The 57,671-nt window shown below is 72.4% G+C and carries 49 protein-coding genes and 1 other RNA gene (2 of these 50 cut by a window edge); 21 read left to right on the top strand and 29 right to left on the bottom strand.

Annotated elements, in window-relative coordinates; all coding sequences use genetic code 11:
- Together F4562_RS26940 and F4562_RS26935 are read right to left on the bottom strand one after the other, a co-directional pair.
- Positions 1–1,247, bottom strand: the 5' portion of a protein-coding gene (locus tag F4562_RS26940) for a 3' terminal RNA ribose 2'-O-methyltransferase Hen1 (protein WP_184541695.1). 394 nt of this gene lie to the left of the window's left edge; only the first 1,247 of its 1,641 coding nucleotides appear in the window; it begins with the start codon at positions 1,245–1,247; its stop codon lies off the left edge, out of view.
- Positions 1,248–1,436: 189 nt separating this feature from the next.
- Positions 1,437–2,360, bottom strand: a complete 924-nt coding sequence (locus tag F4562_RS26935; protein WP_184541697.1) for an LLM class F420-dependent oxidoreductase — start codon at positions 2,358–2,360, stop codon at positions 1,437–1,439.
- A gap of 198 nt (positions 2,361–2,558) precedes the next feature.
- On the opposite strand from F4562_RS26935, the gene F4562_RS26930 reads away from it, so the two are divergent.
- Positions 2,559–3,350 carry a Clp protease N-terminal domain-containing protein gene (locus F4562_RS26930; RefSeq protein ID WP_184541699.1) on the top strand — a complete coding sequence of 264 codons (792 nt, stop codon included), beginning with the start codon at positions 2,559–2,561 and terminating at the stop codon, positions 3,348–3,350.
- Between the two features lie 93 nt (positions 3,351–3,443).
- Here the strand turns inward: F4562_RS26930 and F4562_RS26925 are convergent, their stop codons facing one another.
- Together F4562_RS26925 and F4562_RS26920 are read right to left on the bottom strand one after the other, a co-directional pair.
- A complete protein-coding gene (locus F4562_RS26925; RefSeq protein ID WP_184541837.1) occupies positions 3,444–4,691 on the bottom strand; it encodes a class I SAM-dependent RNA methyltransferase in 1,248 nt (415 codons plus the stop codon).
- A 62-nt stretch (positions 4,692–4,753) separates the two neighbouring features.
- Complete coding sequence (locus F4562_RS26920) at positions 4,754–6,826, bottom strand: APC family permease (protein WP_184541701.1); 2,073 nt, start codon at positions 6,824–6,826, stop codon at positions 4,754–4,756.
- Positions 6,827–6,943: 117 nt separating this feature from the next.
- Between F4562_RS26920 and F4562_RS26915 the strand changes: the two genes are divergently transcribed.
- Positions 6,944–7,609, top strand: coding sequence for a potassium channel family protein (locus F4562_RS26915; protein ID WP_184541703.1), 666 nt, complete (start codon positions 6,944–6,946; stop codon positions 7,607–7,609).
- Positions 7,609–8,283 (top strand): potassium channel family protein, encoded by a 675-nt coding sequence (locus F4562_RS26910; protein ID WP_184541705.1) that lies wholly within the window; start codon positions 7,609–7,611, stop codon positions 8,281–8,283. The genes F4562_RS26915 and F4562_RS26910 overlap by 1 nt, the downstream gene beginning before the upstream one ends.
- Before the next feature lie 64 nt (positions 8,284–8,347).
- Here the strand turns inward: F4562_RS26910 and F4562_RS26905 are convergent, their stop codons facing one another.
- The 7 genes from F4562_RS26905 to valS all read right to left on the bottom strand — a co-directional run bounded on the left by F4562_RS26905 (position 8,348) and on the right by valS (position 15,425).
- Positions 8,348–9,010, bottom strand: a complete 663-nt coding sequence (locus F4562_RS26905; protein WP_184541838.1) for a DUF3159 domain-containing protein — start codon at positions 9,008–9,010, stop codon at positions 8,348–8,350.
- 33 nt (positions 9,011–9,043) lie between these two features.
- Positions 9,044–9,436: an OB-fold nucleic acid binding domain-containing protein gene (locus F4562_RS26900; protein WP_184541707.1), complete on the bottom strand. Its 393-nt coding sequence runs from the start codon at positions 9,434–9,436 to the stop codon at positions 9,044–9,046.
- A 50-nt stretch (positions 9,437–9,486) separates the two neighbouring features.
- Positions 9,487–10,158: a DUF3710 domain-containing protein gene (locus tag F4562_RS26895; RefSeq protein ID WP_184541709.1), complete on the bottom strand. Its 672-nt coding sequence runs from the start codon at positions 10,156–10,158 to the stop codon at positions 9,487–9,489.
- A 131-nt stretch (positions 10,159–10,289) separates the two neighbouring features.
- A complete protein-coding gene (gene dut, locus F4562_RS26890; RefSeq protein ID WP_184541711.1) occupies positions 10,290–10,733 on the bottom strand; it encodes a dUTP diphosphatase in 444 nt (147 codons plus the stop codon).
- Positions 10,730–11,284 carry a PaaI family thioesterase gene (locus F4562_RS26885; protein ID WP_184541713.1) on the bottom strand — a complete coding sequence of 185 codons (555 nt, stop codon included), beginning with the start codon at positions 11,282–11,284 and terminating at the stop codon, positions 10,730–10,732. The genes dut and F4562_RS26885 overlap by 4 nt, the downstream gene beginning before the upstream one ends.
- Before the next feature lie 11 nt (positions 11,285–11,295).
- A complete protein-coding gene (locus F4562_RS26880) occupies positions 11,296–12,600 on the bottom strand; it encodes an AI-2E family transporter (RefSeq protein WP_311734004.1) in 1,305 nt (434 codons plus the stop codon).
- Between the two features lie 281 nt (positions 12,601–12,881).
- Positions 12,882–15,425, bottom strand: a complete 2,544-nt coding sequence (gene valS, locus F4562_RS26875) for a valine--tRNA ligase (protein WP_184541715.1) — start codon at positions 15,423–15,425, stop codon at positions 12,882–12,884.
- An 82-nt stretch (positions 15,426–15,507) separates the two neighbouring features.
- Here valS and F4562_RS26870 point away from each other — a divergent pair, with 82 nt between their 5' ends.
- Complete coding sequence (locus tag F4562_RS26870) at positions 15,508–15,816, top strand: DUF4235 domain-containing protein (RefSeq protein WP_184541717.1); 309 nt, start codon at positions 15,508–15,510, stop codon at positions 15,814–15,816.
- Positions 15,817–15,923: 107 nt separating this feature from the next.
- Here F4562_RS26870 and F4562_RS26865 read toward each other — a convergent pair whose 3' ends face one another.
- From F4562_RS26865 to F4562_RS26845, 5 genes are all read right to left on the bottom strand, one after another.
- Positions 15,924–17,300, bottom strand: a complete 1,377-nt coding sequence (locus F4562_RS26865) for an alpha,alpha-trehalose-phosphate synthase (UDP-forming) (protein WP_184541719.1) — start codon at positions 17,298–17,300, stop codon at positions 15,924–15,926.
- Positions 17,301–17,355: 55 nt separating this feature from the next.
- The gene (locus F4562_RS26860) at positions 17,356–18,162 is read right to left on the bottom strand and encodes a hypothetical protein (protein WP_184541721.1); all 807 of its coding nucleotides are present in this window, start codon (positions 18,160–18,162) and stop codon (positions 17,356–17,358) included.
- A gap of 77 nt (positions 18,163–18,239) precedes the next feature.
- Positions 18,240–18,539: a DUF4193 domain-containing protein gene (locus tag F4562_RS26855; protein WP_012893211.1), complete on the bottom strand. Its 300-nt coding sequence runs from the start codon at positions 18,537–18,539 to the stop codon at positions 18,240–18,242.
- Positions 18,540–18,811: 272 nt separating this feature from the next.
- On the bottom strand, positions 18,812–20,188 hold the full coding sequence (locus tag F4562_RS26850; protein ID WP_246473575.1) for a sensor histidine kinase: 1,377 nt from the start codon (positions 20,186–20,188) through the stop codon (positions 18,812–18,814).
- Between the two features lie 32 nt (positions 20,189–20,220).
- Positions 20,221–20,874, bottom strand: a complete 654-nt coding sequence (locus F4562_RS26845) for a response regulator transcription factor (RefSeq protein WP_184541723.1) — start codon at positions 20,872–20,874, stop codon at positions 20,221–20,223.
- 223 nt (positions 20,875–21,097) lie between these two features.
- Here F4562_RS26845 and F4562_RS26840 point away from each other — a divergent pair, with 223 nt between their 5' ends.
- Positions 21,098–21,262 carry a hypothetical protein gene (locus F4562_RS26840; protein WP_184541725.1) on the top strand — a complete coding sequence of 55 codons (165 nt, stop codon included), beginning with the start codon at positions 21,098–21,100 and terminating at the stop codon, positions 21,260–21,262.
- A 59-nt stretch (positions 21,263–21,321) separates the two neighbouring features.
- Here F4562_RS26840 and F4562_RS26835 read toward each other — a convergent pair whose 3' ends face one another.
- Both F4562_RS26835 and F4562_RS26830 read right to left on the bottom strand, forming a co-directional pair.
- Positions 21,322–22,104: an inositol monophosphatase family protein gene (locus F4562_RS26835; protein WP_311734005.1), complete on the bottom strand. Its 783-nt coding sequence runs from the start codon at positions 22,102–22,104 to the stop codon at positions 21,322–21,324.
- A 63-nt stretch (positions 22,105–22,167) separates the two neighbouring features.
- On the bottom strand, positions 22,168–24,153 hold the full coding sequence (locus tag F4562_RS26830) for a S9 family peptidase (protein WP_311734006.1): 1,986 nt from the start codon (positions 24,151–24,153) through the stop codon (positions 22,168–22,170).
- Positions 24,154–24,272: 119 nt separating this feature from the next.
- Between F4562_RS26830 and F4562_RS26825 the strand changes: the two genes are divergently transcribed.
- A complete protein-coding gene (locus F4562_RS26825; RefSeq protein ID WP_221206958.1) occupies positions 24,273–25,244 on the top strand; it encodes a ferrochelatase in 972 nt (323 codons plus the stop codon).
- Positions 25,245–25,390: 146 nt separating this feature from the next.
- On the opposite strand, the gene F4562_RS26820 is transcribed toward F4562_RS26825, so the two are convergent.
- A complete protein-coding gene (locus F4562_RS26820) occupies positions 25,391–26,659 on the bottom strand; it encodes a lytic transglycosylase domain-containing protein (protein ID WP_184541731.1) in 1,269 nt (422 codons plus the stop codon).
- A 141-nt stretch (positions 26,660–26,800) separates the two neighbouring features.
- On the opposite strand from F4562_RS26820, the gene F4562_RS26815 reads away from it, so the two are divergent.
- From F4562_RS26815 to sepH, 3 genes are all read left to right on the top strand, one after another.
- Positions 26,801–28,015: an MFS transporter gene (locus F4562_RS26815; RefSeq protein ID WP_221206960.1), complete on the top strand. Its 1,215-nt coding sequence runs from the start codon at positions 26,801–26,803 to the stop codon at positions 28,013–28,015.
- Positions 28,016–28,138: 123 nt separating this feature from the next.
- Positions 28,139–29,455, top strand: coding sequence for a D-arabinono-1,4-lactone oxidase (locus F4562_RS26810; RefSeq protein ID WP_184541733.1), 1,317 nt, complete (start codon positions 28,139–28,141; stop codon positions 29,453–29,455).
- A 583-nt stretch (positions 29,456–30,038) separates the two neighbouring features.
- Complete coding sequence (gene sepH / locus F4562_RS26805) at positions 30,039–31,703, top strand: septation protein SepH (RefSeq protein ID WP_184541735.1); 1,665 nt, start codon at positions 30,039–30,041, stop codon at positions 31,701–31,703.
- Between the two features lie 36 nt (positions 31,704–31,739).
- Here the strand turns inward: sepH and F4562_RS26800 are convergent, their stop codons facing one another.
- Positions 31,740–33,554 carry a PH domain-containing protein gene (locus F4562_RS26800; protein ID WP_311734007.1) on the bottom strand — a complete coding sequence of 605 codons (1,815 nt, stop codon included), beginning with the start codon at positions 33,552–33,554 and terminating at the stop codon, positions 31,740–31,742.
- Complete coding sequence (locus tag F4562_RS36475) at positions 33,551–34,384, bottom strand: PH domain-containing protein (protein ID WP_311734008.1); 834 nt, start codon at positions 34,382–34,384, stop codon at positions 33,551–33,553. The genes F4562_RS26800 and F4562_RS36475 overlap by 4 nt, the downstream gene beginning before the upstream one ends.
- Positions 34,385–34,544: 160 nt before the next feature.
- On the opposite strand from F4562_RS36475, the gene F4562_RS26790 reads away from it, so the two are divergent.
- Both F4562_RS26790 and F4562_RS26785 read left to right on the top strand, forming a co-directional pair.
- A complete protein-coding gene (locus tag F4562_RS26790; RefSeq protein ID WP_184541737.1) occupies positions 34,545–35,516 on the top strand; it encodes an ATP-binding cassette domain-containing protein in 972 nt (323 codons plus the stop codon).
- Complete coding sequence (locus F4562_RS26785; RefSeq protein WP_184541739.1) at positions 35,513–36,322, top strand: ABC transporter permease; 810 nt, start codon at positions 35,513–35,515, stop codon at positions 36,320–36,322. Before F4562_RS26790 ends, F4562_RS26785 begins: the two co-directional genes overlap by 4 nt.
- 239 nt (positions 36,323–36,561) lie before the next feature.
- Here F4562_RS26785 and F4562_RS26780 read toward each other — a convergent pair whose 3' ends face one another.
- The 4 genes from F4562_RS26780 to F4562_RS26765 all read right to left on the bottom strand — a co-directional run bounded on the left by F4562_RS26780 (position 36,562) and on the right by F4562_RS26765 (position 41,804).
- Positions 36,562–37,401 carry a hypothetical protein gene (locus tag F4562_RS26780; RefSeq protein ID WP_184541741.1) on the bottom strand — a complete coding sequence of 280 codons (840 nt, stop codon included), beginning with the start codon at positions 37,399–37,401 and terminating at the stop codon, positions 36,562–36,564.
- 1 nt (position 37,402) lies between these two features.
- Positions 37,403–37,696 (bottom strand): hypothetical protein, encoded by a 294-nt coding sequence (locus F4562_RS26775; protein WP_184541743.1) that lies wholly within the window; start codon positions 37,694–37,696, stop codon positions 37,403–37,405.
- Complete coding sequence (locus F4562_RS26770) at positions 37,693–37,989, bottom strand: ArsR/SmtB family transcription factor (protein WP_184541745.1); 297 nt, start codon at positions 37,987–37,989, stop codon at positions 37,693–37,695. The genes F4562_RS26775 and F4562_RS26770 overlap by 4 nt, the downstream gene beginning before the upstream one ends.
- Before the next feature lie 326 nt (positions 37,990–38,315).
- Complete coding sequence (locus F4562_RS26765) at positions 38,316–41,804, bottom strand: AfsR/SARP family transcriptional regulator (protein ID WP_184541747.1); 3,489 nt, start codon at positions 41,802–41,804, stop codon at positions 38,316–38,318.
- 183 nt (positions 41,805–41,987) lie between these two features.
- Here F4562_RS26765 and F4562_RS26760 point away from each other — a divergent pair, with 183 nt between their 5' ends.
- The 5 genes from F4562_RS26760 (at position 41,988) to fxlM (ending at position 49,260) form a co-directional block, all read left to right on the top strand.
- Positions 41,988–42,461, top strand: a complete 474-nt coding sequence (locus F4562_RS26760) for a YbhB/YbcL family Raf kinase inhibitor-like protein (RefSeq protein WP_246473573.1) — start codon at positions 41,988–41,990, stop codon at positions 42,459–42,461.
- 183 nt (positions 42,462–42,644) lie between these two features.
- Entirely contained in the window at positions 42,645–44,360 is a 1,716-nt protein-coding gene (locus tag F4562_RS26755; RefSeq protein WP_184541849.1) for a hypothetical protein, read from the top strand.
- A 72-nt stretch (positions 44,361–44,432) separates the two neighbouring features.
- A complete protein-coding gene (locus F4562_RS26750) occupies positions 44,433–46,673 on the top strand; it encodes a SulP family inorganic anion transporter (protein WP_184541752.1) in 2,241 nt (746 codons plus the stop codon).
- 68 nt (positions 46,674–46,741) lie between these two features.
- Positions 46,742–47,740, top strand: coding sequence for an NAD-dependent epimerase/dehydratase family protein (locus F4562_RS26745; protein ID WP_184541754.1), 999 nt, complete (start codon positions 46,742–46,744; stop codon positions 47,738–47,740).
- A gap of 341 nt (positions 47,741–48,081) precedes the next feature.
- Positions 48,082–49,260 carry a methyltransferase, FxLD system gene (gene fxlM, locus F4562_RS26740; RefSeq protein ID WP_184541756.1) on the top strand — a complete coding sequence of 393 codons (1,179 nt, stop codon included), beginning with the start codon at positions 48,082–48,084 and terminating at the stop codon, positions 49,258–49,260.
- A gap of 130 nt (positions 49,261–49,390) precedes the next feature.
- On the opposite strand, the gene F4562_RS35305 is transcribed toward fxlM, so the two are convergent.
- Together F4562_RS35305 and F4562_RS26725 are read right to left on the bottom strand one after the other, a co-directional pair.
- Entirely contained in the window at positions 49,391–50,701 is a 1,311-nt protein-coding gene (locus tag F4562_RS35305; RefSeq protein WP_311734009.1) for a glycosyltransferase, read from the bottom strand.
- A complete protein-coding gene (locus F4562_RS26725) occupies positions 50,701–51,687 on the bottom strand; it encodes a glucosyl-3-phosphoglycerate synthase (protein WP_184541846.1) in 987 nt (328 codons plus the stop codon). Before F4562_RS26725 ends, F4562_RS35305 begins: the two co-directional genes overlap by 1 nt.
- A gap of 147 nt (positions 51,688–51,834) precedes the next feature.
- On the opposite strand from F4562_RS26725, the gene F4562_RS26720 reads away from it, so the two are divergent.
- The 5 genes from F4562_RS26720 to F4562_RS26705 all read left to right on the top strand — a co-directional run bounded on the left by F4562_RS26720 (position 51,835) and on the right by F4562_RS26705 (position 55,636).
- Positions 51,835–52,800, top strand: coding sequence for a Gfo/Idh/MocA family protein (locus F4562_RS26720; protein ID WP_221206963.1), 966 nt, complete (start codon positions 51,835–51,837; stop codon positions 52,798–52,800).
- 225 nt (positions 52,801–53,025) lie between these two features.
- Positions 53,026–54,132, top strand: coding sequence for a zinc-binding dehydrogenase (locus F4562_RS36470; protein ID WP_184541758.1), 1,107 nt, complete (start codon positions 53,026–53,028; stop codon positions 54,130–54,132).
- 196 nt (positions 54,133–54,328) lie between these two features.
- A complete protein-coding gene (locus F4562_RS35295; RefSeq protein ID WP_246473572.1) occupies positions 54,329–54,895 on the top strand; it encodes a hypothetical protein in 567 nt (188 codons plus the stop codon).
- A 13-nt stretch (positions 54,896–54,908) separates the two neighbouring features.
- Positions 54,909–55,232 (top strand): hypothetical protein, encoded by a 324-nt coding sequence (locus F4562_RS35290; RefSeq protein WP_246473571.1) that lies wholly within the window; start codon positions 54,909–54,911, stop codon positions 55,230–55,232.
- 164 nt (positions 55,233–55,396) lie between these two features.
- Complete coding sequence (locus tag F4562_RS26705) at positions 55,397–55,636, top strand: hypothetical protein (RefSeq protein ID WP_184541761.1); 240 nt, start codon at positions 55,397–55,399, stop codon at positions 55,634–55,636.
- Between the two features lie 304 nt (positions 55,637–55,940).
- Here the strand turns inward: F4562_RS26705 and rnpB are convergent.
- Positions 55,941–56,332: RNase P RNA component class A (rnpB, locus tag F4562_RS26700), an RNA gene on the bottom strand.
- A 158-nt stretch (positions 56,333–56,490) separates the two neighbouring features.
- On the bottom strand, positions 56,491–57,671 hold the 3' portion of the coding sequence (locus tag F4562_RS36465; protein WP_184541763.1) for a histidine phosphatase family protein. It continues 328 nt past the right edge of the window; 1,181 of the gene's 1,509 nt are visible here — the last part of the coding sequence; its start codon lies off the right edge, out of view; it ends in the stop codon at positions 56,491–56,493.

The following is a 57,671-nucleotide window of genomic DNA, read 5'->3' as shown; positions in this document are numbered from 1 at the left end:
CGCTCTCGCCGCCGCTCCGGCATGCGGTCGAGCTTCAGGCGCCGGGCCGCGATCGCCAGCGCCCGGGCCGACACGTCCACTCCGGCCACCCTGATGAGGCGGGGCCGCTCCAGCAGTGCCCCCACCAGCTCGCCCGAACCGCAGCCCAGGTCGATGACCCGCTGCGCACCCAGCTCGTCGAGCACCTCCAGCACGGCCTGGCGGCGCAGGACGTTGAGCGGCCGCCGCCCCGCGGCCTCCCCCGGCGGACCCGCCTCTCCGGCCTCCCGCTCGGGTCGCGTCTCCCACGGTGCGCCGGCCGCCCCGCTCTCTCCCGCGGCCGGATCGTCCGGGCCGACGGGGTCCACCGCAACGGCGGGATCGGTAGCCGGGTCTTCCTGGCCGGCGGAGTCCACCGCGTCGGCGAGATCGGCGAGGTCCGCCGCGTCGGCGGGATCGGCGGGATCCACCGCAGCGGCGGGATCGGCGGGCTCCTCCTCGATCGGGGGGTCGAGCTCCTCCGCCACGTCGTCGCCGATCTCGGCCAGGCGGGCGAAGGCCGTACGGGCCAGAGTCCAGCGGCGGCCCAGGTAACGCCGGGTGATCAGGCTCCGCTCCGGGTGGGCGGCGAGCCAGGACTCGCCCGCCCTGATCAGCTTGTCCACCTCGTCGGAGGCCACCCAGTAGTGCTTGGCGTCGTCGAGCACCGGGAGCAGCACGTAGAGGTGGTTGAGCGCGTCGGCCAGGCGCACCTCGCCGCGCAGTGTCAGCCGCACGTAACGGGAGTCGCCCCACTCGGGGAACCCCTCGTCCAACGGCACCGCCAGCGCCTCGACCCGCCAGCCCAGCGGCTCGAACACCCGGTGGGCCAGCTCGGGACCACCCCTGCAGGGCAGCGCGGGCAGGACGATCTCCAGCGGGATGGGGACGGCGGCCAGCTCCGGGCGGGCAGCGCAACGCCCGGCCCGAGCCGTGCGGAAGACGTCGCCCAACGCCACGGCCAGCAACGACGACGCCGCGTAGGGCCGGTCGTTGACGTACTGGCCGAGCGCGTAGTCGGGCGTGGAGCGGTTGCGGGAGCGCACGAGACGGACCGGGTCGACGTCGAGCATCAGCGCCGCCGTGCAGCGCTCCGGGCTCGCCTCCGGGTACAGGACCCGGGCCACACCGTACGCCTGGGTGAACTCCTGGATCCGGTCCGGATGCTTGTGCAGCAGGAACCCGAGGTCGGTCGCGGGCCGCGCGGTCGTGGAGATCGTCAGCAACACCCGGCCGAGTCTGCCGCAGACTCGGCCGGGCAGCCATCGATTAACCACCCATAACCACCCGTATCCGAACACGAAGATCGTGGCACGACTCCCGGCGCCACGCGTGCGGCAGGACCGGGAGACGGCCGGGCGGAACCCCGGCGCCACGCGTGCGGCAGGACCGGGAGACGGCCGGGCGGAACCCCGGCGCTACACGTGCGGCAGGACCTCGGCGGCGATCAACTCCAGGTGGTCGAGGTCGGACAGGTCCAGCACCTGCAGGTAGATCCGGTCGGCCCCCAGGTCGGCGAACCGGCGGATCTTCTCCACGACCTCGGCGGGGGTGCCGGCCAGGCCCGCGGCGCGCAGGTCGGCCGGGTCCTGCCCGATGACCTCGGCCCGCCGCGCGATCTCCGCGTCGTCGGCCCCGACGCAGACGGTCTGCGCGGCCGAGTACAGGATCGACGAACGGTCGCGGGCCTCGCACGCCTCGCGCACGCGGCCGAAGGCCGCCGCGGTGTCGTCCAGGGTGCGGAACGGCACATTGTACTCGTCGGCGAAGCGGGCGACCAGACGCGGGGTGCGCTTGGCGCCGAAGCCGCCGATGATGATCGGCGGTCTGGGGCTCTGCGCGGGTTTGGGCAGCGCCGGGGAGTCGGCCAGCCGGTAGTGGGCGCCCTCGAAGGAGAACGTCTTGCCCACCGGGGTGGTCCAGAGCCCGGTCAGGATCTCCAGTTGCTCCTCGAAGCGGCTGAACCGCTCGCCGACCGGGGGGAACGGGATCCCGTAGGCGACGTGCTCGGCGTCGAACCAGCCGGTGCCGAGGCCGATCTCGACCCGGCCGCCGCTCATCTGGTCGACCTGGGCCACACTGATCGCCAGCGGGCCGGGCAGCCGGAAGGTCGCGGGGGTGACCAGCGTGCCGAGCCGGATCGTGGAGGTCTCCCTGGCCAGGCCCGCCAGGGTCGTCCAGGCGTCCGTGGAACCGGGGCCGGGGTCGCCCGGCCCGATCCGCATGTAGTGGTCGGAGCGGAAGAACGCGTCGAACCCCAGCCGCTCCGCGGTCCGCGCGACCGACAGCAACTCGTCGTACGTGGCGCCCTGCTGCGGTTCCGTGAAGATCCTCAACTTCATGAAGACCATTATCCGGGCACCCCAGACGTCATCCACAGAAAACACGCGGTGGTGCGGAAACCCCGTACCGCCCCCGCCCGATCGCCCCGTCCACCGGCGAACACGCGGGCCCGTCCCGTCCGGCGTTCCCTCTGGACAGGGGGTCCCCCACGAGCTATCAATGTCTCATAACCCCTACATAACCCCAATGGAGGGTCAATGCCGAAGATCAATGTCTATCTGCCCGACGAGCTGGCGGAGGCAGTGCGGAAGGCGGGGGTGCCCGTCTCGGCCGTCTGCCAGCGCGCACTGGAGCAGGCCGTACGGCGGGTGACGGCCATCCGTGAGACCGCCCTGGGCAGCGCGGACGCCGACCTGCTGACGGCTCGCCTCACCCACTTCACGCCCCGCACCCGGGAGGTGGTCAAGCTCGCGGTCGAGCAGGCGCGGAACGAGGGCGTGACGGAGGTGGGCACCGAGCACCTGCTGGGCGGCATGCTCACCGAGGGCGGCAATCTGGCCCTGCAGGTGCTCGGCGCGCTGGAGATCGAACCGGCGGAGATACGGCGCCGGCTGGACAGGCCCGCCGCGGACTCCCCGGCGGCGTCCGGGGCCTGCGGCGCCGAGCTGACCTTCGGGGCAACCGCCGCGGCGGCCCTGGAACTGACCGTCACCGAGGCGACCGCCCTCGGCCATAACTACGTCGGCTGCGAGCACCTGCTGCTCGGGCTGATCGCCGAGCCCGACGGAGCGGCCGGGCACATCCTGCGCGGCCTGGGCGCCGAGCAACGGCTGACCCGCCGGGCGGTGGTCGCGGCCCTCGCCGGGTACGTCCACCTGCGCGCTCAGACGCAGGCGGCCCCTGCTCCGGCGGCTCCCCCCGTGGCACCGCCCGCCGCCGTGGCGAACGCCCTGTCCGAGGCCGTCCGCCAGGAACTGCGACCGATCCTGCGGCGGCTCGAACGACTGGAGGAACGCCTCGACGCGGCGGAGGGGTCAGCCGGTTCGTGATCGTGCGCATCCGGTGCGCGAAGATCTTGGAAAACGCCGGTTCACGCCGGCCCGCGCCGACCCATGACGTGTCGCACAACCGCTGGTCAGAGCCTAGATCGGCTCGCTGACCAGCAGCGCCGCACACTCCACATGGTGGGTCATCGGGAAGGCGTCGAAGGCCCGCAGGTCGGCGAGGCGGTATCCCAGCTCGGCGAAGCGGGCCAGGTCGCGGGCCAGGGTCGCCGGGTCGCAGGAGACGTAGACGATCCGGGTGGCCCGCAGGGTGGTGAGGCGGTCGACGACCTCGCGGCCGAGACCGGCCCGGGGCGGGTCGACGACGACCAGGTCGGCGCGCTCGATGCCGAAGCGGTCGAGGGCGTCCTCCACACGGCCCCGGGCGAAGCGGGCCCAGGGCAGGTCGCGGAGGTTGCGCTCGGCGTCACGGACGGCGACGGGCTCGGACTCCACGCCGAACACGGCCCCCTCGGGGCCGACCGCCTCGGCCAGGCCGGCGGCGAACAGGCCGACGCCGCAGTAGAGGTCGAGGGCCCACTCGCCCGGCTGCGGCCGGGCGAACTCCAGGACCGCGTCGAGCAGGGTGGCGGCGGCGCCCGGGTGGACCTGCCAGAAACCGCTGCCGGTGACCTGGAAGTCGCGCTCACCGACCCGCTCGACCAGGTGGTTGCGGCCGTGGACGACCCGGGTGCGGCCCTTGCCCTCGGCGACGAAGACGGCCACGCTCGTGTCGAGGTCGGGCACGGCCACCGTGCGGCGGGGCTTGGGTGCCACCACCACGGCCTGGTCGCCGGTGCCGGAGGCGATGACCTCCACGGAGGAGGCGTTGCGCCAGTTCATGACCTCGGCGCCGACGTTCTCCACCTCGGGGTGGGCGATCAGGCAGGCGTCGACCGGCTCGATGTCGTGGGAGCGGTGGCGGCGCAGGCCGACCGTTCCGTCACGGTCGACGGCGAACTGGACCCGGGTGCGCCAGCCGAGGCCGTCGGAGGCGCCCGGAACCTCTTCGACGACGCCCTTCCAGTCGATGCCGGCCAGCCGCTTGAGCTGTTCGGCGACCACGTCGGCCTTGAGGCGGCGCTGGGCGTCGAGGGAGGCGTGCTGCCAGTCGCAACCGCCGCAGCGACCGGGACCGGCGAAGGGGCAGGGCGGGGTGACCCGGTCGGCCGAGGCCTCCAGGACCTCGACCGCGTCGGCCCGCAGGAACCGGGAGGTCTCCTCGGTGACCTCGGCCATCACCCGCTCGCCGGGGAGCGCGTGCCGCACGAAGACCACCCGGCCGTCGTGACGGGCGACGCACCAGCCTCCGTGCGCCACCGGTCCCACCGTCAGTTCGATCGCCATGGCCGTGCCCCCCGGTTCGTCGTCGGTCAAGCCTCCTCGCGGTCAGGAGCGCATACGAAAGGTTAAGGCTTGGTGCCACGGTCGCGGACCACGCCGGACGGCGACCGCGTCCCGTCGGCCGTCCCGTGCGGGGGGCGGCGGACGGAGCCGGGGGCGAGGGGCTCCGGGCGGCCCTTGAGCCGGTCGGAGGAGTGCAGCTGCCAGGGCACGCTGATGACCATCACCCCGGGCTGGAAGAGCAGGCGGCCCTTCAGGCGCAGCGCGCTCTGGTTGTGCAGGAAGTGCTCCCACCAGTGGCCGACGACGTATTCGGGGATGTAGACGCTCACCACGTCGCGGGGCGAGCGGCGGCGCAGCGACTTGACGTACTCCAGGACCGGCCGGGTGATCTCACGGTAGGGCGAGTCGAGCATCTTCAGCGGCACCGGGATGCCGCGCCGCTCCCACTCGGCCTCCAGCGCCTTGGCCTCCTCGCCCTCCACTCCCACGGTGATGGCCTCCAGCTTGGAGGGGCGGGTGGCGCGGGCGTAGGCGAGGGCCCGCAGGGTCGGTTTGTGGATCTTGGAGACCAGGACGATGGCGTGGTTGCGCGCGGGCAGCATCGTCTCGTCCAGCTCACCGTCCTCGGCGACGGCGAGCTCCCGGGCGACGTTCTCGTAGTGGCGGTGGATGGCCTTCATCATCAGGAACAGCACCGGCATGGCCACGCAGACGATCCACGCCCCGTGGGTGAACTTGGTGAGCAGCACGACCACCAGCACCACGCCGGTCATCATCGCGCCGAAGAGGTTGATGGTGCGGGAGCGCTGCATCCGGTGCCGGATCTTCGCGTTGGTCTCGGTCCTCAGGTTGCGCGTCCAGTGCCGGACCATGCCGGTCTGGCTGAGCGTGAAGGAGACGAAGACGCCCACGATGTAGAGGTTGAGCAGGCGGCTGACGTCGGCGTCGAACCCCCACAGCAGCAGGCAGGCCGCGGCGGCCAGGATCACGATGCCGTTGGAGAAGGCGAGCCGGTCACCGCGGGTGTGCAGTTGCCGCGGCAGGTAGCGGTCCTGGGCGAGGATCGAGCCGAGCACCGGGAACCCGTTGAAGGCGGTGTTCGCCGCGAGGAAGAGGATCAGCGCGGTGACGGCGGAGATGGCGAAGAACATGATCGAGCCGTTGCCGAAGACCGCGTCGGCGACCTGGGCGATGATCGGCTGCTGGTAGTAGCCGGGCCCGGCGGGCCGGCCGTCGATGAGCACGTCCCGGGCGGCGACGGAGGGTTCGGCGACCTTGACGCCGGAGGCCAGGCCCAGCGAGATGATGCCGACGAACATCGTCACCGCGACCAGGCCCATCATCAGCAGCGTCGTCGCGGCGTTCCTGCTCTTCGGCTTGCGGAAGGCGGGCACGCCGTTGCTGATCGCCTCGACGCCGGTGAGCGCGGCGCAGCCCGAGGAGAAGGCGCGCAGGATGAGGAAGGCCGCGGCGAAGGAGGTCAGGTTGGTCTGCTCGGCGACGATCTCGTAGTCGGCGGTGGGAGCACGCAGTTCCTCACCGAGGACGAGCAGCCGGAAGGACCCCCAGGCGACCAGGCCGATGACCGCGGCCATGAAGGCGTAGGTGGGGATCGCGAAGGCCACGCCGGACTCCCGGATGCCGCGCAGGTTGACCAGCGTCAGCACCACGACGATGAGGATCGCGACCAGCGGCTTGTGCTCGGCGACGTAGGGGACGGTGGCACCCACGTAGTCGACGCCGTTGGCGACCGACACCGCGACGGTGAGCACGTAGTCGACCATGAGCGCGCTGGCGACGGTGAGCCCGGCGTTGGGGCCGAGGTTGACGGTGGCGACCTCGTAGTCGCCGCCCCCGCTGGGGTAGGCGTGCACGTTCTGCCGGTACGACGCCACGACGGTGAGCATCACGACGACGACGGCGACCGCGACCCATGGGCTGAAGTGGTAGAAGGAGACTCCGGCCAGGGAGAGGATGACGAGGATCTCCTGCGGGGCGTAGGCCACGGAGGAGAGCGCGTCGCTCGCGAACACGGGCAGCGCGATGCGTTTGGGGAGCAGTTGCTCATGGAGCTGCGTGCTCCGCAGCGCACGCCCGATGAACAGGCGTTTGACAAGGTCCGTCACCTTCGACACGTCTGCCGATGCTAGTCGCTGTCCCCCCGTCCCACTGCCGGGCCGCTCCCAGAGCGGTCCATACTGGCTGAATAACATCGGTGACAAGATCCGCCTCACAACGACCGGCGGGGGAGCATGCATATCGTGATCATGGGGTGTGGCCGGGTGGGTTCGACCCTGGCGCACATCCTGGAGGACAGCGGCCACTCGGTCGCGATCATCGACCGCGATCCGCAGGCGTTCCGCCGCCTGCGGGCGGGGTTCCGGGGACGCCGGGTCACCGGGATCGGCTTCGACCGGGACGTCCTGGAGGAGGCCGGCATCGGAGCCGCGAGCGCCTACGTGGCGGTCAGCAGCGGCGACAACTCCAACATCATCTCCGCACGGGTCGCCCGCGAGACGTTCGGGGTGGACAACGTCGTGGCCAGGATCTACGACTCCCGGCGCGCCGAGGTCTACCAGCGGCTGGGCATCCCCACGGTGGCCACGGTCCGCTGGACCGCCGACCAGATCCTCCGCCGTGTGCTGCCCGAAGGCGCCGAGCCGCTCTGGCGTGATCCCACCGGGTCCGTGATGCTGGCCGAGGTGGCCTACCACCCCGGCTGGGTCGGCACCACCACCAGGGAGCTGGAGGCGGCGGCGGGCACCCGGCTGGCGTTCATCAACCGGATGGGTGAGGCCCTGCTGCCCCGTGTCGACTCGGTGGTGCAGGAGGGCGACATCCTGCACGTCATGGCGGCCGAGAACGACATGGAGCGGATCAACAAGGTGCTGTCCGGGGCGCCGGAGGAGGAGCACTGATGCGCGTCACCATCGCCGGCGCCGGGGCGGTCGGCCGTTCGATCGCCGCCGAGCTCCTGGAGAACGGCCACGAGGTCCTCCTCATCGACGTCGACCCCAAGGCCATCAAGATCGACAGCGTGCCGCGGGCGGAGTGGCTGCTCGCCGACGCCTGCGAGATCTCCTCGCTGGACGAGGCGGGCCTGGCCGACTGTCACGTCGTCGTCGCCGCCAGCGGCGACGACAAGGTCAACCTGGTGGTCTCGCTGCTCGCCAAGACGGAGTACGGCGTGCCGCGCGTGGTCGCCCGGATCAACCATCCCAAGAACGAGTGGCTGTTCAACGAGTCGTGGGGCGTCGACGTGGCCGTCTCGACCCCGCGCCTGCTGAGTGCGCTGGTCGAGGAGGCGGTGAGCGTCGGCGACCTGGTCCGCCTGATGACGTTCCGGCAGGGCCAGGCCAACCTGGTCGAGCTCACCCTGCCCGAGGACGCCCCGGTCGTCGGGCAGCGGGCCGGTTCGGTGCCGTGGCCGGCCGACACCGCCCTGGTCGCGATCCTGCGTGAGGGCCGGGTCCTGGTGCCCACCGCCGACGACCCGCTGGAGGCCGGCGACGAGCTGATGTTCGTGGCCAGTCAGGAGGTCGAGGAGGAACTGGCCCGGCTGCTGTCCCCGCACCACAGGACGCTGAGCTGAGCCACGCGGCCCGGGGCCCGGCACCGTGTGCCGGGCCCCGGGCCGCACAGGCCGTTTCGCCCGGTCAGGAGACCGCCGGTCGCACCGGGGTGCGGCCCTTCGCCAGCAGCCACACCATGGCGGCGAGCGCCCCGACCTGGAGCGGCCAGCCCATCGCGATCTTCAGGATGCCCAGCTCGGCGACCGCGTCGTTGCCGCCGATCAGGTAGACGGGAAGCTGCACGGCCACCCGGATCACACACGGGATCATCAGCAGCCAGGTGAGCTTGGTGCAGAGCCTCACCACGGCCGGGTCGGCACGCCACCCCGTCGGGTCGCCGGTGACGGACCCGATCAGGAAGCCCACCACCGGCCAGCGGGTGACGACCGACAGGAGCATCGCCGCCGCGTACGCGGCGTTGTAGAGGATGCCCGGCAGGAAGACGTCCTTCGCCTCACCGGTGCGGGAGGCGAAGAAGGCGCCGATGCCGATGCCGACCAGGCTGTTGATCACGAACTGCGGCGTCGAGCGCTGCACCAGCCGGACCAGGAGCAGCGCCACCGCGGTGGAGACGCTGACGATCAGGGAGAGCCTCAGATCGGAGGTGCCGACCCACATGCCGGTGAAGGCGATCGTGGGCACGGCCGCCTCGATGGTGCCGCGCACGCCGCCGAACGCCTTGGCGAGCTGACCGCGGATCACGGCCTCCACCGTCTCGTGCGCGGCGGTCTCGTCGGTGGTGGTCATTTTCTCGCTCACCGTCTCGTGATCACCAATCGTTCACGCACCGCCCGCGGGGCGTAGCTCGTACCTCGGATTGAACATGACTTTGCGCCCATCCTGCAGGCTGACGAGGCCCTCCGCCAGCACCATCCGGCCCGGCTCGATTCCAGCGATCTTCCTGCGGCCCAGCCAGATCAGGTCGATCACGTCGGATCCGTCGTAGAGCTCGGCCTCCAGCGCCGGGGCGCCCCCGCGGGGACGCAGGGTGACAGTCCGCAGCGTGCCGGTGACACAGAACCGGCGACGCCCGCCGCAGGAGGCGATGGGCGTTGCGCCGTGACGGTCGAGATCCTGCTGGAGCTCGTCGGCCTCCAGTTCCGCCTGACCGGCTGTCAGACGGCGGAGGAAAGCGCGAAATCCGCTCGGTTTATGCGGCTCCTGAGAACCCACGGAGCTCTCCTTCACATACGGGGTCGAATCAGCGTACGCGATTCCCCACGTCAGCGGATCTCGGCGATCTCCGGGCCCCGCTCGAACGGGTTGAGGTTCGGGGCTCGGCCGCCCGCGGCCTGACGCTCCGCGGCCTGCCTGGCCTCGGGCGGGAGGCGCAGTTCGATCGCCTCCTTGGGAGGCATGGGTTCGTCTCCGCGCACCACGACGATGTCGCGGATGACGTCCTCCAGCGTCACGGCGACCTCGGCGTCCACGGTGGCGCGTCCGCTGATCACCCCGCGGAGGAACCAGCGCGGGCCGTCCACGCCGATGTAGCGGACCGACTGCTCGGCCCCGTCTGCCGGGATCTTCGCGGCCAGTTCGACGCCGAACGGGCCCTCCCGCTCCTCGGAGGTCCCTCCGGCGCTCTTCATCCCCTCGGCGAGCTCGGCCCTGACCTCGTCCCAGATCCCGCTCCGCTTCGGCGCCGCGAAGGCGTGCACCTGCAGCGCGCTCTCCTGGAAGAGCACCACCGCGCCGACGATCTGGTCACCGGCCACGTTGAGCTGGATCTCGAACCCGGGGCCGACCGGCAGGCGCATGCCGCCCAGGTCGACCCGCTCCCGCTCGGGGTGGGGCTCGTCGGCGTCCCACGGGCCGGACTCGCGCGACGGGACCTGCTCGACCTCTTCGGCGGCCACGTCCGCCGGGGACTGCTCGCGACGACGACGTCCGAACACTTTCCTCACGCTCCTTGAAGATTCACTGGTCATCCGTCCGTCGCGCGGGGCGTCGGACGGCCTGGCGGGCGTGCCGCGGCCCCGGATCACCGTCTGCCACCTCACCCGCCCCTTCCCGGGCCGGGTCGCGGTCAGCGGCCGGTGGATCCGAACCCGTCGGCGCCGCGCGCCGATCCGGGCAGCCGGTCGACCTCGTAGAACGCCGCCCGCTCCACCCGCTGAATCACCAGCTGCGCGACGCGGTCGCCCCTGCGCAGCCGGACGGCCTCCTTGGTGTCGGTGTTGAGCAGCGTCACCCTGATCTCGCCCCGGTACCCCGCGTCGACGGTGCCGGGCGCGTTGACGAGCGTCACCCCGTGCTTGGCGGCCAGGCCGGAACGCGGGTGGACGAACGCCGCGTACCCGTCCGGCAGGGCGATCGCCACCCCGGTGCCGACCATGGCCCGCTCGCCGGGGAGCAGTTCGACGTCCTCGGCGGCGTACAGGTCGGCGCCGGCGTCGCCCGGGTGGGCGTACGACGGCAGCGGCAGCCCGGTGTCGAGCCGGTGGATCAGCACCTCGACGGTGTTGGTCACGGGTTCACCTCGTACTCGTGATGCTCGTCGGCAATGGCCTTCGCATCGCCGTGCCTGGCGAAGTGCTCCATGCCGACCTCGATGAAGAGCGCGGCGGCCCGCACGGCGACCGGACCGTCCGGGGAACCGGCGCGGCCCTCAGCCTCAAGGTACGCCTTCCGGCCGGACACGCCGGTGCACCAGGCGCGCAGATGCAGGGTCGTCCCGACCGGGACCGGCGCCAGGTAGTCGGTCTCCAGCCGCCCGGTGACGTAGGGACGCTGGAACAGCCAGACGGACATGCCGATGACCTCGTCCATCGCCGCGGCGAGGACGCCGCCGTGGGCCAGGCCGGGTGCGCCTTGGTGGGCCTCGCCCACGGTGAACTCGGCGACCACGGTCAGGCCGTCGGGGGTGGTCGCTCTCAGGTGCAGGCCGGTGGGATGCCGCTCACCGCAGCCGAAGCAGTCGCCGTAGTGCGAGCCGAGGGGGGATCCCGGGGCGGGTCCGCCGGGAGCCGCCTGCAGGCGGCCCGCCCCCGGCGGGGGGGTCGTCACACTGGAACGGGTCACGGAGCAGAACGTTACCCCTTGGGCTGCGGTGATTCGTCATTCACCGGCACGTCGCCTCCGGTGGCCGGCGGCCGGGCCGCTCCCGGGCCCGCGGCGGACGACGGCGTGGCCCCCTGCGCCGTCTCCGGTGCGGTCTCCGATACGGCCTTCGCCGTCCCGTGGCTCTCCGCCGCGGGGCCGGCGGGCGGATCGGTCACCAGCGCCGTGCCCCCGGCACCGGGCTCGGGCCCGGCGTGCTCCGGGGCGGGGGGCAGGGCCGGTCGGTCACCGCTCAGCTCGGGCAGCGCCCGGTAGAGCACGGCGGCGACCGGGACCGCCACCGCGGCTCCGGCGATGCCCGCCAGGATGCCGCCCACCGCCAGCACCAGGATGATCGCCAGCGGGTGGAAGTGGAGCACCCTGCCGACGATCAGCGGCTGGAGCACGTGGTTCTCCAGCTGCTGCTCCACCAGCAGGATGCCGAGGAAGATCAGGGCGTAGATCGGTCCCTTGGCGCCCAGGGTGACCAGGGTGGCCACGCCTCCGGCGAAGAAGATGCCGACGATGGGGATGAAGCTGGCCAGGAAGATCAGCACGGCCAGCGGCGCCCAGAGCGGCACGCCCATCCCGGCGAGCACGATGCCCATGATCACACCGTGCACCGCGGCGACCGCCACCGTGCCCTGCACGTAGTGCGAGAGCGTCACCCAGGCCGCCCGGCCGGCCCGGTCGACGCGGGGCGCCACCTCGCCGAACGCCTTCAGGAACCACGACCAGATCCGGTCGCCGTCCTTGAGCAGGAAGAACGTCACGAACAGCAGCAGCACGATGGAGGCCAGCACCTCCAGGGCCACCGTGGCACCGGTGAGCACCGTCTGGGTGATCTCGTTGCGCTGCGCGGTGACCTGCCGGGTGATCTCGTCGACCCAGCCGGTGAGCTGGTTCGGCTGCAGGTGCAGGGGACCGGTGTAGAGCCAGTTCTCCACCGTCTTGGACGTCTCCCTGACCTGGTCGACCAGGCCGGGGAACTCGTCGTTGGCCCGCACCCCGATGATCCAGCCGGTGCCGCCCAGCACCGTGAGGGCGATGAGCATGGTGATCCACGTGGCGTAGATGGGCCGCAGACCCATCGAGCGCAACCGCCGGGTGAGCGGGAAGAGCAGCGCGGTCAGCAGCAGCGCCACGGCCACCGGCAGCACCACGATGCGCAGCGTCGCGAGGAACTGGGCGAAGTAGAACACCGCCCAGCCGATGATGATCAGGCACAGGCTCCACACGGCCAGCCGGAGCAGCGTGCGCGGCACCAGGTTCGTCAGGCGTTCCCGATCGGAGATCACACGTCCCAGACTGTCACGCCGGAGCGAGGAATGCGCGCGGGTTACCGGCCGGACACGAAAAGGAGCGGCCCGGCCGGGGCCGGGCCGCTCACGTGCGGCCGGGGTCAGCGCTCCTGCGGAGGCCGGTGGATCACCCTGTCGTCGAGGTAGCAGTCGCAGTTGCCGCAACCTGGCGTCATGCCCTGTCCTCCCCTCACCTGTCGTGCCTCGACCGTACGACACGATCCGGCGACGGGGAGGACAGATTGGTGTTCGGCCGGGCCGCTCACGTGCGGCCGGGGTCAGGCCGGTCCGGCCAGTTCGACCTCCACCACCGGCTCGCCGTCGTCCTCCTGCAGGACGAACTCCTCGATGACGCCCGCGCCGCACAGGTCGTCCTGCGCGTGCTTCAGCAGGCCGGCGCCCGCACCGGTGACGGTCAGCCGGGCGACCTGTGCCCGCATGGACAGCCGGGCGTCCGACTTGGCCTTGCGGACCCGGCCGAGGACGGCGGCGACCGCCGGGAGCAGCTCCGGGTCGCCGGCGGGCCCGGCGGGCTCGGGCCAGGCGGCCCGGTGCACCGAGCCCTCCCGCCACCAGGACCAGACCTCCTCGGTGACGAACGGCAGGAACGGGGCGAACAGCCGCAGCATGACGTCCAGGGCCTCGCGCAGCGCGGCGTGCGCCGAGCGCGCGGCGGGCCCCTCCTCGTACGCCCTGGCCTTGACCAGCTCCAGGTAGTCGTCGCAGAACTCCCAGAAGAACCGCTCGGTCCGTTCCAGTGCCCGGGTGTAGTCGTAGGCCTCGAACGCCTCCGTGGCCTCGCGGACCACCTCCGAGAGCCGGGTCAGCATCGACAGGTCGAGCGGCTCGGTGACCCGCCCGCCGGCCTCCTCGCCGCCCAGGCCCAGCACGAACCTGGAGGCGTTGAGGATCTTGATCGCCAGCCGTCGGCCGATCTTGATCTGGCCGGTGTCGAACGCGGTGTCGGTGCCGGGACGGCCGCTGGCCGCCCAGTAGCGGACCGCGTCGGAGCCGTACTGCTCCAGCAGGCCGAGCGGGGTGACCACGTTGCCCACGGACTTGGACATCTTCTTGCGGTCGGGGTCGAGGATCCACCCGGAGATGGCGACGTTGCGCCAGGGCAGGGTGCCCTGCTCCAGATGGGCCCGGACCACGGTGGAGAACAGCCAGGTGCGGATGATCTCGTGGGCCTGCGGACGCAGGTCCATCGGGAAGACCCGCTCGTACAGATCGCGGTCGCGCTCCCAGCCTCCCGCGATCTGCGGTGTCAGCGAGGAGGTCGCCCAGGTGTCCATGACGTCCACCTCGCCGATGAAACCGCCCGCCTTGCCGCGCCGGTCCTCGGTGTAGCCGGGCGGCACGTCGGTGGACGGGTCCATCGGCAGCATGGACTCGGGCGGCAGGATCGGCGCGGAGCGGTCGGGCTCCCCGGCGTCGTCCAGCGGATACCACACCGGGATGGGCACGCCGAAGAACCGCTGGCGGGAGATGAGCCAGTCGCCCGCCAGGCCCTGCACCCAGCTGTCGTAACGGACCTTCATCTGCGGCGGGTGCCAGGCCAGCTCGCCGCCGCGGGCCAGGAGCGCCTCCCGCAGACAGGAGTCGCGTCCGCCGTTGCGGATGTACCACTGCCGGGTGGTGACGATCTCCAGCGGGCGGTCGCCCTTCTCGTAGAACTTCACCGCGCGTCTCACCGGCCGCGGCTCGCCCTCCAGATCGCCCGAGTCGCGCAGCAGCTGCACGATCCGCTCGCGGGCACCGTGCACGGTCTTGCCCGCCAGCTCCGCGTACGGCTCCGCCGGGACGCCCGCGGGCGGCTCGGGCAGCAGCCGGCCGTCCCAGCCGACGACGGCGCGGGTGGGCAGGTCGAGCTCGCGCCACCAGGTGACGTCGGTGACGTCACCGAAGGTGCAGATCATCGCGATGCCCGAGCCCTTGTCGGGCTCGGCCAGGTGGTGGGCGAGCACCGGCACCTCGACGCCGAACAGCGGGGTCCGGACCGTGGTGCCGAACAGCGGCCGGTAGCGCTCGTCGTCGGGGTGGGCGACCAGCGCGACGCAGGCGGGCAGCAGTTCGGGGCGGGTCGTCTCGATCCAGATCCGGTCGTCCGGCCCCCGCCCGCCGGTGGGGGTGAAGCCCACCCGGTGGAAGGCGCCCGGCCACTCGCGGTCTTCGAGCTCGGCCTGGGCGACGGCGGTGCGGAAGGTGACGTCCCACAGCGTGGGCGCCTCGGCCTGGTACGCCTCGCCGCGGGCCAGGTTGCGCAGGAAGGCCCGCTGCGACGCGGCCCGGGCGGCGTCGCCGATCGTGGCGTACGTCAGCGACCAGTCGACCGAGAGGCCCAGCCGCCGCCAGAGCTCCTCGAAAGCCCTCTCGTCCTCGACGGTGAGCCGCTGGCACAGCTCGATGAAGTTGCGGCGGGAGATGGGCACCTGCCGCTTGGGGTCGGGTGCGGCCGGCGGCCGGAAGTCGGGGTCGTAGGGGACGGAGGGGTCGCAGCGCACGCCGAAGTGGTTCTGCACCCGGCGTTCGGTGGGCAGGCCGTTGTCGTCCCAGCCCATGGGGTAGAAGACCTCACGGCCGCGCATGCGCATGTAGCGCGCGACGGTGTCGGTGTGCGTGTAGGAGAAGACATGGCCGACGTGGAGCGAACCGGAGACCGTGGGCGGCGGGGTGTCGATCGAGTAGATCTCCGCGCGCGTGCGCGAGCGGTCGAACCGGTAGGTGCCCTCGGCCTCCCAGCGACCTACCCATACCGCTTCCAGGCCGTCGAGAGTCGGTTTCTCGGGCATGGGCGCATGGCGCGATCGCTGCTGTGTCATGCCGCCCTATGGTAAGGCGTCACGCGCTGTCGCGCCGAATGCGGCTAGTGTGCTGATCCTGAACGGATACGGGAGGAACCATATGGCCGACAAGACCGAGAAGCAGGACCTCGCGTGGAAGGCCATCGGCGGCCTGCTGGGCCTGGTGACGGCCTGGGCCGCCAGAAAGATCATCGGCTTCGCCTGGGAGAAGAGCACCGGCAGGAAGCCGCCGGCCGACAGCGAGTCGCTGGAGATCAGCCTGGGTGAGGCGATCGGCTACGCCGTGGTGATGGGGGTCGGCATGCAGGTGACGCAGATCGTGGTCGCCCGCACCGCCAGGAAGCGGTACGACGCCTGGAAGGCCGTCAAGGACGCGGCCAGGGAGGCCGCCGAGGAGATCACCTCCTGACGGCGGCCCCGCCCGCGCCCGCCGCGGCGGGCGCGGGCGGGGGGCGGGTTCCAGGTCATGTTCCAGGACGGTGCCTCAGCCCGTTTCCGGGAGTTCGGGGCGGTCCCTCAGCCCGTTTCCAGGGCGGTGAGGAACTCGCGGGCCCACCGGTCCACGTCGTAGGTCGACACCCGCCGCCGCAGTGAGCGCATCCGGCGCGACAGGTCGTGCGGCGTGGCCCGCATGGCGGCCACCATGGCCCGCTTGAGGCCGTCGACGTCGTAGGGGTTGACCATGAACGCCTGCCGCAGCTCGTCGGCCGCCCCGGCGAACTCGCTCAGCACCAGCGCGCCGCGCAGGTCGTGCCGGCAGGAGACGTACTCCTTGGCGACGAGGTTCATCCCGTCGCGCAGCGGCGTCACCACCATCACGTCGGCCGCGAGGTAGAGCGCGGCGAGCTCGTCCCGGCCGTACGACTGGTGCAGGTACTGCACGGGCTGCTGCCCGAGGTCGCCCTCCTCGCCGTTGATCCGGCCGACCTGCAGCTCGATCGAGTCGCGCAGGCGTATGTACTCCTCGACGCGTTCCCGGCTCGGCGTGGCGATCTGCACGAAGGCCGCCTCGCCCGGCTTGACCGTCCCCTCGGAGAGCAGCTCCCCGAACGCCTTGAGCCGCTGGCCGATGCCCTTGGTGTAGTCGAGCCGGTCGACGCCGAGCAGCATGCACTCGGGGTCGCCCAGCTCCGAGCGGATCTGCTTGGCCCGCTCGACGATGTGCGGCTCGCGGACCAGCCTGTCCAGTTCGCCGAAGTCGACCGAGATCGGGAACGCCCCGGCCCGCACCACCCGGTCGTCCACGTATATCTCGTGCTTGTGGTGCTGCATGCCGAGCAGGCGGCGGCAGAGCCGGACGAAGTTGGACGCGCCGCCGGGCCGCTGGAAGCCGACCAGGTCCGCGCCGAGCAGACCTTCGACGATCTCCCGCCGCCACGGGAGCTGGGAGAACAGCTCGACCGGCGGGAAGGGGATGTGCAGGAAGAAGCCGATGCGCAGGTCGGGGCGGAGCTTGCGCAGCATGGCGGGGACCAGCTGGAGCTGGTAGTCCTGGATCCACACCACCGCGTTCTCCGCCGCCTCCTCGGCCGCGGCCACGGCGAAGCGTTCGTTGACCGAGCGGTACGCCTCCCAGGTCACCCGGGAGTACACGGGGGTGGCGACCACGTCGTGGTAGAGCGGCCAGAGCGTGGCGTTGGAGAAGCCCTCGTAGTAGAGCCGCACCTCCGACTCCGACAGCGGCACCGGGACGAGGCTCATCCCGTCGTGCTCGAACGGTTCGAGGTGTTCGTCCGGGGCGCCGTGCCAGCCGACCCAGGCCCCCTCCCTGCGCTGGAGGACGGGGGCGATCGCGGTGACGAGGCCGCCCGGACTGCGCCGCCACATGTCCTCACCCACCCGGTCCACCGGAAGGCGGTTTGCGACGATCACGAACGCGCTGCGGCCCAGCACTGGTTCCTCCAGGTAGTCGAGTGTTTACCGAGCTAACTACCCAATTCAGGAGTTTTTATGACTTTCCAGGGGGAAGAGCGGTATTAATCCTCAAATCTGCACGAACGGCGTCAGCCAGTTTCCTGGTGGCACCGCGGTTGAGGGCTCCACCGGCCACGGCGCCGGTGAGGAAGGGGCCGAGCGTCGTGAGATGACGCCCGAGGGTGCGCATCAGACGGTTGCGGAGCGCGGTCTTGGCCGCGGCCCCGAGGGCGAGGGTGAAGGACGCGGGAGCCAGCGGGTCGACACCCCGCTGCTTGGACCAGGCCACCGCGAAGGCGACGGCGCGCTGGGAGCCGGTGCCCGGGACCTGGACGCCGTAGACCTCGTGCAGCTCGGCGATGAGCTTGACCTCGATGGCGGCGACCACGAGGGTCTCGGCCACCAGCTGGGCGGGGGCGGAGAGCAGCAGGGGCGGGGCGGCGAACTCGGCCGCGGCCAGCGCGCCGCCGATGGCGCCGACCGTCATGGTGGCCTTGGCCGCGGTGCGCACCAGGTCGTCGGCCAGGGCCTCGGAGGTCAGGCCGTGGTGGTGCTCGGAAAGGGTGGGCAGGTCGCGGATGGGGATGCGGGGGGCGACGGCCATGAACACGTCCGCCAGCCAGCGGCCCCGGCCCGCGCCGGACGCCTTGGCCCGCTTCGCTCCGGCGGCCAGGGAGCGTGAGAGGCGGCCGAGCAGCTTCCGCCGCTCGGCCGCGTCCATGTCACCCGGCTCGACGAGCCGGCCGACGATCTCGGCCACTTCCCTGTCGGGCGCGCCGGTCGACTCCTCGGCCGTGGAGTCACCCGGCGCGGCACCGGTCTTGCCGTTCTCTGACGCCATTCTCGGAACCTCCTCAAGGCTGTCCTCGCGTCTACCCCCAGGGGAAGGGGCACACCTCGGGCAGGCCGTCGGAATCGTCAGGCCGCGCACTCCCGGCAGATCTGCTGGCCGTTCCTCTCCACGGCGAGCTGGCTGCGGTGGTGCACGAGGAAACAACGCGCACAGGTGAACTCGTCGGCCTGACGAGGAATCACCCGGAGCGAGAGCTCCTCGTTCGACAGGTCCGCACCGGGCAGCTCGAGTGACTCGGCGAGATCGGTCTCGTCGATGTCGATGCTGCCCGACGACTTGTCGGTACGGCGTGCCTGCAGTTCCTGAAGACTGTCCTCGTTGAGGTCGTCGTCAGTTTTGCGCGGGCTGTCGTAATCGGTAGCCATCGGTCTGCTCCATCCCCCTCATCTATCTGTCTGCGCCCGGTCGCGCGTGTGTAACGTCCGAGAGGCACGACTTGTGCCCGGTCCGCCAGAGAGATTCCTGCTTCGGTACCCCGCCGGAATGGTCACCGAACCTCCCTACACGTGAGGGACGTGCCGCCAATGGGCAGGGTTAGCCAAATATGGCGTAAACCACAGCATTGGCGGCATGCACCACCGTGTTCGACGGCACATCCAACCACATGTACGGCGTGAACGAGACGCCCCCCGCCGCATCAGCGCGACTGGAGTCGCACCGTGACCACCAGGCCGCCGCCGTCACGCGGCACGGCGGTCACGTTGCCCCCGTGGGCACGCACGACCGCGCGGACGATCGACAGCCCGAGCCCCGCTCCCTTGGCAGAGTCGACGCGGTCGGCGTTGAGCCTCCGGAACGGCTCGAACAGGCTGTTCACCTCGTACGCGGGGATGTGCGGCCCCGTGTTGGCCACCTGAACAACCAGTGCACCCTCCACCATTCCCGTCCGGACCCATAGATGTCCGGACTCGGGAAGGTTGTGCTTGATGGCGTTCTCCACGAGGTTGGACACGCAGCGTTCCAGGAGCACCGGGTCGCCGACGGTCTCCGCGCTGCGGAGCTCGGCCGTCACCGTGACACCGGCCTCCTCCGCCCGCGAGGCGAGCTGCTCGACGGCGGTCTGGGCCACCTCCTTCATGTCCACCGGCTTGCGCACGCTCAGTTCTCGCTCGCTGCGGGCCAGCAGCAGCAGGCCCTCGATCAGGCGCTCGTTGCGGGCGTTGACCTCCAGGAGGGTGCGGCCCAGCGCCTTGAGGTCGGCGGACGCCTCGGGGTCGGACAGGGCGATCTCCAGGACCGTCCGGTTGATCGTCAACGGGGTGCGCAGCTCGTGGGAGGCGTTGGCCACGAACCTGCGCTGGGTGTCGAAGGCCACGTTCAGCCTGGTCAGCATGGCGTCGAAGGTGTCGGCCAGCTCCTTGAGCTCGTCGTCGGGGCCCTGCAGGTCGATCCGCTCGTGGGCGAGCGTGGAGCCGGACAGCCGCTGGGCGGTCGCGGTCATCTGCTGGATCGGCTTGAGCGCCCGGTCGGCGACGACGTAACCGATGATCACGGCCAGGATGCCGACGCCCCCCAGGGCCAGCAGCGAGCGGAGAAGCAGGTCCCTGCGCGTCTGGGAGATGGCGGCGTGCTGCTGCCAGTACCACGCCCGCTCGACCTGGCGCACCTCCTCGGCGGACAGCAGGCTGTCCATGTTGACCGGGAAGTCGGGCCAGGCCGTGTCGAGTGCCCAGCCGACCATCAGGTAGATGACGAGCATGAGCAGCGCGCCCGCCACGAAGAACAGCACGGCGTAGGTGATGGTGAGCCGCCAGCGGATGCTGACCCGGTCGACGATCGAGCGCAGCCGGTCCAGCGGGGTCTGGTGCGGCGGGACGGCGCCCACCGGCGGCGGGCCGTCCCACACGGGCTGGCCGGTCGGCGGCGGCGCCACACCCCCCTTCTCCCGGCCCTCCTCGGCGGGGGAAGGGACGGGGGCGGGCTGCTCACCCCGGCGGGCACCCCGCTCGGAGTGCGGACTGATCATCGGGTGGGTCGGCACCGACTCCGGCGGCCGGCCCGCCGGGGCGAACATCGGACGCTCCTCCCCCCCGCCTGCCGGGGCGCTCACAGCTTGTATCCGACCCCGGGCACCGTCTCGATCACCTGAGGCTCGCCCAGCTTCTTCCTCAGGGTCATCATGGTGACGCGCACCACGTTGGTGAACGGGTCGATGTTCTCGTCCCACGCCTTGTCCAGCAGGTCCTCCTGGCTGACCACCGCACCCTCGGCGCGCAGCAGCTCCTCCAGGACCGCGAACTCCTTCTTGGTCAGCGAGACCTCGACGCCGTCCCTGGTCACCAGCCGCTTGCCCGGGTCGAGCCGGACGCCGTTGCGCTCCAGCACCGGCGGCAGCGCCGGAGCCGAACGGCGGCCGAGCGCCCGCACCCGCGCCACCAGCTCGATGAACACAAAGGGCTTGGCCAGGTAGTCGTCGGCCCCCAGCCCCAGGCCCTCCACCTTGTCGTCGACGTCGCCGGACGCGGTCAGCATGAGGATCCGCGAGGCCGTCCGGTCGGCCACCAGGCGGCGGCAGACCTCGTCGCCGTGGACCTTGGGCAGGTCCCGGTCCAGGACGATGACGTCGTAGTCGATGTAGCCGGTCCGCTCCAGCGCGCCCGCGCCGTCGTAGGCGACGTCCACCGCCATGGCCTCGCGCCGTAGCCCGGTCGCGATCGCGTCGGCGAGCACTCTCTCGTCCTCAACCACAAGCACTCGCACGGCTTCCGGTACCTCCTGTCGCATCCCCCGGGCGGACCGCCTCGGCGGCTCCTCATTCTCGCCCCAACCCCTGTAAGCACACGGTAAGTCCCTCGGGAGGGCGAGCACTGCGCGTGATGTCGGAAACACACAGGTTTAGCCTGCGGCAGGGTGTGGGTAAAGCCGCTTCCACCCCCCGAAGCCGCACTTTCCTTCCCCGTGCCCCCCTGAGAGAGAAGGTGAAATGGGCGAGTTCACGACCACGATCGAACACCGCCTCGACCAGGCGTACCGGAATCTGCACGAGGCCCGGTCCGCAGGCGACGACTATCTCGCCGACACCTTCACCGCCGAGATCGAGGATCTCCGCCGTCTGGCGACAGACAACGGGGTTCCCATCCAGCGCTGATGGACCGAGGGAGCCCCCGGCCGACCGGCCGGGGGCTCCCCGCGTTCCCGCGCGTCCCGTCAGGCGTCGCGTTCCGGGTCGAGTGGCAGCAGCAGGTCGTGCAACTCCTCGAACAGCTCCGGCGCCGCGCACAGCAGGAGCTCGGAGCCGCCGGGCCTGCCCGCCAGGCCGCCGACCCTGGCCCCGGCCTCCGCGGCGACGAGCCCACCGGCCGCGTGGTCCCAGGCGTTCAGGCCCCGCTCGTAGTAGCCGTCCACCCGGCCGGCGGCCACCGAGCACAGGTCGGAGGCGGCGGAGCCGCCCCGGCGGATGTCGCGCACCCGCGGCAGCACCTGGCCGAGGACCTCCGCCTGCACCCGGCGCCGCCCGCTGTCGTAGCCGAACCCGGTGGCGATCAGCGCCTGCTCCAGCGGGACCCCGGCGTTGCAGCGCAGCCGCTCCCCCGCCAGCCAGGCTCCTCCGCCCTTCACCGCGGTGAACACCTCGCCGCGGGGCACGACGTTGACCGCGCCGGCGATCACCTCGCCGTCGGCCTCGACCGCGATGCTGACCGCCCAGTCGGGGATCCCGTACAGGAAGTTGACCGTCCCGTCGATCGGGTCGACCACCCAGCGGACCCTGCCGTCGCCCGCCTGACCGCCCTCCTCACCGAGGATCGCGTCATCGGGCCTGACCGCCCTGATCCGGGACCTGATCAGCTCCTCACAGGCCCGGTCGAGGGCGGTCACCACGTCGGTGGGGCTGGACTTGGTGGCCAGCACCTGCGGCCGGTCCGGCCGCTTGGCCAGGAGCATCTCCCCGGCCTCCCGGGCGATCTCCTCGGCCAGCCGACCGAAGATCACGGGAGTCTCCACTATCCGTCACCGTTCCTCACTGGCGGTCTCACGTTCTGGGATCCGGTGGGCTCACGAGAGCGACTCCGGCCGCTTCCACTCCCGCCCGAGCACGTGCTGGGCCAGGAAGGCGAGTACGGTTTCGTACCACACCACCACGTTGCCGGGCTTGAGCACCCAATGGTTCTCGTCGGGGAAGTACAGGAACTTCGACTCCACGCCCGAGCGCCGCAGATCCCACCATAGGCGCAGTCCCTCGCCGATCGGCACCCGGTAGTCCTTGTCGCCGTGGACGACGAGCATCGGGGTCGAGATGCGGTCCAGGAAGGCGTGCGGGGAGAGCCGGTCGTACGCCTCGCCGCCCGGTTCGCCGAACTCGCGCTGCCAGAACATGGGGCCGTCGGTGGTGCCGGCGAACTGGCCGAGGTTCCACAGCGCGGCGTGCGTGACGATCGCCTTGAACCGGTCGGTGTGCCCGGCGATCCAGTTGGCCATGTAACCGCCGAACGAGCCGCCCATCATGGCGGTCCGCGAGGCGTCGACCTCGGGCAGCTCCAGCGCCGCGTCGGTGACCGCCATCAGGTCGGCGTACGTGCGGGGCCCCCAGTCGGCCCAGCCGCGCCGGATCATCTCGGGGCCGTAACCGGTGGACAGGCACGGGTCGGGCAGCAGCACGGCGTAGCCGTTCCGCGCCATGATCCACGGGTTCCACCGCCAGGACCAATCGTTCCAGCTGGCCAGCGGGCCGCCGTGGACCCACAGCAGGAACGGGGCCGGGTTCTCCGCCGAGGCGCCCTCGGGCAGCACCAGCCAGGCCCTGATCGCCGTGCCGTCGTCGGCGGTCGCGGTGACCTCGGTGAGCGTGCCGGGCGGCTCCGGCGCGGGCACCGGGGAGGCCAGTCGCTCCACCCTGCCGTCCGCGGTGACCCGGACCGGCGCGGGGGCGGCGTCGACCGCGCTGCGCAGCGCGTAGACCGACCCGTCGGGCCCGGCGCCGAGCGACAGGTACGCGGCGTCGTCGGAGGTGAGCCGCACCGGGGCGGAACCGTCGGCCGGGACCCGGAAGATCGGGCGTCTGCCCAGGTGGTCGGCGGCCACGAACAGCGACCGGGAGTCGGGCGCCCACGCCACGTCGACCGGCCAGAGCCCGCCGCCGGCGGGACGACCCTCACCGGTGGCCAGGTCGACGATCCACAGGGCGGACTCGGGGACGCGGTCGGCGGCGCCGTGGACACCGCGCACGCAGGCCACCAGCCGCCCGTCGGGCGAGACCTTCACCGGGCCGCCGAAGTCCAGGCCGTCTCCCGCGGCCAGCACCCGCCGGGCCCCGCCGTCGGCCGTCTCGATCGCGACCAGCTCGAAGCGGAGCTCGCCGTGCGGCAGCGGCACGCCCCAGGTCGTCACGACCGTGGCGCCGTCCGGGGTCACGTCGTAGGAGGCGTGGCTCGTCAGCGCCTTTCCGGGCTGCGGGGTGAGGTCCCTGACCTGGGACAGCCGCTCGTCGTCGCCGAGGGTGCCGGCGAACAGCCGAGTCTCGCCGGGACCGAGGTCGTGGTCCCAGTAGCGGACCAGGTGGTCCTCGTGCAGGATCGCGCTGATCCCGGCGTCCTTGCGGCGACCGCGTCGCTCGGCCTCGGTCGCCTCGTCGCCGGGGAGCACGTCGGAGGTGAAGACCACCGTCCGGCCGCCGGTCGCGAAACCGGTGACGCCACCGGGCCGGGAGGCGACCTGCCTGGCCTCGCCCGCCGTCGCGGGCAGCAGCCAGAGCGCCGGGACCTCCTCGTCGGCGTCCCTGACCGTCGGGTCGGGGCGGCGCGAACCGAACAGCACGTCGCCCGACGCGGTGAACTCCGCCCCGGCCTCGCCCTTGACGGACCTGGTCAGCCGGTGGGGCCTGCGGCCGTCGAGGGGGACCTCCCACAGGGCGGTCCCGTAGGACCTCCCGTCGGGGTTGAGGGCCTGGACCACGCACACCAGGCGGCTCCCGTCGGGAGACAGTCGCAGGGAGGTGGCCCGGGGCACGCCGACATAGTCACGGATGTCATCGAATGGCGTCACGGCTCCGAACCTACCCCGGCGCCCGCCCCCGGGGGCATGCGTCCGCGGGGCGGGGCACCGTCGAATGAGTTGGGGTGACCGTTCGAGAGGACACCCCGGCATGCGGTTTGATGAGTGCCATGGGGACATACGACGCACTGCTCGTCGTCTCGTTCGGCGGGCCGGAGAAGCCCGCCGACGTGATGCCGTTTCTGGAGAACGTGGTACGGGGCCGCGGCATCCCGCGTGAGCGCCTGCTGGAGGTCGAGGCGCACTACCAGCGTTTCGGCGGCGTCAGCCCGATCAACCAGCAGTGCCGCGACCTGATCGCGGCCGTGGAGCCGACCGTCGACCTCCCGGTGTACTGGGGCAACCGCAACTGGCACCCCTACCTGGAGGACACCCTGCGGCGGATGGCCGCCGACGGGGTGCGCCGGGCGGCGGCCTTCGTCACGGCCGCCTACAGCTCCTACTCGTCCTGCCGCCAGTATCTGGACGACATCGCCCTGGCCAGGGCGGCGGTCGAGGGGGCGCCGGAGGTCGTCAGGCTCCGGCACTACTTCGACCACCCGGGCTTCGTCGCGGCGATGGCCGACCACACCCGCGACGCCCTCGACCGGCTTCCCGCCGAGCACCGCGACACGGCGCGGCTGGTCTTCACCGCGCACAGCATCCCGCTCTCGATGGCCGCCACGGCCGGGCCGGACGGCGGGGCGTACGAGGCGCAGCTGCGCCGCGCCGCCTCGCTGGTCGTCGCCGAGCTGGGCGGCGGCCGGGAGTGGGACCTGGTGTGGCAGAGCCGCAGCGGCGCCCCGCACATCCCGTGGCTGGAGCCGGACGTCTGCGACCACCTGCTCCAGGTCGACGCCCCCGCCGTGGTGCTGGTGCCGATCGGCTTCGTCTCCGACCACATGGAGGTCGTCTACGACCTCGACGTGGAGGCCGCGGAGACGGCCAGGAAGATCGGCCTTCCGCTGACCAGGGCGGCCACGGCGGGCACCCACCCGAGGTTCGTGGCGATGGTCGGCGAACTGCTCGCCGAGCCGGAGCCCGCGGCGTGCGCGGCCGACTGCTGCCCGGCTCCGCCCCGCCGCCCCGGCCCGCGCCGCTGACCGCCCCGCCCCGTCGCCCGGCCCGCGACACCGGCCGCTCCGCGGCCCCGGAGAACCGCCCCGCCGGCCACCCCGGAGGAGCGCGCCGCCGACGGGGCCGCCGCCGGACCGGTGCGGCCCGTCCCGCCGTCCCGGCGGGCACGGTCTCACGGGTACGCCGCCGCGTACCCCCGGGAGACGGACATGACCTTGGCGACGTACGACCAGGAGTGGTTGTAGAACCAGATGGCCTTCTCCAGCTTCTTGCCGCCCCGGCCGGCGCCGTTGGCGCACAGGTAGTTGGCGGCCGAGGGGACGGCGTCGTACGGGCTCCAGATGTCGGCGACGCCGTCGCCGTCGCCGTCCACGCCGTAGGCCTTCCAGGTGGCGGGCATGAACTGCATGGGTCCCTGTGCCCCGGCGGACGACGGGCCGTTGTTGCGCCCGTGTGAGCTCTCCACCTGGCCGATCGCGGCCAGGATCGTCCACGACAGCCCCGGGCAGACCTCGGCCGACTTGCGGTAGAGCTCCAGGTAGCTGGCGGGCCTGCCGACCAGGACCCGCCGCGCCGCCGCCGGCCGGTCGGCGGCGGCCCTGCCGGAGGAGCCGGCCGTCGCGGTCGTCCCGCCGGAGGAGCCGTCGGCCGAGGCGCCCGCCGTGCGGTCCGCACCCACCGCGACCACCTGGGCGCCCGGGCTCAGCAGCCTGCCCACCCCCGACCTCACCGTGGCCGCGGCCTTCTCCGGGCCGTGCACCAGCAGCGCCACGCCCGGAAGCAGCCCGAGGCGCCGCCCGGTCTCCTCGCTCACGATGCCGTCCACGCCGGGCAGGCCGAACGGGGCCGAGGCGGCGGCGCGCAGCCGGGGCCCGCCGTCGACCTGGTACTCCGAGCCGAGCACCAGTCCGTGGCGGCGCGCGGCCGAGCTGTCGGCGACGAACCCGCCTCCGGCCAGAGCGTCCCACACCCTCGGCTGCCCGGCGACGGCCTCGGGGGTCCACGCCCGGAACCTGGCCGGATCGACCGCCAGGAAGTTCAACGCGACGCCGGACATCCTGACCGCGCCGCCGGCGAAAGAGTCGATCTTCTGCACGTGTTCGAGCCGGGAGATGTCCGCCTTCGTCTGCTCGGTCAGCGTCGACGAGGAGACCACGAGCAGCAGCGGCGGGGTCGGGGTGATCCCGGGCCCTCCGGACCCGCCGGCCCCCTCGGGCCCACCGCCGGCCCCGGCCGTCCCGGTCCCCGCCGACGGTGGGGAAGCCGCCGACGCCCCGGGGGCCGCCGCGGCGGGCGGCCCGGGGGCCACCGGCGCGATCGCCGCCAGGTCACCGGGGCCGGACTCCGCCGCGGCGCTGCCGGAGAGATCGGTGGCGCGACCGGCGTCGATCGCCACGATCACCGCGCCGCACACGGCGAGGAGGACGGTCATGGCGATCATCACTGGGACGAAAGCCCCTAACCCGGGAAGACGTGACACCGCGCTCACGTTAGCTTCAACTGGCCGCGATGTGGGCCGTTGCCGGGAAAATCACTTGCCGGGCGGCGGTGCCGTGCGACATCGTCGGCACATTCTGCGCAGATGAGAAGGGGACTATCAGTGGTCGGGCCGTACCGGGGGCTGTTCAGCACGCCCGGCGTCAAGGGTTTCGTCATCGCCGGGTTCTTCGGGCGGGTACCGATGTCGATGCTCGGCATCGGGGTCATATTGCTCATTCAGGAGCTCACCGGCTCGTACGCCACCGCGGGCGCGGTCGCGGCCACCGTCAGCGTCTCCTTCGCCGTCGCGGCCCCGCTGTCCGGCCGCCTGGTGGACAGGTTCGGCCAGGCCAGGGTAATCGTCCCGCTCACCCTGGCGCACGGCGCCACGCTGACCGGCATGATGCTCTGCGTCGAGCTGGGCGCCCCTCGCTGGACCCTCTTCGCCTCCGGCGTCGCGGTCGGCGCGACCGCGGTCTCCCTCGGCTCGCTGGTACGCGCCCGCTGGTCGCACCTGCTGGCCGGGTCGCCACGGCTGCACACGGCGTTCTCCTTCGAGTCCGTCGCCGACGAGGTGATCTTCGTGGGCGGCCCGGCGCTGGCCACGGCGCTGGCCACCATGGTCAACCCGTACGCCGGCCTGATCGTGGCGCTGGTCTGCACGGTCGTGGGCACCGTCGCCTTCGCCCTCCAGCGGGGCACCGAACCGCCGGTCCGGCCCAGGGAGCACAGCTCCGGCTCCCCCATCACCATCCCCGGCGTCGCCCTGATGTCGGTCGTCTTCCTGGCGATGGGTGCGGTCTTCGGCTCGGTCGACCTGATCACGGTGGCGTTCGCCGAGGCGCGCGACGCCAAGCCCGTCGCCGGTCTGCTTCTCGCCGCGTTCGCCGGCGGGAGCCTGGTCTCCGGGCTCTGGTACGGTGCCCGCGAGTGGAAGATCTCGCTGCGCGCCAGGTTCGTCCGGGCGTTGCTGACCTTCGCGGTCGGACTGACGCCGATCCTGTTCATCGACGACGTCAGGGTCATGGCCGGGGCGCTGTTCCTGGCCGGGCTGTCCATCTCGCCGACCGTCATCGCCGGCTACAGCCTGACCGAGCAGCTGGTCCCGGCTCACCTGCTCACCGAGGGCATGGCGTGGATCTCGACCTCGGTCGGCTTCGGCGTCGCGCTGGGCGCCTGGGCGGGAGGCCGGCTCACCGACGCGTTCGGCGCGGGCAACGCCTACGGCTTCTCCTTCGTCTGTGCCCTGCTGGCCGTGTCCGTCGGCGCCGCCGGTCATGCCTGGCTGCGGACCCCTGTTGCACAGCAACAATCATGAGTACTGTTCATATTCACTGACCGAGCGAGTGAACGGGCGGGCACCCGCGGCCACGGGCCGGGCGCCGGCGCGCCCCGGGCGGCCCCATGTCCGCCGGGCGTGCCCGTCGGGGCAGGAGTGCACGTGGGCGAGACCTTCCGCAACTGGGCCGGCAACCAGTCCGCCACCCCCGCCGAGACCATGACACCCTCCCGGACCGAGGAGGTCTCCCGGGCCGTCCGGGACGCGGTCGCGGCCGGACACCGGGTGCGGATGGCCGGCACCGGCCACTCGTTCACCGGGGTCGCGCTGACCGACGGCCTCCTGCTGCGGCCGGACGCGCTGACCGGGATCCGCGAGATCGGCGACGGCTGGGTGACGGCCGCGGCGGGGACCCCGCTCAGCGTGCTCAACGACGAACTGCACCGCAGGGGCCTCGCCCTGGCCAACATGGGGGACATCGCCGCGCAGACCCTGGCCGGGGCCATCCAGACCGGCACCCACGGCACCGGCAGACTGGTCGGCGGGCTGGCCGACCAGGTGCTGGCACTGGAGATGGTGCTCGCCGACGGCGAGGTGGTCACGGTGCGCGGCGACGGCGAGGGGAAGATCCGCGACGGGGTGGGCGAACGGGACCTGTTCGACGCGGCCCGGGTCGGCCTGGGAGCACTCGGCGTGGTGACCGCGGTGACCTTCCGGGTGGAGCCGTCGTTCCTGCTGCGCAGCGTCCGGCAGCCGATGACGCTGAGCGGGATCCTCGGCTCGCTCGACGAGCTCATCGAGGAGAACGAGCACCTCGACTTCTTCTGGATGCCGCACACCGAGGTCTGCCTGACCAAGCGCAACAACCGGACCGCCGGGCCGGCCGCCCCTCGCAGCGCCTTCAGGCGGTGGCTGGACGACGAGTTCCTGGAGAACACCCTGTTCGGCGTCACCTGCGGTCTCGGGAGCCGCTATCCGGCGCTGATCCCCCGGATCAACGCGCTCTCCGGCGCGGCGCTGTCGCCCTCGGCGTTCACCGACGCCTCCCACCGGGTCTTCACCTCCGTGCGGGAGGTGCGCTTCCTGGAGATGGAGTACGCGATCCCGCGTGAGCACCTGGGCCAGGCGCTGCGCGAGATCCGCGACCTGCTGGACCTGCGCGACTGGAGGATCAGCTTCCCGATCGAGGTCCGGGTCACACCGCCCGGGGACGCCTGGCTGTCGACCGCCTACGGCCGGGAGTCGGCGTACATCGCCTGCCACGTCTACCGGCCGACGCCGAACCCGGAGTACTTCGCGGAGGTGGAGGAGATCATGACGCGGTTCGGCGGGCGGCCGCACTGGGGCAAGCTGCACACCAGGGACGCGGCCTACCTCGCCACCGTCTACCCGCGGTTCGCCGACTTCCTGGCCCTGCGCGACCTGCTCGACCCCGGGCGCGTCTTCGCCAACGACTACCTGGACACCGTCCTGGGATGAACCGGTCCCGGAACGGGACGCCGGCCCGGGGCGAACCCGTCCCTCGTTTCGCCGAATCGGCCTGTTCTCGCAAGCTTTCGGTAAAGAGGTGCGCAAAGGCTCTCTCGAAGAGTCACGCCTCCGCGTGTCCCGCCGCCGCCGCGCACGTCACGGCGGGCAGATTCGCAGACGCCCGCGCCGCTCGACCCCGAGGGAGTCCGCCGGAGATGACCGTCTCCCGCCGTCCATGTCCACCACCGCGGCCCGCCGTCGCGGCCCGCCGCGCCCCGTCCGCCCCGGTGATCGCGTCGTCACCCCACGGGGCCGGAACCGGACCCACCGTCGTCTCCAGGTTCTTGCCGGAAGTCCGGCGCGGTTCCCGGTGTTATTCGGAAGAATCCGGTTCGAAGCTCGAACCCGCTGCTCCGGACCGGCGCCCCGTAGATTCATGAACGAAGCAAATGTGACCGGCGTCACATCGCTGCGAGCCCCATCCAGCAAGGCGATGTTCGGACATGCCGGGTACGGTGCTGGCAGGCAACCGGCACACACGAGAGACTCATGGGTCCGGGGGAAGATTGAGCACGACGACGAAGGGACTCGCATGCAGGAGCTCCGTCTCGTCGCGGTGAGTGAGGACGGAACGTATCTCGTACTGGCCACGGCCGGCAGGGGTACCCGGTTCACGCTGCCCGTCGACGACCGGCTCCGTGCTGCCGTCCGCGGCAACTTCTCCCGTCTCGGCCAGTACGAGATCGAAGTGGAGAGTCCGTTGCGCCCCAAGGAGATCCAGGCACGGATCCGTGCCGGCGAGACCGCGGAGGAGATCGCCAACACGGCGGGCATCCCGGTCGAGCGCGTACGGTGGTTCGAGGGTCCCGTGCTCCAGGAACGCGAGTACATGGCCCAGCAGGCGCAGCGCTGCGCCGTGCGGCTGCCTGGCGACTCCTCTCCCGGGCCCACCCTCGGCGACCTGGTCGCCGAGCGCCTGACCCGTCGCGGCGTGCCCGCCGACGAGATCGAGTGGGACTCCGCGAAGCGCGACGACAACATGTGGCGGATCAAGCTCGGTTTCGTGTGGAACGGTCACGCCCGCCGCGCCGAGTGGCTCTTCGACCCGCGCCGCCGGCACATCACACCGCACGACGACGAGGCACTGCGGCTGTCCTCCGGTGACGAGGCCGAACCGGCCGAGGACACCACGGTCACACCGTTCGTGCCGCGGGTGGCCAAGCTGGCGCCGGTGCCGCCGCTGGCGCCCGAACCACTGCACCAGGCGCCGATCTCCTTCCCCTCGGTGGTGCGGCAGGAGCCGCCCGCCCCGGCCCGGCCCGCCTACTCCCAGGCCGAGCCGCCGGCCGCCTACCGGCAGCCGCCGATGCCACCGCTCCCACCCGGGTACGAGGCGCCGCGGGTGACCGTGCCGCCGCTGCGTGCCCCCGACCCGGCCGGGTACGAACCTGACCGGGCCGCCGAACCCGCGGTGAACGGGTCCGGGCCGCCCGTGTGGACGCCCGCCGCCGAACCCGCTCTGCCGTCCGTCGAACTCGAACCGGCCCCGCCGCCCGAGAGCACCGCCGAGGCCGGGACGGAGACCACCGAGAGCGGCACCGCCGAACCCGAGACCACCGAAGCCGAGGCCGTCAGCGAGCCGGAGACCGCCGAGCCCGGGGTCGCGACCGCCGAGGCCGCCGTGCCTGAAGGCGCGGCCGAGCCGCCGCTCGCGGCCGCCGGGTCCGAACCGGCCCCGCCGCCCGAGACCACCGCCGAGCCCGGGACGGAGACCACCGAGAGCGGCACCGCCGAACCCGAGACCACCGAAGCCGAGGCCGTCAGCGAGCCGGAGACCGCCGAGCCCGGGATCGCGGCCGCCGAGGCCGCCGTCCCGGAGCCCGCCGAGGTCCCGGAGCCCGTGCCGTCCCCCGGCGAGGCGACGGCCGCGGCGGCCGGGCCCGAACCCGTCGCCGGAGCGGAGGAGACCCCCGCTCCCGAGCCGGTGACGGACACCGGGCCCGCCAAGGAACCGATAGCGGTACCGGCTGCGCGCGTCAGCGTGGACGAGCAGGCTCCGGCCGAGCCGGTGAGGAAAGAGGGAGACACGGGGGCGATGCAGGAGACCAAGCTCGAAAAGCCACCGGTGCCAGAGAAACCGGCCGAACCACCGAAACCGGCTCCGGTTCCGGCCCGTCCGGCCAAGAAGTCCCGGGGCCGGCGCGCGTCGGTGCCGACCTGGGACGAGATCATGTTCGGCGCCCGCCGCCCGGACTGATCCCGGCGTGCGAGACGGGGGTGACCGGTGTGCCGGTCACCCCCGTCTCGCGTTCTCCCGGCCGGCTCCCTCGGAGAGACCCCCGCGGTCGGCCCGCCCGCAGGGCCCCCCGGGGGCGGTCCGCTCGGAGAGGAACGGGGCGATCCAGGCGGGGGTGACCTCGGCGGCGAACGCCGGCCCCTCGGCCGCTCCGACGTCGAGCGCGGAGTACCCCCCGGAACCCGCCCCGACCCCGGCGGTCACCGTCAGCACCCCGGCCCGCCGCTGGAACCAGGTCTGACTCAGCGTCCAGCCCACGACGGCCCGCCGCTCCACCACGGCCTGGGAGCGGCGCAGCGATCCCGACCGGACCGACAGGCGGCTCCCGTCGTAGGCGTGGCCGAGTGAGCGGTAGCGGTCGAGGCCGAGCGGGACCCCCAGCCCGGCCACGACGAGTGCCGGAACCGCGAGCGCCCACCAGAGTCCGGACCACAGCAGGGCGGCGGCGACCGCGCAGGCGGCGACCGCGAGCCACGGGAAGACCGCGCGGAACAGCCGGCGGCGGCGCGCCGCGGGCGGGTGCGGACGCAGACCGGAGGTGATCCCGCCGATCTCCCGGCCCGCCACGTCGAGCACGGTGTCTCGCGGGACCACCGGCAGCAGCTGCCCCCTGGTCTCCGAGTCACCCAGGCCGGTCACGATGGCCCACGCGCGGGCGAGCCCGGTCCTGCGCTCCGCCGGCCCTTCCACCAGCTCGAAGCCGCGTATCCTGCGCCGTTCCAGCGAGACGCTCCTGCGCGTCAGGAGGCCGCGTTCGGCGACCAGGTAGTCCTCCCTGACCCGGAGGTTGAAATCCCAGGTGAAGACCGCGTACATGATCACAGCCAGCACGGGCATCGCCAGGATCAGCAGCGCGAGGGCACCGGCGAGGAAGGGCGGGTGCTCCCACAGCCACTCCCCGGCGCGCACCACGACCCGCCTGTCGATCCTCAACTCGCCGCCCCACTGGAGCACCGCGCCGACGGCACCGGCGACCAGCGCGAACGGGGTCAGCAGGTACGCCCCGGAGAGCGGGCCGTACAGGAGCCACCGGCGGGGCAGCACGAACACCACCCGGTCAGGGGTCCGCTCCCCCGCCTCGCGGCCGTCGTCCCGGCCCGCCCGCGCCGCGCCGGAGAGCTCGGGCGGCTCGCCCGGAGCGCCGGTCACCGCCACGTCCGCGCCACCTGGACCAGGTGCGAAATCCACACCGGGCGCGAAACCCGCACCGGTCAGGGGGCCCGCCGCCTGCGCCTGGGCACGCCTGGCCGCCCGGGCACGGGCGTGCCAGAGCAGCACGGCCTTGAGCCGCTCCGCCTCGGTGACGGTCACCCCGTTGAGCTCGCCCTCCTGCTTGTCGTCGCCTCCCGCGCCGGTGTCGATCCTGAGCACGGCGATACCGAGCACGCGGTGCAGCGGCGGAGCGCTGATGTCGACGCCGCGGATCCGCTCCAGCGGGATCGTCCGGACCGACCTGCTGACCAGCGCTCGGGTCAGCTCGAGCCTGTCGCCGCAGATCCGGTAGGTGAAGGTCGTCCACCGCACCGCCGCGAAGACGACCGAGCCGACGATGCCCAGCATCGCCCACACGAAGGACCCCGGGGAGAAGCCGCTGAGGAACAGCACGCCGACCAGCGGCAGGAAAAGCGAGGGCAGCATGCGGATCGGGTCGGTGAGCAACACCTTGGGGCTGAGGCGCAGCGGCGCCTCCACCGGCGCCCACTCCTGTTGCCCGCCGCCGGACCGGTCGACCCCGGACCGGTCACCGCCGAACCGGTCGGCCCCGGACTGGTCGGCCCCGGACCGGTCGGCCTCGCCGGGGGATCCGGTCACGTCGCGTCGTCCCTGAGCTGCTCGGCGCGGTGCGCGAGCGAAGCGGCCAACCCGGCGGCGACCTCGTAATCGAGGCCCTTGATCCTGGAGGAACCCGCGTGCGAGGCGGTGCGGATCTCGACCGTGGCCAGTCCCAGCGCCCGCTCGGTCCACCCCTGTGCCTTGTCGACCGTCTGGATCCGGCTGACCGGCACGAACGCCCACTCTCTGCTGACCCAGCCGGAGCGCGTGTAGACCACATCTTCGCTGAGCTCCCAGCGGTGCACGGCGTAGCGCCAGAAGGGCTCCACGATCGCCGCGGGGAGCAGGAGCAGCGCCGTCAGCGCCGGCACCCACCAGATGTTGCCGAGCACCCAGTCGGGCAGCCACGACCAGCGGTCGTCCTCGGCCCACCGGGCCAGGAAGAAGGAGCCCACCACCACGAACACGGACCAGGAGAGCCCGTGCAGCAGCCACAGCGCCACGGCCTTGCGCGACACCGGGTTGGCGGGGGCCCGCAGCGGGAAGCGGACGAGCCCGGCGGGGCCTGGACCGAAGTCGCCTGCGGGGCCGGAACCAGGGTCGGCGGCGGGGCGGGAGCCGGGGTCGGCGGCACCTGAAGCGGAGTCCGCGACGCCCCCGGAGACGGAATCACCGGCGGGACGGGGACCGGGGTCGGCGGCGGCGCCTGAAGCGGAGTCCGCGACGGCCCCGGAGACGGGACCGTCGACCGGATCGAGGCCACCGGCCGGACCGGGGGCATCCGCCGCTCCGGGACCGGAGCGGGCGGCCGGATCGACCGGCGCGGCCCGGCCCGCGGCGGCGCTGTGCTCATCGGCTCGGTCGCTCACGCTGTCAGCCTAAACGGTCTTGCCCTGGCGGACCGCCCCGGTGGGCGTCCCCGTGTCAGCGTTCTGTCAGTGGGTTCCGAGCCGCGTCACCTCGTGATCAGAGAAATGTCAGTGGGGCCTGACATCGTGGCGGTGCGATGGCTACGGAGAGGTAGAAACGATGACATATGCGATCCAGGCCGAGGGCCTGGTGAAGCAGTACGGGGAGACCCGCGCGCTCGACGGCGTCGATCTCCTCGTGCCGCAGGGGCGGCTGCTGGGCGTGCTGGGCCCGAACGGGGCGGGCAAGACCACCGTGGTGCGGATCCTGACCACGCTGCTACGCCCCGACGAGGGCCGCGCCACCGTCGGCGGGTACGACGTGGTCACGCAGGCCCACCAGGCGCGCTCACTGATCGGCCTGACCGGCCAGTACGCCGCGGTCGACGAGATGCTCACCGGCGTGGAGAACCTGTTCATGATCGGCCGGCTGCTCGGCATGTCACGGGCCGACGCCAGGCGGCGCGCCGGCGAGCTGCTGGAGCGGTTCGCCCTGTCCGACGCCGGCGAGCGGGCCGCGAAGACCTACTCGGGCGGCATGCGGCGCCGGCTGGACCTGGCGGCCAGTCTCGTCGGCCATCCCACGGTGCTGTTCCTGGACGAACCCACCACCGGTCTCGACCCGCGCAGCCGCACCGAGCTGTGGGGCGTGGTGCGCGACCTGATGACCGACGGCGTCACCGTCCTGCTGACCACCCAGTATCTGGAGGAGGCCGACCAGCTCGCCGACGACATCGTGGTCTTCGACCACGGCAAGATCATCGCCAGTGGCACCCCCGACCAGCTGAAGGCCACCACCGGCGCCCAGGTGCTTCAGGTGCGCCCGCTGAAGGAGGAGCATCTGGAGCAGGTCGCCGAGGTCGTCGCCGAGGTCCTGGGCGAGCCTCCCGCCCTGACCGCGGGCAGGGCCACCGCGCCCGTCCACGACCCGGCCGTCGTTCCCGCCATCGTGCGCCGCCTGGACGACCTGGGCGTCGTCGTCTCCGAGCTGACGCTGCGGATGTCCAGCCTCGACGAGGTGTTCCTGGCCCTCACCGGCCACCGCGCCGAAGAAACCCAGGAGCAGAAGGAGAAGGAGGAGTCCTTCGCATGACCACCCTGACCACGACCGCACCGCCGGTGGCGGCGCGGCGCGTCACCCCCCTGGCGACCCTGCAGCAGACCATGACGCTGGCCTGGCGCAGCCTGGTCCAGATCAAGCACAACCCGTGGGAGCTGCTGGATCTGAGCATCCAGCCGATCATGTTCCTGCTGCTGTTCACCTACGTCTTCGGCGGCGCGATCTCCGGCTCCACCGGTGACTACCTGCAGTTCGCCCTGCCCGGTCTGCTCGTGCAGAACGCCCTGTTCTACACCTTGTCCACCGCCGTCGGGCTCAACACCGACATCAGCAAGGGGGTCTTCGACCGCCTGCGCAGCCTGCCGATCGCGCGTACCGCACCCCTGCTGGGACGCATCGTCGCCGACACCGTCAAGCAGGTGTGGGCCTTCGCGCTGCTCGTCGGCTTCGGCATGGTCCTCGGTTTCCGGGTCCGCACCAGCGTCATCGGCCTGCTGGGTGCCCTGGCCCTGCTGGTCGTGGTGGCCCTGGCCATGTCGTGGATGTCGGTGCTGATCGGGCTGGTCGCCTCCAGCCCGGAGAAGGTCCAGATGATCGCCTTCTCGGCGATGATGCCGCTGACCTTCACCAGCAGCGCTCTGGTCCCCTCGGCCACCTTCCCGTCATGGCTGAAGGTCTGGTCCGACCTGAACCCGGTCACCCATCTGGCCGACGCCATCCGCGGCCTGCTCATCGGCGGTGACGTTGCCCAGGCCACCCTGATCTCACTGGTCTGGTCGGCCGGGTTCGTGGTGGTCTTCGCTCCGCTGGCGATCCGCGCCTTCCGTCACCGCGTCTAGGGTCCACGCGAAGCACAGGTCTTCCCCTGCGCTGAAGGCTTCGGTTCCACCGGACGGCCCCGCGTGGACGGAGACCTGTGAGGTGGCTCTCCGGTACCCGCCAGGACCGCGAAACTGCGTACCGCCGGCGTCCCGACCGTGGGCCGGGACGCCGGCACCTGCCGACGGCGGTGGCGAACACGGGCCGCCGGACCGGCCCCGGTGCCGGCGACCTGGAAGGCGGGCTGTCGACGCCCCGGTCACTTCAGGGCCGGCTCTATCAGCACGGCATGGCTGGAGCCGCCGATCACGAACACTCGTTCGCCCTGGGCACTGAGGTGGGAGACGAGACGGACCAGATACTTGTTGCGTTGATCGTTCGAATCCTCGGTCAACCGCTCGAGATAGCCGGGGAGTTCGGTCTCGTCGGACACGTCCCGCCAGTCCTTGCCGCCGGGGAAATCGCGCTTCCAGATGCGGTCGATGTCGGCGACGTCATCGATCTCTCCGCGTATCGCCGGATGATCCGCCCGGCCGAGGAACTCCTCCACGAAGGCCTCCGGCGACTCGGGCTTGCCGAATCGCAGGTTGCTGAAGTAGGGCCGCAACACCATGAAGAGCGCCACCCGGTCCTTCGCGTGCACCCGGGCGAGATCGGCGATGTGCTCGTCAAGCGGCTGCTCCCACGTGTACGCCTGCACGTCGTCCTCCTTCGCCAGCGCGTACACGTGGCCCGACTCGCCGTAATGCTCCACCGGATCCATGAAGCCCGGCGCGAGGAATCCCAGCCTGCCTTCGACCAGGGCGACGGTGGGACGCAGTTCCCGCCACATCTCGTCGATCTGCTGGACCTGCCGGTCGACGGACTCGGGCTTGTGCTCGGCCCCGAAGACGGCGACGTCGCCACGGCGGTAGGTGTAGGGACGGCGGTGATCTGCGGAGTACTTCGACCGTGGAATGATGTCCGCCTCCGCGGGGGACACCGCCAGCGGCTGCGGATAATAGGCCGGCGAGCGCCAGAAGTAGGTGAACGTCAGCAGTGCGAGCACCGCGGCCGCCACCAGCAGGGACGCGACCCCCCGCAGTAGAACTTTTCGCACGTCAGTCCACGCTCCGGAGCAGCTCGTGGATCCTGGCCGTGTCCGCCTTCACCGCGGCCAGCTCTGAGCGCAGCGCGGCCAGCTCATCCGCCTGCGCCCGCTGGGCGGCGACGGACTTCGCCGCGAGATCACGCAACGCGTCGTCGCGGTCGACCGCGGCCCGGGACTCCCACGCGCGGCGCCACTGCCTGGTCACGTAAACCGCCAGCAGGGCCACCCCGACGAATGTGATCAAAAACGCGATGGTGCCCTGCCACTGCAGCAGGTCGATGCCCTCGGCCACCGACTGAGTCACTTCTCCTCCATTGTTCGTACCGCGTCCTGGATCGCTTCCGGGGTGAGCTGATAGGCGAACGGCGTGACGTCGAAGAACCGCATCGCCTTGCCGTCGGCGGACAGCTCCATCCGGCCGACGACAAGTCCCACCTCTTCCAGCCGACGCAGGTGCATGTGCACCAACGGCCGGCTCAGCTCAAGCTCGCGAGCCAGCTGACTGACGTAGTTGCTGCCACCGGCCAGCGATGCGATCAACCGCAGCCGCTGCGGGTTCGCCAGCGCTGCCAGCACCCCAACAAGATCGGAGCTCATAACGCTCTCTTCTAGATCATGCTGACATATGTCAGCCATAATTTACATATGTCAGCGAAGTTGAACAACCTCGCGAGCGGATCTCTCAGCGCAGACCCGGAGAACTCCTCAGCGCAGGCCCGGAGAAGGCGGGGGCCGGGCCGCCCGCCGACGGTCGCGGTTCCGTCGCGGAGCACGGCCGGCAGTGGCCGAGCCGGGTCGCTCCCAGGGCGGGCCGACCAGCGAGATCCGCTTGCCGCCTGACCGGTGACGGCGGCCGCTGCCCGCCTCCCGGCCCCTGGCCGGGACGCCGGCAGTCCGCAGGTCGGCCCCGCCCCCGAGTGCGCTCAGGAAACCCCGCCGCAGGCCGCGTCGCCCCCGCCCTCCGAGAGCCCGCGCGCCAGCTCGACGGCCTCCTCCCGGTTCAGCAGGCGGCCCTGCCCGTACTGGTGGCCGTACTCCTCGGCGCCGAGCGCCGCGCGGGTGCGCTCGGTGATCCGTACATGGTCGAAGTCGACCACCGCGTCGATGCCGCGGATCCGCGCGGCGGCGCCGAGGAGCACGGCCGCGGTGCCGGGGTCGCCCTCCGCGACCGCCTGGCCGGCGAAACCGATCAGCACCAGGCCCAGCACCGGGGCCTCCGTCGTCCGCTCCGCCTGCTCCAGCGCGACGCCGAGCAGCTTCCGGGAGCCGGACAGGTCACCCTCCTGCTCGGCCAGCAGGCCCAGCGACGCGTTGACCACCGCCCCGACCTGCGGGGGGATGCTGGGGGTCTCCTCGATGATGCGCAGCGCCTCGGCGTAGTGACGCCGCGCCGCGGCCGGCGCGCCGTCCTCGCGGGCGAAGTCGCCGCGGGCACTGAGCAGGTTCAGCGCGGCGATCCGGTCGCCGTTCCTGCGCGCGTTCCGCAGGGTCTCGCTCAGGATCTCCTCGGCCGCGGCGTGGTCCCCCTCCAGTTTGAGCCCGAGCGCGAGCCGGCCCCGCAGCTGGGAGATCTCGTCGAGGGCACCCAGCTCTTCCAGGAGGGCGACGGCCGCGTGGATCCGTTCCAGCGCCCGGGCCGGCTCACCGTGCAGGAAGTCCATGTCCGCGAGCGCGGCCAGCGCGTTGGCGGTCCCCCAGCGGTCTCCGAGCGCGCGAAAGCCCCGCAGGGCGGTCTTCATCTCCTGTCCGCCCTCACGGACCCGGCCCATCAGGAAGCACTCGAACCCCTGGAACAGGTGGGCGGAGGTGACGACCCACGGGTCGGGGTGAGCGAACATGCGGGTGAGGTGGGAGCCGCGGCCTTCGCCGGCGGGCAGGTCGCCGAACATCCCGACGACCGGGGCCGCCATCATGATCAGCGGGTGCGGGGGCGGGTCCGAAGTCTCCGTCCGCCGGACGACCTCGGCCATCTCCTTCCGCGCCGTGTCGAGCTCGATCCCGGCGCCGATCGCGAGGGCACCGAAGCAGGCGCGGGCCAGGGTGAGCGCCTGCGGCGCCTCACCGCGGGCCGGTCCCAGCAGTTCCCGGGCGCGCCGGGCACCCTCGACCCGGTAACCGCGTAGCCACCAGAACCAGCTCAGCGCCCCGACCAGGCCGAGCGCCAGGTCGTACCGGGCCTCCTCGGTGCTCCAGCGAAGCGCGGCCAGCAGGTTGTCATGCTCGGCGGTCAGCTCGGCCAGTGCCTCGACCTGCCGGCGGCCCCGGGTCTCGGGGTCGCGGGCCTCGGCCAGCCCGGTGAAGAACGTCGCGTGCGCCAGCCGTACCGTGTCCTGCTCACCCGCCTCGGCCAGCCGCTCGGCCGCGTAGGCGCGGATGGTCTCCAGCATCCGGTAGCGGATCGTCCCGCCGTGGTCGTAGGCGGTCAGCAGCGACTTGTCCACCAGGCGGGAGAGCACGTCGAGGACGTCGTCGCGGGCGAGACCCGCTCCGGAGCAGACGCGCTCCACGGAGTCGAGCGTGGCGCCTCCGGCGAAGACGGCCAGCCTGCGGACGAGGACGCGCTCCTGCCCGTCCAGCAGGTCCCAGCTCCACTCGACGACCGCGCGGAGCGTCTGGTGGCGCGGCATCGCCGTGCGGCTTCCGCCGGTCAGCAGGCGGAAGCGGTCGTCGAGCCGGTCGGCGATCTGCCCGGCGGACAGCGAGCGGAGCCGGGCGGCGGCCAGTTCGATGGCGAGCGGCATGCCGTCGAGTTCGCGGCAGATCCGCGCCACCGCGGCGGCCTCGCCGCCGGGCCGGTAACCGGGGCGTACCGCGGCGGCGCGCTCGGTGAACAGACGCACCGCCGGGTAACCGAGGACCCGCTCCGGGTCACCGCCGACGGGCGGCAGGTCCAGTGGCGGCACCGGCCAGGCCACCTCGCCGGTGATGCCGAGCGGTTCGCGGCTGGTGGCCAGTACGCGCACCCCGGGGCAGGCGGCCAGGATGCGGTCGGCGAGGGCGGCCGCGGCCTCGACCACATGCTCGCAGTTGTCCAGGACGATCAGCAGCCGCTTGTCCGCCAGGGCCGACAGCAACCGGGCCTGCGGGGCACGGGGGGTGGGCACCGCCACCGTGCCGGGCGGCCCGGTGGCCACGGGGAGCCCGTCGCGCAGCTCCAGCGCCGAGAACACCGCCTGCGGCACCTCGGAGGGCTCGGCCACCGGGGCCAGCTCCACCAGCCACACCCCGTCGGACATCCGGTCGGCGACCGTCTCGGCCACTTCGTCGGCGAGCCTGCTCTTGCCGGCGCCGCCGGGCCCGAGCAGGGTGACCAGCCGGTGCTCACCGAGCAGCCCGGCCGTACGGGCCACGTCGCGCTCGCGGCCGACGAAGCTGGTGAACCTTGCCCGGAGGTTGCTCCGCCGCGTCTTCCCGGCCTCCGGTGAGGGGTCGTCGCGGTCGTACACGCGGGACGCGGCGTGTTCGCTCCCCCTGCCTGAACGGAGGTGCGCGGACAGGGCCGCCGGACGTGGCGGGGAGACCCCGGGCGGCGCGTCCACGACAGGACCGGCACCGCCCACGACAGGACCGACGTCACTCACAGCGGACTCGGCACCGCCCACGACAGGACCGGCACCGCCCGCGACGGAGCCGGTGCCGCCCGCGGCCTCGGCCCACTCTCCCCGGAGCATGGCCAGGTGAAGCCGGGACAGGCGCGGCGAGGGGTCGGCCCCGAGTTCGGCGGCGAAGGCGGCGCGGGCCTCCTCGAAGGCGGCCAGGGCCTCGACGCGGCGGCCCATGCCGTACAGGGCCCGCATGAGCTGGTCGCGGAGCCGCTCGCGCAGCGGGTGTGCGGCGATCAGGGCGGGAAGTTCCGCGGCGGCCTCCGTATGCCGCCCGAGCAGCAGGTCGGTCTCGAAGCGGTCTTCGAGAGCGGCCAGCCTCAGTGCGTCGAACCGGGCGACCGCGGCGGCGACGATGTCGTTGCCGGCCAGATCGGCCAGCGCGGGTCCGCGCCAGAGGGCGAGCGCGGCGCGTAGCGCGGTCGCGGCGTCACCGGGGGACCCTGCGGCGAGAGCCGCGTGCCCCCGGGCGGCGAGCCGGGCGAAGCGGTGGGCGTCGACCAGGTCGGGGTCGACGGCCAGCCGGTATCCGGCCGGACCGCCCCGCACCAGCTCCCGGTCGTCCAGGATCGCGCGCAACCGGGAGACGAGGGCCTGGAGCGCGTTGCCGACCGCGTTCGGCAGGTGTTCCTCCCACACTCCGGCGACGATCCGGTCGATCGGCACCGTGCGGCCCGCGTCGAGCAGCAACAGCGCGAGGAGGGCACGCAGCCGCCGGCCGGTGACCTCCACGGTCTTCCCGGGGCGGCGGACGAGGAGGGGGCCGAGGATCGCGAAACTGATTTCGCCGTCCGCCTTCACCCCTTCCACCCCTTGATTCTGTCTGATTCCCGGGCTTTTCCCCATCGCGGAACCTCGCGATCCGGTCTGCGCATCTTCCAGATCCGCGTAGCATCATCGGGCATGGGGCAGCCAAGAACATCTACGCGTCGCCCGCGGACCACCGCACTGGTGGTAGCCGCGGCGTTCGTCGTGATGTCCTCCGGATGTGGGATGGCGGGTGGCGCGGCCGCCGCGGAGCGGTCGCGGCTGGAGCCGATCAGCGTCTCCAGCCCCAGGGTGCGGGACGGTGGCCCCCTGCCGTCCGACTACTCCTGCAAGGGTTCGGCCGGCAACCCTCCGCTGCGCTGGTCACGGGTGCCGGAAGGCACCAAGTCCGTCGCGATCGTGGTCGACAGCAACGCGCGCTACGACGGCGAGGTGAACTGGGTGGTGTTCGACATCGACCCGCGCACCAACGAGCTGGCCGAGGGCAGCGTCCCGGCGGGTGCCATGGAAGGGAACACGACGACGGGCAGGGCGGGATACAACCCTCCGTGCAACGCCCAGGAGAACTATCGTTTCACCGTCTACGCGCTCGACGCCAAGGTCAGCCTCAGCCAGGGTGCCTCCCTCGGCCAGGCCCTGAGGAGCATCGCGGACAAGACGATCGCCTGGGGCCGGCTCACCACGGCGAACATCGAGTGACTGGTTAAACACCGGAGGTAGTAATGGTTACCGATTCTTCACTTAGGGTGTGACAACGCTCATAGTGGTCCGACACAATCAGATCCAATGTCCGAGCGCAGGTGATGCATGGGGGCAGGTCGCGTCGATGGCCGCGCGACCTCACCGGCGCCGCTGTAAGGCCATGGCCTTGAGGGTGGTGCAATGATTGCGGTCGTAGTAGGCCTGGTCGCCGTCGTGCTCCTCGTGCTCGTCGTCGTGGCACTTGGAATGCGGTCGATGAACCGCAGGGAGAGCGCGCTTCCTGCGGAGCGTCTGCGGGAGATGGCCGAGAAAGAGGCGCAGGCCCCGACCATGTCCAGTGACGACTTCGCGACCAGAGAGCCGAAGATCGGCCACTACAGCCCCGACCTGACCCCGTTCGACGAGGAGCCCAAGCCGCGCGCTCCGCGCACGCCGGGCGCGCGGGGCAAGCGCGGCATGAACGAGTTCGGCCAGGTGGACGACTACGACGACGACTACTGGACGCGGCTCCAGGCCGACGAGGAGGGTTTCGGAGGGCCTCTGGCAGGCCGGTCCGACGCGGACCACCCCGCCGGACAGGGCGACTTCCGGGCGGGTGCCGACGCGGTGACCATGCAGGTGCCGCTGCCGGGCAGGCAACAGCCCGCCGCACCCAGGCCTCCGGCCCCCAGGCCGCCGGCACAGGAGCCCGCCGTCGCCTCGGCCTCGCTGCCGTCGGGTCTGGCGGACCTGGTGGCCCCGGTGCAGCCGAACCCGGCTCCCACCGCCGCCTCGCTGGCCGAGCAGAAGACCATGACCTTCGCGGCCCCCACCCCCGGCACCTTCCCCGCCCCCGGCGTCTCCGGTCCCGTCGGCGTTCCCGGCCCGGCGGGCGTCTCCGGCCCGCCCGCCGCAGGCCCCTCCGGTGCTCCCGTCCCCGGCGCTCCCGTCCCGGGTGCTCCCGTCCCGGGTGCTCCCGCTCCAGGCGCCTCTGCCCCCGGCGCCCCCGCCTACGGTGACTCCCGTCCGCCGCGGGGCAGTTCCCGCCGCGCCAGCCGGGCCGCCTCCCAGGGAGGCGCCCCCTCCCGCCCCGACCCGCTGAACGACCCGCTCGGCAGTCCGCGTCCCTCTCGTCGCAGCGCTCCTCCGGCCCGCCCGGCCGGTGCCGCCGGCGGCCGCGGCGGCACCGGGCCGATGGTCCCTCCCTCTCCCCCCGTCCCCCCCACTCCCACCGCCCCGGCGGGCGGACGCGGCGTGGCCGGCGGTTCCCCGGTGTCGGCCGCCGACACCGGGACGCCGCCCCCCATGGCGCCGATGGGTCCCACGACCAGCGGCGGGTTCCCCGCCGCCACCCCGCGGACCGACCCGCTCGCGTCCTCCCGAGGCCCCCAGGACGGGCCGCCGAAGGACCTGGCCGACAACCCCTGGGCACGGGCCACGAGCCCGGCGTCCGGCGGCTGGGCGGCGATGAACACCGCCGACATCCTCGACGACCCGGCCCCGGCGGGCCAGCCGCCGGTCTACGGTGCGCCGCCCGCGGCCTCGTACGAGGTCAGCTCGGGCTGGGCCACCATCGATGACGACGTGATCACCGGGCCGAGCCCGGCGACCTCCACTCCGACGGTGCCTTCCCGCGCCGTCTCACCCGCCCAGGACCGTCCCGGCGCCCCGTCCCCCAAGGCGGGCCCAGGCGGCGGTTACGGCTACGAGCCCCGGCCGGCCAGCCCGTCCAGCCCGGTCGCGTGGCCGGAGCCGGGTGCGCCGCACGGTGGCGACGGCGCGAACTGGCCGGGCTACGCCGAGCAGTACGGCACGGGGGCTCCGGAGAAGAGCGCGGCGGCCGGTGAGGGACGCCGGCCCGGATCACGTGGCCGGCGCCGCGCCGAGGAGCCGGACCGCCCTGACTATTACCGCTGATTTCCTCCGTCCTCCGTAAAAGCCTCTGGTAATCGCCCGGACGGCGCGGGGCGACACCGTAAGGTCTCCCCCATGGGGACGGACACGAAGAGCGACACGGCGCTCACCAAAAGTGGTATCACCTCCGTGCTGCGTTACGATCTGCCCGCCTCCCTGGTGGTCTTCCTGGTGGCGGTGCCCCTCTCGCTGGGGATCGCCGTCGCCTCGGGAGCACCGCTGGCGGCCGGCCTCATCGCCGGCGTGGTGGGCGGTGTCGTGGCGGGCCTGCTGGGCGGCTCGGTCGTCCAGGTCAGCGGGCCCGCCGCCGGGCTCTCACTGGTGGTGGCCGATATCGTCATGCGATACGGCTGGCAGGCCACCTGCATGATCACTTTGCTGGCGGGCGGCTTGCAGTTGCTGCTGGGCCTGTGCCGGGTCGCCCGCTCCGCGCTGGCGGTCTCCCCCGCCGTGGTCCACGGCATGCTCGCCGGGGTTGGCGTGACCATCGCCCTCGCCCAGCTGCACGTGGTGCTCGGCGGCAGCCCGCAGCCTTCGGCGATCGAGAACGTGCTGGAGCTGCCGCACCAGATCATCCACAACCACACCCACGCGGTCTTCGTCGGGCTGCTCACCATCGCGGTCCTGGTCGGCTGGACCCGCCTGCCGCAGCGGCTGCGCGTCATCCCGGCGCCGCTGGCCGCCCTGTTCGCGGCCTCGGTGGTCGCCGGGGCACTGGGCTGGAAAGTGACCCGGGTCGACCTGTCCGACAGCCTCGGCGAGTGGACCCGCCCGGTCTGGCCGCAGGGCGACTGGCACGGGATCATCGGTGCGGTCCTGATCGTGGCACTGCTCGCCGGGGTGGAGTCGCTGCTGTGCGCGGTGGCCGTCGACCGGCTGCACGACGGCAGGCGCGCGGACCTGGACCGGGAACTCACCGGCCAGGGAGCGGCCAACCTGGTCAGCGGCCTGCTGGGCGGTCTGCCCGTGGCGGGTGTGATCGTCCGCAGCAGCACCAACGTCGCCGCGGGTGCCCGCAGCCGGTGGTCGACCGTCATGCACGGAGGGTGGATCCTGCTGTTCGCGGTCTGCCTGGGCTGGACGATCACCCTGATCCCGATGGAGGCCCTCGCCGCGCTGCTCGTCTTCATCGGCGTCCAGATGGTCAATCTGGGGCACCTGCGCAACCTGCGCGGTCACAGCGAGGTCCCGGTCTACGTGGTCACCATGGCGGGGGTGGTCCTGCTCGGCCTGGCCGAGGGGGTGCTGGTCGGCCTCGGCCTGGCCGCGCTGCTGGCGCTGCGCCGCCTCACCGGGGTGACCGTGCGGGTCGAGCCCGAGCCCGACGGGCGCCTGCACGTGATGATCGGCGGTTCGCTGACCTTCCTGGGGGTGCCGAAGCTCACCGCGGAGCTGCGCGCCATCCCACCGGGGGCCGCGGTCGACCTCGACCTGAACATCGACTTCATGGACAACGCGGCCTTCGAGGCCATCCATGACTGGCGGTGCGGCCACGAGCGCGGCGGCGGCACCGTTGACATCGACGAGATCCACGACGAGTGGTACACCATGGCCGCCAGCGGCGCCCGGATGTTCCCGGCCAAGACCCCGCCCCGGCCGGCGGGCCGATCCTGGCTCCCCTGGTCGCACCGACGGCGCGGCCGGAGCGGCGACCCGCGTGCGATGGTCCCGGCGCAGCCGACGCCGCACGACAGCGTGCCGGCCCTGCTGGCCGGCGCCCAGGAGTTCCACCGGCGCACCGCGCCGCTGGTCCGCCCGTTGCTGCACGGAATGGCCCGCAAGCAGGAACCCTCGCACCTGTTCATCACCTGCGCCGACTCGCGCGTCGTACCCAGCATGATCACTGCCAGCGGTCCGGGTGACTTGTTCACCGTCCGCAACATCGGCAACCTGGTGCCCCGGCAGGGTTCGGTCCCGGCGGACGACTCGGTGTCCGCCGCCATCGAGTACGCGACCGACGTGCTCAACGTACGGACCATCACGGTCTGCGGGCATTCGGGGTGCGGGGCCATGGCGGCGCTGCTCAGCGGGGGTGAGCGGACGGCGGGCCTGCCCGGACTCGGCCGCTGGCTGCGGCACGGCAACCACAGCCTGGCGCGGTTCATCACCGGCGACAGCGACGGCACCGACGGCGGCCCACTGGACCGGCTCTGCCGGGTCAACGTGGTCCAGCAGTTGGAGAACCTGCGGACCTACCCGCAGGTCGACCGGCTCTGCCGGGAGGGGCGGCTGGAGCTGGTGGCCCTCTACTTCGACATCGGCGCCGCCCGGGTGCACGTGCTGGAGCAGCCGTCGGTCGTCGCCGATCCGCTCTGAGCAGACGCCTTGCGCCAAGGGTGAAAGCCCATGGTCGTTTCTCCTACCGCGCCGAAGAATGAGGCGCTATGAGAATCCTGATCATAGGCGGCTCGGTCTTCCTGGGCCGGGCCATCACCGAGGAGGCGCTGCGGCGCGGGCACCGGGTGACCACGTTCAACCGGGGCGTCAGCGGGGTGGACCTGCCGGGCGTCGAGGCCGTCAGGGGTGACCGAGAGGTGCCCGCAGACCTCGACCGGCTGGTGGAGGGCCGGGAGTGGGACGCGGTCGTCGACGTCCACGGGCGGGTCCCGCGGATCGTCGGCGAGTCGGTGCGCAGGCTCAACGGCCGGGCCGGCACCTACGCGTTCGTCTCCAGCATCTCGGCGATCTCCGACTTCCCCACGCGGGAGTGCGACGAGAGCTCGCCCCGGTACGAATGCGCGCCGGACGCGGGCCGGGAGGACGGCGACTACGGCACGCTCAAGGCGGGCTGCGAACGGGCGGTGGAGGAGGGCTTCGACGGCAACGCCCTCATCGTCGCGCCGGGCCTGATCCTCGGCCCGCACGAGGACGTCGGCCGGCTGCCCTGGTGGCTCGACCGGATCTCCCGGGGCGGGCGGGTGCTCGCCCCGGGAGACCCGGACCGGGCGATGCAGGTCATCGACGTGCGCGACCTCGCCGCGTTCATCCTCACCCGGACCGAGGCCGGGGTGAACGACCGCTTCCTGGCGAGCGGAGTGCGGGGCAACATCACCTACGGTGGCTGGCTGGACGAGTGCCGTGCGGCGTCGGGCTCGGACGCCGAGTTCGTCTGGGCCGACGACGCCTTCCTGCTGGAGCGGAAGGTGGAGCCGTGGACCGAGTTCCCGCTGTGGGCCCCGGACGTCCCCGACTTCGCCGCGGTGTGGCTGCCGTCGTCGGCGAAGGCGCACGCGGCCGGGCTGACGTGCCGGCCGGTCGCCGAGACCGTCCGCGACACCTGGGCGTGGCTGCGTGACGTCCCCGCCGGGGAGCGTGTGTTCCGCGGGCACGGCATCGCCCCGGAGAAGGAGGCCGCGATTCTGGACGAGCTCGGCCGCCGCTGAAGGTATTTCTCCACATACATTCCGCCGCACCGCCCCTAGATTCGTCCCTGTCCGGCTCGTCCCCCGAACGCCGGACACGGTCCACGCTCCCGGGGCCGGGGCGGAGGGCGGCCGTCGCCGCCCTCCGCCGCCTGGGCACGGCCTCCGTCGCCCGGCGGCGTCCTTCCCCGGCCGTCGCCGTCCTCCCCCAGCCGTCGCCGCCCTCCCCTGCCCGGTGCGTCCTTCCGTCGGCCGGCGGCGTACCGAAACCGTCTCCCGCACCGATCTACTCCATGGGCGCTCCACAGTGACGAGGGCATACAGCTCTGGGCAGCAGGTAGACATCCGGTACGGAGGTCGGGATGGCCGAGTGGCACGCTTTACGGGAAGAGCTGGTGGCGAGGGTTCGCACCCGCGGGGTCAGCGAGGCCGTGACCGGCGCACTGCGGGCGGTCCCACGCCATGTGTTCCTGCCGGGACTACCCGCGGAAAGCGTCTACCGGGACGACGCGATCGTCACCAAACGCGATGCGGACGGCCTGCCGATCAGTTCCTCCTCGCAGCCGGCGATCATGGCCCTGATGCTGGACCAGCTCGATGTGGCACCCGGGCACCGGGTGCTGGAGATCGGGGCGGGCACGGGCTACAACGCCGGGCTGCTGGCCCACCTGGTGGGACCGCGCGGCCGGGTCGTGAGCATCGACATCGACCCCGACCTGGTGGAACGGGCTCGGGAGCACCTGGTGGCCGCGGGACATCCCGAGGTGACCGTGGTGTGCGGCGACGGCGCGGCGGGGTTCCCCGCCGCGGCACCCTACGACCGGATCATCGCCACCGTCGGCGTGTGGGACCTGGCCCCGGCCTGGCTGGAGCAGCTCGCCCCCGGCGGCCGGATCGTCGCGCCGCTGGACCTGCGCGGGGTGCAGCGCTCGGTGGCGATGGAGCGGTCCGGCGGGCACTGGACGAGCCGCTCGGTGCTGCCCTGCGGGTTCATGCGGATGCGCGGCCCCTTCGCCGGTCCGGAGGTGACCCGGATGCTCGACCGCGACTCCGACCTGACGATCTCCCTGCCGGAGGCGGGCGAGGTCGGCGACCTGCTGCGGGCGCTCGACGGGCCCGCGGTCGAGCTGTCCACCGAGGTGGGTGTCAGCCACGCGCAGCTCAGCGACGGGCTCGGCCTGTGGCTGGCGGTGCGCGAACCCCGCTGGTGCACGGTGTGGGAGACGCGGCCCGGGTGGCTGGCCTCTCCCCCGCTCGACCGGACGGGCTTCCGGATGGCCGTCGGCATCGCCGAAGGCGACAGCCTGTGCCTGCTGGAGCCGTCCCCGGACGGCACTCTGATCGCCCGGGGTCACGGGCCGGACAGGGTACGGCTCGCGGGTGAGATGGTCGACCACGTCCAGGCATGGGACATGGCGGACCGTCCCATGACCGCGGGGCTCCGCATCGACGCCCATCTCGGGGCCGTCCCCGATGACGGGCTGCTCGTCATCCGCAAGCGGCACACCACACTCGTCCTGTCATGGCGGGACGGCACCTGACCTTCCGCCCTGCACCGCGGGCCCGGCGTCATGGGCCCGGCGTCATGGGCCCGGCGTCATGGACCCGGCGTCCTGGACCCGCCACCCGTGTCGGGTCGCGCTTTGTCACTCGCGCCGGGCCCGTGCTCCGTCACTTGCGCCGGGCCCGCGCGGTGAGGTCCAGTGCCCGACGGTAGAACTCCAGGTACCTCTCGGCCATCACCGCCGGGGAGAACCTCCGCGCGGCGCTCCGGCGGCACTCGTCCGGGTCGATCTCCTCAACACGTTTAAGGCAACCGCGCAGTTCCTCCTCAGTGTCGGCGAGCAGGCCCGTGCGCCCGTGCTCGACCAGCTCCGGCAGGCAGCCACGTCGCAGGCCGACCACGGGCGTCCCGCAGGCCAGTGCCTCGACGACGGCGGTGCCGCCGGGCTCGTCCCACTGCACCGGGAACAGGGCGGCCCGTGCCCCACGGAGCAACCGGTCGCGTTCCGCACCGTCCACCGCACCGACCCAGCGGACGAACTCGCCGTCGACGTACGGTGCCAGCAGCTCGCGGTGGTACGCCACGTCAGGGCCGGTGTGTGCGGGATGGTCCGGATCGGCGAGCGCTTCGGCGAGCTCCCCCGGCCCGCGCAACCCACCGACCGGACCGGCCAGCACGAGCGGCAGCCCCAGCTCCCGGCAGAGTCGCGCTCCCAGGTGCTGGCCCTTGAGTGGGCTGATCCGTCCCAGCATCACCACCGGGCCGTCGTGGTCCCGCGCGGCGCCGGTCCGTACCGCGCCGTCCGTGCCCGCCGGGGAACCACCGGGGGAACCGAGGGGGAGATCGCCGGTGGGATCGCCCACCGGAGAACCACCGAGGAGATCGTCCGCCCGGGAACCGCCGGGGAGGCCGTCCGGAGAGCCGGTGCGCGGGACGGCGGGGGGACCGGCCAGCGGGGTCGCCAGGTACGCCCACCCGAGGCTGTGCCTGCGCAGGTTGTGCGGCGCCCGCGCGAGCTGCGACCGGGACACGCCGTTGACCCAGACCCTGCCGCCGCCGTCGAAACCGCCGTACAACTCGGGATGTTTGCGCAGGTCCCAGTGGAGGGTGTGCAGCACCGGCGGGCCGGACGGCCCCATGGCCCCCAGCACTCCGAGGCCGACCGCCTCCACGTGGTCGTGCACCAGGTCGATGTCCTCCCGGCGGTGCAGCTCGGTGACCACCCGGTGCAGGTGCGCGTGCGCCACCCCCATGACCTGGTTGTACGGGCGCTGCAGATGCGCGAACTGCTCCTCGTCGAACACGTGCACCCGGCCGTCGGCCCGCAGGGTGCTCGTGCCCACCGTGGCCAGGACGACGCGGACCCCGCACGCCCTCAGCTCGGGCACGAGCGTGGCCACGACCGCCTCGATGCCGCCGTACCCGTGCGGCGGTACCGGCAGCCAGGGGCCCGCGTTCATCAGCACGGTGATGTCCACTACTGCTCCCCGTACGAGGCGAACGGACGGGCCGCGACGTACTCGGGAACGGTGATCAAGGGTGGTCGTTCCCGGACGCCCACGTCGCTCACCCGCAGTGTCCGCTCCTCCCCGGCGTGGCAGAACTGCACCATCCTGCTCCCCGGCCGGTCGGCCGCCACGAGCCGGCCCTCCCGCTCCAGCCGGGACCAGGCGGTGAGCATGATGTGGCCGGCCATCCGGCCGAGTTCCTCGACCGTCTGGTGGGAGTGCACCCGCACACCGAGGTCGACCTGCGCGAGGGCGGGCAGCCCCGCTATGTCCAGCAGGTCGACGAGCATGCCCAGCTCGACGCCGTATCCGGTGACGAACGGGATTCTCTCCAGCACCGCGCGCCGGCCCGCGTACTCCCCGGCCAGCGGCTGGATGAACCCGGCCAGCGCGGGCCAGTGCAGGTTGATCAGCGGGCGGGCGACCAGTTCGGTCACCCTCCCACCCCCGTGCGGCTGGGTGACCGCGCCGTCGGCGAACGGCCGGTCGTAGCTGCCCTTGACGTAGACCACCGAGGGGTCGGACAGCAGCGGCCCCACCAGCCCGGTGACGAAGTGCGTGCCGAAGTTGCGCAGGTCGGCGTCCACGAAGACGACGATGTCGCCGGTCGTGACGGCCAGCGCCTTCCACAGCGCGTCGCCCTTGCCCGGCAGAGCGCCGTACCGGGGCAGTACGAGGTTCTGGTGGATGACCCGTGCCCCGGCGTCGGCGGCCACCCGGGCGGTCGCGTCGGCCGAGCAGGAGTCGACCACCACGAGCTCGTCGACCAGGGGCAGGCGTTCTCGCAGGTCCCGGCGGATGAGCCCGACGATCTGCCCGACGGTCGCCTCCTCGTCGCGCGCCGGCAGCACGACGCTGATCGTGTGGTCCCCCTTGGCGGCCAGCAGGGCCTCGGGCGCCCAGTCCTCCGCCCGGCCGGTGCGCCTCTCCAGCCAGTGACCGACCTCAGCGGACATCGCCCACCACGGGCGGGAACGCATGTGCCGTCATCGGTTGCGGCTCCCATCTTCCGGACACCTCTGTTAGGGGTGTTTTCCCTGGTCAGAACCTCTCAATCTGGTACATATGGGTTTCGGTCCGGAGCTCGGTGGCATTTCTGCCCTGTGACCTGTCACATCGGTTTCGTAGGCGCGGGGAACGTCGCCGCGCGTCACGCGCGTGTGCTGTCCGGTTTCCCGGACGTCCGCATCACCGGGGTGGCCGACACCGACGCCGCCCGCGCCGCCCGGCTGGCCCGCGAGTGCGGGGCGACCCCCTACGACAGTCACACCGCCCTGTTACGGGGCGAACGGCTCGACGCCGTCTACGTCTGCGTACCGCCCTTCGCGCACGGCTCGATCGAGCTCGACGTCCTCGCCGCCGGCCTGTCGCTCTTCGTGGAGAAACCGCTCGCGCTGGACGAGGAGACCGCCCTGCGGGTGGCCGCCGCGGCCCGGGACCGGCGGGCGGTGACCGCGGTCGGGCACCACTGGCGCTACATGGACGTCGTCGGGGAGGCCCGCCGCCGCCTCGACGGCCGGCCGGTACGGCTGGCGCTGGGCGTGTGGCTGGACAAGGTGCCGCCGGTGCCGTGGTGGACCCGCCGCGACGCCTCCGGCGGACAGGTGATCGAACAGGCGGTGCACGTGCTCGACCTGGCCCGGCTACTCGTCGGAGAGGTCGCCGAGGTGAGCGCGCACGAGTCGGGATACCCGCCGGACCAGGCCGAGGGGGCGGTCGGGGCGGCCACCGGCGCGCTCCTGCGCTTCCGCGACGGCGCCGCCGGGATCATCGGCGCCACCTGCCTGCTGGGCTGGAAGCACCGGGCCGGGCTGGAGGTCTACGCCGAGGGCATCGCGCTGCGGATATCGGAGGACCGGCTGGTGATCGACAGCGGCCGGGGGCACGAGGTCGTCACCGAGCCGGGAGACGCCAAACGCCGCGTCGACCGGGCGTTCGTCGACGCCGTGCTGCGCCGCGGCGAGGACGTGCGGGCACCCTACGAGGACGCGCTGCGCACACACCGGCTGGCGTGCGCGGTGGCCAGGGCGGCCGTCTCGGGCACCCCGGTGACGCTGGACGGCGGGTGACGGACGGCCCCACCCGTGGACGAGGCCGGGGCGAAGCCGACAGACGGCTCGTAGCGGGCGGCGGAAGGCGGACGGCCCCACCCGTGGACGGGGCCAGGGTGAAGCCGACAGACGGCTCATAGCGGGCGGCGGAAGGCGGACGGCTCGTAGCGAGCGGCTCGTAGCGGGCGGCTCGTAGCGGGCGGCGGAAGGCGGACGGTAGGGGGCGGATGGCGGTGATGAGCGGTGGGTGAGCGGACCGTGCGGGTGCTCCAGGTGGCCGGCGTAGGCGAGGTCGTGATCGCCGAGGAGCCCGAGCCGCCGGTCGAGGACGGCGGGTTCCGCGTCGAGACGCTCTACAGCGGGTTCTCGGCCGGCACCGAGCTGTCGTACGTCAAGGGGACCAACCCCTACCTGTCCGCGGGCTGGGACCCGGTGCTGGGGCTGTTCCGCGCCGACCGGCCCGCCGTCGCGTACCCGGTGCGGCGGCTGGGGTACATGGAGGTCGCCCGGGTCGTCGAGAGCCGGACCCCCGCGCTCAGCCCCGGCCGGGTGGTGGCGATGGCGTACGGGCACCGGACCGGGCACACCGCGAACCCCGTCGCCGACCGGTTCGTCCCGTTACCTGATGATCTGGACCCGCTGCTCGGCGTCTACGCCGCCCACATGGGCCCCATCTGCGCCAACGGCCTGCTGCACGCCGCCGCCGACGTCTGCGGCCCGGATGTCCGCGCTCTCGGCGACGGGGTGCGCGGCCGGCGCGTCGCGGTCACCGGGGCGGGCGTCGTCGGGCTGCTGACCGCCCTGTTCGCCCGCCACCACGGCGCCGCAGAGGTCGCCGTGGTGGATCGGACCCGTGACCGACTGGACCGCGCCGAACGGCTCGGATTCACCGCGGTCCCGATGGACGGCGCGGATCCGGCGGTGGCGGTGAAGGCCCGCTGGCGGCACTCGCCCGGCGACCGGGGAGCGGACGTGGTCTTCCAGTGCCGCGGCCGGCCGGAGAGCCTGCACGTCGCGCTGCGACTGCTCCGGCCGAGGGGCACCGTCGTCGACCTGGCCTTCTACCAGGGAGGCGCGGACCGGGTTCGGCTCGGCGAGGAGTTCCACCACAACGCGCTCTCCATCAGGTGCTCGCAGATCGGCCGCGTACCGCGCGGCCTGGACCACCTGTGGAGCCGCGACCGGCTCTCCGCCGAGACGCTCGACCTGCTGCGCGCGTACGGCGACGGCATCCGCCGGCAGTTCGTCACCGACGTGGTGCCCTTCGACGACGCCCCGGACTTCGTCCGGGCCCTGGCCTCCGGGCGGCACCACACCGTCCAGGCCGTGTTCGACACGACCTCCGGGTGAGCCGGTCGCCTGCGGGTGGGCCCGTCACCTCCAGGCGGGCCCGGGCCGGTCATCTCCGGGTGAGCCGATCACCTCCGGGCAGGCCGGGGCCGACATCGAAGGCTTCGCGCCATGGCCTACGACAGAGCGGCTTCATCCGTTACGGCTGCCACAATATTCAGTAACTCCACGTGTTTTATGTGTGACAATGAGTGGCGTGCCATCTCCCCAACACGATTCGCTCATCCAGCTCTTCCGCGACCGCCCCCAGTTGGCGGTGGAGATCCTGCGGGATCTCCTGGGGCAGGAGCTGCCGGCCACACCACTGGTCCGGCTGGAGAGCTCCACGTTCAACACCCGACCCTCCGACGACATCGAGGCCGACCTGGTCATCGTCCTGGGGCCGCCGCCCAGCCCGGCGCACGCCGTCGTCGTCGAGATCCAACAGGACAAGTCCAAGAACCCCCGGCAACTCGCTCGCTATGCCGCCGCACTGTGGCTGCTGCTGAAGTGCGATGTCACGGTCCTGGTCGTCTGCCCCGACGCCAGAGCCGCCGAACACTACGCGCGACCGATCGACTCAGGCTTGACCGGCTACCGCCTCCAGGCCCAGGTGCTCGGGCCGGGCGACATCCCCGCCATCACCGACCCCCCAGGAGGCCGCCACCCGGCCCGAGCTGTCGGCCATGGCGGTCATGGTCCACGGCCGCGACCGGAAGGTCGTCCAGGCGTTCGCCACGGCACTCGCCGAACTGCCCGACGAACACGCTCCGAAGTATTATGAATACGCTTACAGCATGTCCGCGCCCGAGGTGCGGCGCCTCCTGGAGGAAATCATGACGTCCACCGCCTGGCCCGTCTACAGCCCCTTCGCTCGTGAGCACTACGGCCGCGGCCTGGAAGAGGGCAAGGCGGAAGGCAAGGTAGAAGGCAAGGCGGAAGAGGCGGCCAGGCTGGTTCTGCTGGTGCTGGCCGCCCGTGGCCTCGAGGTGCCGGACGACGTACGCACCCAGATCGCCGCCTGCACCGACCTCGCCCGCCTGGAGTCCTGGGCGACTCGCGCGGCGACCGCCCAGACCTTGCACGATCTGTTCGACGAAGCGGGCGAACCGGGCCGCTGACGGCTGTCCGCCGTGCGAGCAGGGCGCCGGCGGGCCTTCGAGCAGAGTCCCCGGTATCGAGCATGTCTCCGGCAGAGATGTCATGGAGTTCACGAGACCGAAGGGCCGTGTGTGCCACCGGTGCGATCGACGCACCGGTGGCGCTTTCACGCTCGGATCGAGCGGTGAGAAGTAAGCCGGACGGCGGGAAACACCACATCGGCCGGGACCCGCACGACGGCCGCCGCGTGCTGCACCAGATCTCCGGCGGCTACGCGGTGATCGACCTGGAGAACCCGGCCACCCAGCCGAGGATCCACCGGTTCCCCGACCCGATCCACGCCGTCCGCTGGCACCGGAAGATCGGGACTGACCGCGTCATCGGATGGACCGGCGCGCGCTGCGCGTCGTCGTCGCCCGTATGAACGGCGAACTCCTCGGCCACTTCGCCGGCCACGGCGAGGACGTGTCCGCCTTCTTCGTCTCGCCCGACGAGCGCACCCTCCTGTCGGCCGACCTCACGGGCTTCGTCCGCACATGGCGCCTGGACCAGGGCCGGCGGGACCCAGCAGCACGTCCTGCTTCGACGGCCGATTCCGGTGGGATCCGATCCTCGTCCTCGGCGGCTTCGAGGATGATCTCGGCCGGTGCCCCTAAGACGGGGCTTGAGCCCTCAGCGCTTCGATCTTCCCGGGCACGCACTCCGCCACAGGTCAGGGGCGGTGAAGGCGGACGAGTCGGCCTGTAGGCCGGGTTCTGTCCTTCGCTGACGCGAAGGGGCGACCATCCATCTAGGGCCGGCGTTGCCGTCGGCCTCGAGCGGTCTACCCGCGCGGCTCGGGCGGGCAGCCCTCGAACGCCGCGCGCGGGACGCTCCGGAGAGCGTCCCTTCTTGACCTTGCTCCGGGTGGGGTTTACCGAGCCGCCCACGTCACCGTGGGCGCTGGTGGTCTCTTACACCACCGTTTCACCCTTACCTCCCTTGCGGGAGGCGGTCTGTTCTCTGTGGCACTGTCCCGCGGGTCACCCCGGGTCGGCGTTACCGACCACCCTGCCCTGTGGAGCCCGGACCTTCCTCGGCGGGTCTCGAAGAGACCCGACGCGGCCGCCCGGCCGGCTCGTCCGCCGTCCCACCAGCCTATCGGTTCCCAAGTGGGATCCAACCCGGAGACAAGTGATCTCTGCTCGAATGGGGATCGAAGGGAACGGGGGACACGGGCCGCGGGGGGATCGATGCGAGCACCGGGTGTGGCCCCGCGACCGATGTCGTGCCGCCGGTTCAGCGCAGGTGCGAGGTGTCGTTGAACGCCTTCACCAGCGCCGGACCGTCGGCGTAGTACTCGATCAGGGACAGAGCTGACAGGTCGAGGTGCATGCGGTACAGCGCGTCGAGGGGGGCGAGCAACGCCAGCCGCAGCAGCATCTTGATCGGCGTGACGTGGGAGACGGCCAGCACCCTCCTGCCCTCGTAACGCTCCAGCAACGCGTCCCTGGTCGCCTGGACCCGCCGCGCCGCCTCTCCGAAACTCTCCCCACCTGGCGGCGCGGCGGACGGGTCCGCCAGCCACGCGGCGAGCTCGTCCGGCCAGCGACGCTGGATCTCGGTGAACGTGTGGCCCTCCCAGAGGCCGAAGTCGGTCTCCCTGAGCCCTTCCTCGACGACCACCTCAAGGCCGGTACGGGCCGCGACGGCCTCCGCGGTGGCGCGGGCACGCCTGAGCGGCGAGCTGACGATCACCTGGATGCCGTACGGGTCGCGGGCCAGCCGGGCGGCGGCGGCCTCGGCCTGGGCGACACCGTTGGGGGTCAGCTCGGGGTCGCCGAGCCCGGAGAACCTCCGCCCGACGGAGAGCGGGGTCTCACCGTGCCGGAGGAGGTACAGCGAGGTCGCGACGGTGGTGGGCGGGCGCCAGCCGCTGCCGAGGCCTGCCGCCGGCGACTCCCGTTCCGGTGACTCGGGAGAGAGCGCCGGCGCGGGCTCCCGGACGGCGCCGGCGGTACGGGCCGTGCCCGTGCCGGTGGTGCGAGCCGTACCCGTATCGGCGGTACGAGCCGCACTCGTGCCGGCGGTACGGGCCGTGCCGGGACCGGTGTCGCCCGTGGAGCCGGGGCCGTCCGCGGTCCCGAGGTCGGCGTCGTCGAAGAGGAGAAGGTCCTCGGCGGGCATCCCGCCGCCCGTGCGGGCGGCCGCACTCGGGGAGCTGACCGCACCGGACGTGCCTGCGGAGCCCGCTGCCCCGGACACGCCCGGCGTACCCGCCGAACCGCCCACGGAGCCCGCTCCCGCAGAACCGCCCGCGGCCGGTGAACCGCCCGCGGAGCCCGCTCCCGCAGAACCGGCCACATCCGCGGAGCCCGCCAGGCGCCAGGGCAGGCCCTTGGCCGCCGCGTCCATGGCCTCGTTGGCCAGGCGGTCGGCGTCCTTGTTCAGCTCCCGGGGGATCCACTTCCAGGTGACAC

The sequence above is a fragment of the Streptosporangium becharense genome, from assembly GCF_014204985.1.
In the GTDB taxonomy this organism is placed as follows: domain Bacteria; phylum Actinomycetota; class Actinomycetes; order Streptosporangiales; family Streptosporangiaceae; genus Streptosporangium; species Streptosporangium becharense.
Note: the sequence above shows the minus strand (reverse complement) of the source record. Positions and strands in the feature narration are given on the sequence as shown.

Bases quoted from the DNA above. Each gene is read 5' to 3' on its own strand.
- F4562_RS26935 (WP_184541697.1), bottom strand. From the start codon at position 2,360: ATGAAGTTGAGGATCTTCACGGAACCGCAGCAGGGCGCCACGTACGAC.
- F4562_RS26930 (WP_184541699.1), top strand. From the start codon at position 2,559: ATGCCGAAGATCAATGTCTATCTGCCCGACGAGCTGGCGGAGGCAGTG.
- F4562_RS26925 (WP_184541837.1), bottom strand. From the start codon at position 4,691: ATGGCGATCGAACTGACGGTGGGACCGGTGGCGCACGGAGGCTGGTGC.
- F4562_RS26915 (WP_184541703.1), top strand. From the start codon at position 6,944: ATGCATATCGTGATCATGGGGTGTGGCCGGGTGGGTTCGACCCTGGCG.
- F4562_RS26910 (WP_184541705.1), top strand. From the start codon at position 7,609: ATGCGCGTCACCATCGCCGGCGCCGGGGCGGTCGGCCGTTCGATCGCC.
- F4562_RS26905 (WP_184541838.1), bottom strand. From the start codon at position 9,010: ATGACCACCACCGACGAGACCGCCGCGCACGAGACGGTGGAGGCCGTG.
- valS (WP_184541715.1), bottom strand. From the start codon at position 15,425: ATGACACAGCAGCGATCGCGCCATGCGCCCATGCCCGAGAAACCGACT.
- F4562_RS26870 (WP_184541717.1), top strand. From the start codon at position 15,508: ATGGCCGACAAGACCGAGAAGCAGGACCTCGCGTGGAAGGCCATCGGC.
- F4562_RS26860 (WP_184541721.1), bottom strand. From the start codon at position 18,162: ATGGCGTCAGAGAACGGCAAGACCGGTGCCGCGCCGGGTGACTCCACG.
- F4562_RS26855 (WP_012893211.1), bottom strand. From the start codon at position 18,539: ATGGCTACCGATTACGACAGCCCGCGCAAAACTGACGACGACCTCAAC.
- F4562_RS26850 (WP_246473575.1), bottom strand. From the start codon at position 20,188: ATGTTCGCCCCGGCGGGCCGGCCGCCGGAGTCGGTGCCGACCCACCCG.
- F4562_RS26840 (WP_184541725.1), top strand. From the start codon at position 21,098: ATGGGCGAGTTCACGACCACGATCGAACACCGCCTCGACCAGGCGTAC.
- F4562_RS26825 (WP_221206958.1), top strand. From the start codon at position 24,273: ATGGGGACATACGACGCACTGCTCGTCGTCTCGTTCGGCGGGCCGGAG.
- F4562_RS26820 (WP_184541731.1), bottom strand. From the start codon at position 26,659: ATGATCGCCATGACCGTCCTCCTCGCCGTGTGCGGCGCGGTGATCGTG.
- F4562_RS26815 (WP_221206960.1), top strand. From the start codon at position 26,801: ATGAGAAGGGGACTATCAGTGGTCGGGCCGTACCGGGGGCTGTTCAGC.
- sepH (WP_184541735.1), top strand. From the start codon at position 30,039: ATGCAGGAGCTCCGTCTCGTCGCGGTGAGTGAGGACGGAACGTATCTC.
- F4562_RS26790 (WP_184541737.1), top strand. From the start codon at position 34,545: ATGACATATGCGATCCAGGCCGAGGGCCTGGTGAAGCAGTACGGGGAG.
- F4562_RS26785 (WP_184541739.1), top strand. From the start codon at position 35,513: ATGACCACCCTGACCACGACCGCACCGCCGGTGGCGGCGCGGCGCGTC.
- F4562_RS26770 (WP_184541745.1), bottom strand. From the start codon at position 37,989: ATGAGCTCCGATCTTGTTGGGGTGCTGGCAGCGCTGGCGAACCCGCAG.
- F4562_RS26760 (WP_246473573.1), top strand. From the start codon at position 41,988: ATGGCGGGTGGCGCGGCCGCCGCGGAGCGGTCGCGGCTGGAGCCGATC.
- F4562_RS26755 (WP_184541849.1), top strand. From the start codon at position 42,645: ATGATTGCGGTCGTAGTAGGCCTGGTCGCCGTCGTGCTCCTCGTGCTC.
- F4562_RS26750 (WP_184541752.1), top strand. From the start codon at position 44,433: ATGGGGACGGACACGAAGAGCGACACGGCGCTCACCAAAAGTGGTATC.
- F4562_RS26745 (WP_184541754.1), top strand. From the start codon at position 46,742: ATGAGAATCCTGATCATAGGCGGCTCGGTCTTCCTGGGCCGGGCCATC.
- fxlM (WP_184541756.1), top strand. From the start codon at position 48,082: ATGGCCGAGTGGCACGCTTTACGGGAAGAGCTGGTGGCGAGGGTTCGC.
- F4562_RS26725 (WP_184541846.1), bottom strand. From the start codon at position 51,687: ATGTCCGCTGAGGTCGGTCACTGGCTGGAGAGGCGCACCGGCCGGGCG.
- F4562_RS35290 (WP_246473571.1), top strand. From the start codon at position 54,909: ATGTCCGCGCCCGAGGTGCGGCGCCTCCTGGAGGAAATCATGACGTCC.